This window comes from Streptomyces sp. NBC_00057, from assembly GCF_045041165.1.
In the GTDB taxonomy this organism is placed as follows: domain Bacteria; phylum Actinomycetota; class Actinomycetes; order Streptomycetales; family Streptomycetaceae; genus Streptomyces.
Genome location: NZ_CP108256.1, coordinates 6782895 through 6840565, shown reverse-complemented (window position 1 = coordinate 6840565; position 57671 = coordinate 6782895). Strand labels below are relative to the sequence as shown.

Sequence of the window (57671 nt, the reverse complement as noted above, 5' to 3'; positions counted from 1 at the left end):
GGCCTGTCGAAGACGTACCGGGTGGCGGGGTTCCGCTCCGGCTGGATGGTGGTCTCCGGCCCGCAGCAGCACGCCCGCAACTATCTGGAGGGGCTGACCACTCTCGCCTCGATGCGCCTGTGCCCCAACGCGCCCGCGCAGTACGCCATCCAGGCGGCGCTCGGTGGCCGGCAGTCCATCCGGGAGCTGGTCGCGCCCGGCGGCAGGCTGTACGAGCAGCGCAACCGGGCCTGGGAGAAGCTGAACGAGATTCCCGGCGTGTCGTGCGTGAAGCCGAAAGGCGCGCTGTACGCGTTCCCGCGCATCGACCCGAAGGTGCATCCGATCGTCGACGACGAGAAGTTCGTCCTGGATCTGCTGCTGCGGGAGAAGATCCAGGTCGTGCAGGGCACCGGCTTCAACTGGCCGCGGCCCGACCACTTCCGGATCCTGACACTCCCGTACGCTGACGATCTCGACGCGGCGATCAGCCGCATCGGCCGCTTCCTGACCGGATACCGCCAGTGATCGGATGCCCCTGGTGACCTGCCCCGCCTGCCGCGTTCCCGTCCTCACCCAGTTCGCCTCGTTCGAGCTTGTCGGCCCGATCGTGGAGGGCGGACTCGATCCGGCCGCCGACCCGGCCTGGGCGGAGTCGGGCGCGGCATCACCGGCCGAGTATGCGCGCTGGGCAGGTCATCTGTGCGGTATGACCTGCCTGCGCATGGCGCTCGGCGCCGGGGCCCCGCCCCTGTTCACGCTGCGCGACGGTGCGCTCAAGTACGGCGCGTACACGGAGGATGCGGAGGGGGTGATCCGGGGCCTGATCTACGCCCCCTTCGCACAGTACGTACAGCAGGCGCACGGCCTCGACGCCACGGTCCACCGCCATCTCTCGTCGCAGGAGATCCTCGGTCTTCTCGACGGCGGCCGGACGGTCATGGCCTCGGTGCACTACGGCATCCGCCATCCGCAACGGCCCGCTCCGGGGCGGGGCGGGCATCTGGTGCTGCTGACGTCCCGTACGGCCGACGGCACCGGCGTCCACTTCCACAACCCGTCCGGTACGACGGCCACAACCCGTGCCGCGGAGCTTCCGCTGCCCGACTTCGAGCGCTTCTTCGCGGGACGCGGGGTGTCACTGCCTGCGGGCGCGTGACGAACGTCCCGGGAAACGGGAGCGGGCCCGGGGGCGTAGCCGGCCCCCGAGCCCTGAAGATGCCACCCATTCGGCACGCCGACACTTTTAAGGACCCGTGTCAGGTTTATGTCGTCGCGTCCTGCCTTTAGACGACCGCAGATCGAAGCTCTGCGGGCCGGAGTCGAACCGGCATCTCGACGCCCATGGGCACGGGCCCGATTGATTCGGCGATCGGTGGCGAATGCTGAGTCTGGAGCAAGAGTCTGAGATTGATCGCGGTCTGCCTCTGCCAGTTGGGCTACCCCGGCCCGTCCGTGTGCGCAGAACGCACAGAATGCCGGGAGGAGGACTCGAACCTCCACTGGAACCGCGTCGTCACGACAAGCTTCAGTTTCAGCTTGCGCTCCTCGCGCACCCCGGCCGTAGTGGACGGCCGGGGAATCCATGGTCGGTCACCCGAAGAGGTAACCGAATATCGCATCACCCACCCGCTGGTCGGTGACGTCCACGCCGTTGGCTTCCTCGCGGGCGAACTTCACGGCCTGCTGAAGCTTCTCGACCCGGTCCAGCAGTTCGTTGACGCGGCGTGCGGGAAGGGCTCCGGAGAACTTCACGGTCGTCCAGTACCCGATCGGGATGTCCTCGTAGTACACCTCGACCTGCGCCGGGTGCTTGTCGGTGGCCTCCGCCTTCACGTGGTTGCGGGGCACCTTCTTCGTACGAAGAGTCCTCACCGGCTCGGTCTTCCACGAGTCCGTCGACGGGTCCTGGGTCCAGGCCTCGGAGGTGTCGAGCACCGGAAGCTTGCGAACAAAGGTGTTGATGTCCGTCAGCTGCTTCTCCAGGAAGAGCAGATACGACACCGGCACCTCGCTCACGAGCACCCGGCCGTCGACCTTCACATCCGCGCGGGCCGAACAGTTCGCCCAGTCCTTCGTGGCGGTCACATCGAAGAGCCGGGTCAGGGTCGTCGCGGTCTCCCGCAGCACGTCCTCGGCCTTGATCTGCACCAGGGTCGACTCGGGCGGCAACTGCTCGCCCTCTTCGTCCTTCGGCTGATACGTCCGGGAGATCCCGGCCAGCAGACCGGTCTTCTGAAGGCCGTGATGCGCCGCCGTCAGGTCCTGGTGAGCCTTGGACTTGACGCCCTTCTCCACTGCGATGATCTGATTGAGTTTCGCCACATCGAGGAAGCTAGCAGCGCCACGCCGCGCGGAACCAGAGGTTTTCTCGGTGCCGGCCGTTTCAACCGGCCACCGGGGTCCGGGCGCGCGGGGCGCGCGTTCAGCCGGGCAGTGCCGCAGTGAGGTCGACCTCGATCAGCTGCCCGGGGAAGCCGAGCCGCGCGACGCCGAGCAGCGTGCTCGCGGTGGTGAACGCGGGCCCGATGACCGAGCCGGTAAGCCGGCGCCAGGCGGCTCCCAGCTCCGTGACATCGTCGCTGACCACGTAGATGACCGACCGGACGACCCGCGAGGGCTCGGCACCCACGGCCGCCAGGGCAAGGAGGGCATTGGCCGCCACCTGATCGATCTGTGCATCGAAGTCGCCCTGACCCACCAGCGCGCCGTCACGGTCGAGCGGACACTGCCCGGCCAGGAACGCGGTCCGGCCCGCCTCCACCACAGTGATGTGGTGATAGCCGGGCGTGGGGTGCAGCTGATCCGGATTGATCCGGCTGATCTCCGTAGTCATGCGGATGAGTCTGACGGCCCGAGCCACGGGGCGCAGCGGGATTTCGGCGGGCCCGCGGGCCGAGCCGTACGGGTGGTTTCCGGCGGATGCCCATGTCCTGCCGCCGTCCGGCGGGTGCCGCTTGCCACAGTGAGCCGCGCGCATCCGCGCCGCAGGCCCACGCAGACTCCGCCCTCACAGGCTCCGAACGAAGGTCCCCGCCGTGCTTCGCTTCCCCCATCTCACCAGCCCGAAGGGTCTCACCGGCCCGAAGCAGCACACCGCACTCACCGCGGCCGCCGCCCTGGCCGTACTGGCCGTGGGCACGCCCGTCGCGTACGCCACACTCGGCGACGATGCCCCCTCCGCCTCACAGTCGGCGACATCGGCCGGCGCCGCGCGCGGGAAGGCCTACATCGAGACCCGGTTGTTCTTCGGCACCGAACGTCCCGACGGCGGGCCAGATGTGACAGACCGTCAGTTCCTGGCTTTCATCGACGAGGAGGTCACGCCCCGCTTCCCGAACGGGCTGACCATCCAGGACGGCCGGGGGCAGTGGCGGGATTCCCACGGGGCGATCGAACGGGAGCGCAGTTACGTACTGACCCTGCTCTACCCGGCGTCCGCGGCACGCGTACGCGACGTCCAGATCGAGCGGATCCGGAACGCCTACGAGAAGGCGTACGCCCAGGACTCGGTGGCCCGGATCGAGGAGCGCACGACCGCCGACTTCTGACACCGCCCGCCGCCCCGGCGCGGTGCTCCCCGATCACGCTGCCGTGCGGGCCCCGCGCCTGTGCGGCCGATTGAGCCGGTGCGCCAGCCCGTGCACTCCCGCGACGGCCACCGGGAGGAGCGCCAGCGTCGCTGCCGCTGCGCCGACGCCGCCGATCTCGATACCGGCCGTCTTCAGCCGCCGCACAGCCCAGAGCGAGTACGGGACGACAACGGCCGGTGCCGTGGCGACCCCCGGTGTGTAGCCGCGATACGCCAGCGACTGCACCATGTGGACGGCGCCGTGCAGCCCGAATCCGACCAGTACGGTCCGGAAGAACGGGCTGCGGCCACCTGTGCGCGCCCCGTCCGCCGACGCTGCCGCCACAACCCCGCCCATGAGGCCGATGGCGACATCGACATCCCGCTGCGAGAGATCCATCCGCGCCCAGACCCGCTCGGGAACTTTCGGGAATCGCTCCTGGAGCCGCGGTCGGGCGGACCGCGCCCAGCCGGCCATGGTGGCCAGCTCCTCCAGATCGTTGGCCACCCAGGCGGCGAGCAGCCCCCAGGTCACAGCCTTGGAAGCCGTTGCCTCCGTCGGTCTCTTCGTCCATCTGCGGAGTTGAGAGGCTGATGGCCGGTCCGGGGCCGGCCGGGGATCAGCCTCCGCTGAGTTCCATGAGCGCGCCCACCGGGTCGGAGTCCGGGGTGGCGCGGGGCCACCAGTCGTTCTCGCCCGGCTCGGATTCGTAGCCGTACCAACGGCCGTCGTGGCCGAAGCGGAGCTGGAGTGTGCCGCTGGGGTGCGTGAGGTGGTTGCGCCAGGGGTGGAAGCGGGGGAAGTCGGCGGCTGCGAGCGCGGGGCGGGCGCGGTCGAAGGGGCCGGCCGGGGGATCCCAGGGCGTTTCAAGGACGGCCAGTCCTTCGGCGCCGCCCTGGCGCCAGGCCGCGACGGCTCGGGCCAGGTCGGTGGGGGTGCGGCCGGTGGCGTACGCCAGCTCGCGGTAGAGGGCGCGGGTGGTTGCGGTGAGTCCGGCGGTGGGGCGGGACGCGGCCAGCCGTACTGCGTCCTGCCAGGAGGTGAGGCCGGCGAGCGGGTCGAGGCCGGTGGTGAGGAGCGTGTGCGCACGGGCCGCCGCATCCGTGGCGAGGTGGTCGAGGGCGAGCGGGTCGCGGGCGCCGGGCAGGCTCGGGTACGAGGGTGGCTGCCCGGGATGCGGCAGGACCGGGAGCGGGGCAGGGAGGGGCGGGAGGTAGCGGTCGGCGAGGGCCTCGTGGGCCGGTACGGACGGGGTGGCAGGGGCCGTGGGGCGTTCCCGGGCGGAGTGTGCGGCGTTGCGACGGCCCAGCTCTTCGAGGAGTTCGCGCTCGCCCCTGCCGCGCAGCAGCAGAAGGACGAACGGGTCGGCGTCCAGGAGACGGGCCATCTGGTAGCAGAGGGCGGCCACATGTTTGCAGGGCCAGCCGTGGTCGGGACAGGAACAGCCGGGGTCGAGATCGCCCGCGGCGGGCAGCAGTCCGACACCGGCCTCGGCCGCCGTGTCGACCAGCGAGTGCGGCATCTCCTTGGTGAGCAGCGCGGCAAGGTGACCGGGGCGGGCGGCGACAGCGTCCAGGAACATGTCCCAGTCGGCGTCGGTGAGCGACCGCAGACGCAGCTCGGCGCGGTAGGGGCGGGGGCGGCTGCCGTGAACGTAGGCGACGACCCGTCCGGGGGTGACGGTGATAGCTGCGACCTTGCCGCCGTCGGCGTACGTACGGCCGCGGGAGAGCCGTCCCTCGTCCATCGACAGGGACTCCAGGGCAGCCACCCAGGCGCGGCCCCACCAGCTGTCCGCGAAAGGTTCGTCGCCGTCGGACGGGCGGGGCGGCACGGCCTCGAAGGTACGCCGCAGATCGTCGGGGCCGGGGCGCGAGCGTGCGACGGGACGGGGCTCGGGGCGGGCGTACGAATGGGGCTGGGGACGGGGGCTCATGACGGCCTCCGGAGCGAGACGAGATCGGCCAGGTCACGATCGCTGAGCTCGGTCAGCGCGGTCTCACCGGCGCCGAGGACCGCGTCGGCCAGGACCCGCTTGGCCCGCAGCAGCTCGGCGATCCGGTCCTCGACCGTGCCTTCCGCGATCAGCCGGTGGACCTGCACGGGTTGTGTCTGGCCGATGCGGTACGCCCGGTCCGTGGCCTGTTCCTCGACGGCCGGGTTCCACCAGCGGTCGTAGTGGATGACGTGGGCGGCCCTGGTGAGATTCAGTCCGGTGCCCGCCGCCTTGAGGGAGAGCAGGAAGACCGGGACCTCGCCGGACTGGAAGCGGTCCACCATCCGTTCCCGCTCGGCCACCGGCGTACCGCCGTGCAGGAGTTGAGAGGGGATGGCGCGCGAGGCGAGGTGGGCGGAGAGGAGCCGGGCCATCGTCACGTACTGGGTGAAGATGAGGACGGAGCCGTCCTCGGCGAGAATCGTGTCGAGGAGCTCGTCGAGCAGGGCGAGCTTTCCCGAACGGCCCACAAGGCGGGTCGGTTCTTCCTTCAGATACTGCGCGGGGTGGTTGCAGATCTGTTTGAGCGAGGCCAGCAGCTTCATGATCAGACCGCGGCGGGCGATGCCTTCCGAGGCTTCGATGAAGGCCATCGTCTCGCGGACCGCCGCCTCGTAGAGCGTGGCCTGCTCGCGGGTGAGGAAGACGGGGTGGTCGGTCTCCGTCTTGGGCGGCAGCTCGGGGGCGATGCCCGGGTCCGACTTCTTCCGGCGCAGGAGAAAGGGCCGGACCAGCCGGGAAAGCCGCTCGACCGCTTCGTCGTTGGCGAGCCCGGCAGCCGTCCCGGTGTTCTCGACGATACGGGCGTGCCGGGCCCGGAACGCCTTGAGGGGGCCCAGCAGTCCGGGGGTGGTCCAGTCGAGCAAGGCCCACAGCTCGGAGAGGTTGTTCTCCACGGGGGTACCGGTGAGGGCGACTCTGGCCGGGGCCGGGATGGTGCGCAGCGCCTTCGCCGTGGAGGAGTGCGGGTTCTTCACGTGCTGGGCCTCGTCGGCGACGACCAGTCCCCAGCTGTGGCCGGCGAGTTGCGCCGCGCTCGAACGCATCGTGCCGTATGTGGTCAGGACGAAGCCGCCGTCGGGTTCGGCCAGTGTGCGGTCGGTGCCGTGGAAGCGGCGCACGGGCACGCCGGGGGCGAAGCGGTTGATCTCCCGGTGCCAGTTGCCCAGGAGGGAGGCGGGGCAGATCACCAGGGTCGGCGCGGGGTGGGCGCGGTGCAGATGGAGGGCGATGAGGGTGATCGTCTTGCCCAGGCCCATGTCGTCGGCGAGGCAGCCGCCGAGGCCGAGTGAGGTCATCCGGTCCAGCCAGGCGAGGCCGCGCAGTTGGTAGTCGCGGAGCGTGGCGTCCAGGCCGGGCGGCGGGGCGATGGTGGTGTCGTCGGCGGTGATGCGGGTACGGAGTGCGGCCAGCGCTCCGACGGGCACCGCTTCGACCTGTTCGCCGTCGACCTCGGCGCTGCCGGTCAGGGCGACGGCAAGGGCGTCGACCGGATCGAGCAGGCCGAGCTCCCGCTTGCGCGCCTTGCGTACGAGCGCTGGGTCGACGACGACCCACTGGTCCCGCAGGCGCACCACCGGCCGGTGGGCTTCCGCGAGAACGTCCATCTCCGCCTCGGTGAGCTGCTCGTCGCCCAGCGACAACTGCCAGTCGAAGGCGAAGAGCTGCTCGGCGTCGAAGAACGAGGTGCCGTCGGTGGCCGAGCCGGGGGCGGGTCGTACGACGGCGGCGGCGGTGAGGGAACGGACGAGCTCCCTGGGCCAGTGGACGCTCACCCCGGCCGCGGCCAGCCGGGTTCCGGCATCGCTCAGCAACTCGTACAGCTCGTCCTCTTCGAGTGCGAGCACGTCGGGCACCGGCTGGTCCAGCAACCGCTCCAGCGGTGCCCATACGCGGGCGGCGCGGCGCAGTGCGAGCACTGCGTCGATCCTGGCCCTCGGGCCGAACGGCTCCCCCACCCCGCCGTGCCACAGTGCGGCGGCGTCGACAACATAGGTCGGGTCGGCCAGGCTGTGCACCTGGGTGATGGCCGCGGCGGCGTGCCGCGCGGCGCCGGGACGGGCATCCGCGGCCGTACCGGGGGCCCCGTTGTCGTCGGAGGCGTCGCTGTCGTCGGGGCTGTCGTACGTATCGGCCGTGTCGAAGAGTTCGTACGCCGACAGGTCGAGACGCAGTGACACCCGTACACCCGCATCGAGGCCGGCCGCGACCTCGACGGCCCAGTCACGGGCTCCTGGCAGATGCTGGGCCTCACGTGCTGCAAAGGCTGCACCCATCGCGTACGCCGCGGCGGGCGTACGGGGCAGGGCATCGGCAACCGCATCGAGGAACGCCCCGAGCAGCCACTCCGGGTCGGGGAGTTGAAGTGGTGTGCGGTCCGGGAGCGGCACCGCGTGCCCCTCGACCGGCATGGCGGCTGCGATCGCCCGGAGATGGGCGATGTCCTCGGCGTCGCGCGGTCCGGCCCGCCAGGCGTCGTGGTCGTCGCCCGTCAGGCCGGGGAGCAGCCTGCCGCGCGCCACCAGGTTGAGCGCCTGGAGCGCGGCGGCACCCCAGCAGCGGGTGGCAGGGTGGGCGGACTGCTGGTGCCGGGCGCGGGCCAGCAGCGGCAGGGCATCGGTCACGGGCAGCAGGACGGCAGGCACCGTACGCCGACGGACGCCGTCCTGTTGTCCATGCCGACGGACGACGGTGATCTCTGCGGCGGTCGGACCGGGTGTCCGATCCTCGAAGTCCGCGAAGTCACCCGGCTCCGGGAGGGGGCCGCCATCGGGATCCCAGAAGGCGACGCGCCCGTCCCTCGGCAGCGATGCGGGCAGGAAGACAGTGGCGCAGCTCAGAAGGCGGGCAGCGGACGCGTCCAGCCGATGTTGTGCCGTGGTCATCGGTCCCCTCCCGTCCCGCCCTGATCCTCTTGATCGTCTTGATCCTTATGACTCCTGCGAGTCTAGGCGGGGGGTCTGACAACCGGTCGCGCACCCGTATTCCAGCAGGTCAGATGCGGTACAGGCCTTGATACGGCCTTGCCGGCAGGCCGACCCGACCGGCCCAGGGCAGGGAACGGCGCGGTTCGGCTCAGTGCCTGGCGAGGGGCTTCGGACGAGGGGGCCGCGCGGGCGCCGTGGCCGCAGAAACAGCGGGCGCGGAAGCGGGAGGGGGCGCGGGCGCCACGGACGGCTGCGGCTGCGCCTTTGCGGGGCGCTGTGCCCGTGCGGGCTGCTGCGGCGGCCGCACGGCCTGCTGCGGCTGCATCACCTGCTGCTGCGCGGGCTGCTGCGCCCGCTCCAGGAAGCGGAGCAGCTCCACCGGGAACGGGAGCACCAGCGTGGAGTTCTTCTCGGCCGCGACCGCAACCACCGTCTGCAACAGGCGCAGCTGGAGCGCGGCCGGCTGGGAGGACATCTCCTTCGCCGCCTCGGCGAGTTTCTTCGAGGCCTGAAGCTCGGCGTCCGCGTTGATGACGCGGGCTCGCCGCTCACGGTCGGCCTCGGCCTGACGGGCCATGGAGCGTTTCATCGTCTCCGGCAGCGAAACGTCCTTGATCTCCACCCGGTCGATCTGCACACCCCACCCGACCGCCGGGCTGTCGATCATCAGCTCAAGGCCCTGATTCAGCTTCTCGCGGTTGGACAGCAGATCATCCAGATCGCTCTTGCCGATGATCGACCGCAGCGATGTCTGTGCCATCTGCGACACCGCGAACCGGTAGTCCTCCACCTGGATCACGGCACTCGCCGCATCGACCACCTTGAAGTAGATGACCGCGTCCACCCGCACCGTCACGTTGTCCCGGGTGATTCCGTCCTGCGCAGGCACCGGCATCGTCACGATCTGCATATTGACCTTGCGCAGCCGCTCGATGCCGGGGAGCACCATGGTGAATCCGGGCCCTCGCACATCGTCACGGAGCCTGCCGAGCCTCAGTACGACGCCCCGCTCGTACTGCTTGACGACCTTGGCCGCCGCCGCCATGTACAGCGCACCCGCCGAGGCCGCCCCCACTATTGCGATTACGAGCTCCTGGACCATGACGGCCCCCTGAACGCCGGAAACATCCGAAACACAGAAATCAGTCGCTACTACCACGGTATGCCCAATATCAACCGATATGAACATGGGTCGAGACCCACCCGGTACGACCGTCCCCCGGCCGGCCGCGCACCGGATGCCGGGCCACCGGGGAGCAGGCAAGGTGACCAGCGTCAGCACGTTCTCCGTGGCGCATGCGTTGCTGTGGCGTACGCCGTGCTGACGGATGAGCCGGACGAGACAGACGAGGATCCGCCATGCCCGTGATCGATCAACGGCGCCGCCGTCTCGGCATCGCAGCCGGGACCGCGCTCCTGACCCTCACCGTCGCAGGCTGTTCCGGCCTCGGCCGGACCGCGGTCGGGCCGATCACCTACACGACCGAGCGGGACGCCGTGATCATGGTGAACAGCCCTTCGGTGAGGGGCTGCCACCCGCTCGCTCCCGCGGGTGCCAAGGAAGTGAGCAATGGCACCCTGATCGACATCATTCTGTACCGCACACCCGACTGCACCGGTCCGGGTACGACGTACCTCGCGACCACGCTCAGCGACGTCAACGGGGCCGGCGCCCTGCCGTGGCGCAGTTTCAACACGGTCCACTGACCGGCCGCAAGCAGAGCGGAAAGCCGCTGAAGGGTGTCTGCCAGCGCTCGGTGCCGAAGTTGATGGAGCCGATCTCGGCGGCCCGGCTCACCGGGCCGCCGATGCTGGGCGTCCCGCTGATCGTGTTGTGCACGTCGCCCACGCCCCCGCCATCGCCCGCGGGTGCCGGCTCGGCGAGGATGGCGCGGAGTTCGTCCGCCGCCTGCGAATCCGCGGCGAGCCTGCGGCGCAGCCGTGCGCGCCATTCGTCCTCGACGTCCCCGGCCGACGCGTCGTCGCCCTCGTCCCGCGCGGCGGTCAGCTCACCGCGCGAGGCCTCCAACTCGCCGGTCAGTACCGTCTCTTCCTCGGGCGTCGCTCCGTCCCGTGCGAAGAAGGCCACCAGCCGTTCGCGTACCTGGCCCAAGGAATCGGCCACCATGTGCTGCACGAGCGCCGTTGCCCCCCAGATGCCGCCAATGCCACCGACTCGGCTTCCGCCGAACCTCCTTCGACCGTTGCGTACACGCCGTCGGCTACCACCGTCCACGTCGGCGTCCCGGCACCGAGCGGCATTCGTGGAGGCCGCTCGGTGCCGGGCTGCCGACGTGGACGAGAACCGCTCCATGGCCGCTATGCACGCCTGCGGACGAGCGCGACCAGATCCGCCGTACGGCCCCGCCGCTCCCGGGCAATCAGGACGAGCAGCACGATGAGCAGCGCCGGCATGATCGCGTTCACCCGGTCGAGCAGCGTCAGTTGGACGATGGAGGCGCCGGCCATCAGTCCGCAGAAGGCCATGGCCGCCACTCCTGCCAGGACCGGGATCAACAGGGCAATGGCCCCCGCCATCTCCAGCCCTCCGATGGTGTACATCGCGGCCTGGTTCCAGCCCATCCGGTCGAAGGACTCGATAGCCGTCTCATGGGCGATCAGCTTGGCGAACGCGCTGAACCCGAAGAACAGGGCAAGAACGACGCGTGCGGCGGTCAGTGCGACGGCCCCGCGGCTGCGACCTCCGGCTCGGGTGTCAAAAGAGGTGGCAAGGGCGGCAGCGGGGGTGCTCCGGACCAGTGTGCTCTCGGACATCTGGGTCTCCTCTGGAAAGCTTCGCAGGGTGTTGCCTACGAAGAGGTAGACCGGTCCGCGGTCCGGAACTCATCGCTTCCCGGACCTCGGACCTCCTTCGCTCCGAGGAACTACTTCGGCAGGGCCCGCACCCAGATCCCGTCATCCGTGAGATACCGGTCGACGGTCAGACCCGCCGCCTCCAGGTACCCCTCGAACTGCTCCTTCGACAGCTCCCGCGACAGGAATGTCTGGGTCCACCGCGCGTCGTCGAAGAGGTACTCGGCATGCACCGAGTTCACCCCGTCCCCCACGGGCTCGGCCGAGACGATCCGTACGGTGTAGCCGCCCGGATCGACCCGTTCCCGCGGCAGGTTGGTGTGGTAGTCGGCGCCCTCGCGCTGGATGAGTACGACCCCGCCGTCCTTGACGTGGCTCCGGCAGGCGCGCAGCATCCCGTCACGCACCCGGTGCTCGCTCGTGTGCACCAGGAACGACGCCAGCATCACCACGTCGAACGTCTGGTCACCGAGGTCCAGCGACTCGATGGAGCTCTGTACGGTGCGGGCGCCGCGGATGTGCTCCAGCATCTGTATCGACTCGTCCACGGCGGTGACGTCGAAGCCTCGCTCGATCAGCGGATGGGTCACCCGGCCCGCCCCGCAGCCCAGTTCCAGAATGCTTGCCCCGGCGGGTACGGCCGCCGCGATCACCTCTGGTTCATCGCCGACGGACAGCCGTCTGTACAGTTCGACCGCACAGCCGTCCGGTGTGATCGCGCCGGGTCCCGTCCCTGAATATCCCTCACGCACCAGTCGTCCGCTCATGTACAGCCGAACGAACGGCCGCTGACGGTCGTTCCTGGCACGCGGTCTTCCCGTCACACCGAGCGACAGGCGACCAGGACGGCGGTGACGCACTGACTGGTCGTCGGCGCGCAATGTACGGGTCGACCGTCAGTACACCGGGTAGCGGTCGGCCGGCCACACGACCGCGTGCTCGAACTCCACGCACAGATCGTCGGCCACCTCGGTGATCACCGCTCGCCCTTCGGTCGCCACCAGCCAGGACGGCGGAAGGTGTACGTCTCCGTGGCGCGTGCCGAGCAGATTGCCGCAAACCGCACCGGTGGAGTCGCTGTCGCCCGAGTGGTTGACCGAGAGCAGCAGCGACTGGGCCACCTGATCGGCGCCCGGCAGCACGAGGGCGCAGTACACGGCGATGGCAAGGGCCTCCTCGGCGACCCAGCCCGCGCCGAGCTTCTCCACCTTCTCGGCGGTCGGCTCACCCTCGGCGGCCAGGTCGACGGCCGCGCGCAGCGCCGCCGTCGTCTCCTCGTGCCCCGGGTGGCGGCCCAGCAGTTCCATGGCCCGCAGCACCGCACCCGCCATCGAGTCGCCCTCCAGAAGGTGCGCGACGATCGCGGCGAACGCCCCGGCCGCGTACGCACCGGTCAGGTGGCCGTGGGTGATCTGCGCGCACCAGTAGGCGAGCCGGAAGCCCGCCTGGGCATCCTCCCCCACCAGTCCGAAGGGGGCGGACCGCATCACCGTGCCACACCCCTTGGACCCGGTGTTGACGGGACCGGGCTCACCGAGCCGCCCCGTCGGTTCGGGGACATGGCCGGTCGCGAGCCCCGTCAGACAGGCGTTGCCGGGGGCCCGGCGCGCGTACAGCCAGGGCTGCTGCCTGAGCCAGCCGGTCCGTACCGGGTTGTCGGCTCCGCGGGCCGGCGGAGCGGGGTGGTTCTGGGTGTCCAGCCAGCGCAGATAGGCGTTCCGCACGATCCCGATCTCAGCGCCGCCGATGCCCTTGGACATCGCCCGGGAATGGGCCCTGATCAGCCCTTCGGCCGTGAACAGGGTCATCTGCGTATCGTCCGTGACACGTCCGACGACCCCCTCCTCGTCCGCGATGAGTCCTTGCACACCGTGTTCACCGTGCGCGCGGCGGATACCGGCGAGCGAAAGGAACTCCACCGGATTCCCCAGGGCGTCCCCGATCGCCCCGCCCAGCAGACAGCCCCGGGCCCTCGCCCTGCGGCCGGTACGGTCCCCCCACGATGTGCCGTACACGCACGATCCCCTCAATCCGATCCGACGTCGACATGTCCCAAAACACCGTCGCGGGTCCATCCTGGTAGGAGAGGCGATCGCCATGCGTACCGGTAATGAACCGACGACTGCACGCAGCCCTCTGCGGCTGCGGCTCTGCCTGAGTCTATGGGGGCTGGCCTGGGCCGTCTTCGGCCTGGCTGCGTTCACGCTGACCGACCGCCCGGGCTGGGCCGCGGCCTGCGGTCTGCTGCTCCTGCTGGTCCTCGTGGACATCGCGGTGATCATCCACCACATCCACCAGGGCCCGCACTACCAGCCGGGCCGCAATATCCCGCCGTACGAACCCGACCACGGCGGACGCGGCAGGTACGGGCACTGACGGGGACGCAGCCGGGGCCGGGACGAGCTGCGGCGCACGCCCGGGCCCGGCGGTGGGCGTCAGCCCTCCGTACGGAAGCGGGCCGCCTTCAGATACTCCGGGTTCGGGTCGAGTGCGGCGGCCAGCCGGAAGTGGCGGGCGGCTCGGTCGGAGCGGCCGGAGCGCTCGAAGGTGCGGGCAAGCGCGAAGTGCACGAAGGCGTTGTCCGGTTCGCGCTCCAGGACGAGTTCGAATTCGAGCTCGGCAGGGCGTAGTTGGGCGGCGGCGAAGAAGGCGCGGGCCCGCAGCAGCCGGGCGGCGGTGTTCTCCGGATGGGACGCGATCACCGAGTCCAGGAGCTTGACCGCGCCCCGGGGGTCGTGCGCCGCCAACAGGTGTTCGGCCGCGCGGAAGTCGATGACGTTGGTTTCCGGAGTCCTCTCGGGCACGATTGCATCCTTCCCTTCGCTACCGGGTTCTCAGCGTCCGGCCGCTGTCCGGTATTCCGATACGGAAATCAGCCGGCCGCGGCCCGCTGGGTCAGCTCCGACCAGACCTTGCGGACCTGCGGCTCCAGTTCCCCCAGCGGTCCGTCGTTGTCGACGATCAGATCGGCCACGGCACGCCGCTGCTCCCGGGTCGCCTGCGCGGCCATGCGGGCGCGGGCCTCGGACTCGGTCATGCCGCGCAGCCGTACGAGCCGGTCGAGCTGGGTCTCGGGACTGGCGTCCACTACGACGACCAGGTCGTAGAGCGGGGCGAGGCCATTCTCCGTGAGGAGGGGGACGTCATGGACGACGACCGAGTCGGGGCCTGCGGCCCGCTCCAGCTCTGCGGAGCGGGCGCCTACCAGCGGGTGGACGATCGCGTTGAGGGTGGCGAGCCGGTCGGCGTCGGAGAAGACGACCGAGCCGAGCTTCGGCCGGTCCAGGGTGCCTTCGGCGGTGAGGATGCCGGCACCGAACGCGTCGACGACGGCCGCGAGACCGGGGGTCCCCGGCTCTACGACCTCCCGGGCGATCCGGTCCGCGTCGATCAGCACGGCTCCGTATCCGACGAGCAGCCGTGACACTTCACTCTTGCCGGCGCCGATCCCACCGGTCAGGCCCACTTTCAGCATGCCGGGCAGCCTAGTACGAGGGGTGACGGGCGCGGCCGGTCAGGCGTCCCCCTCGCGCTCCGCGAGAAATCGCTCGAATTCGAGACCGATCTCGTCGGCGGACGGCAGATCGACCGGCTCGGCCACCAGGTTGCCCCGGGTCTCGGAGCCCGCGACCGCGTCGTACTGGTGCTCAAGGCCCTCCACGAGCGAGACGAGCTCCTCGTCGCCCTGGTCGATCTGCCGGTCGATCTCCGTCTGGGTGCGGTGGGCCTCCGTGCGCAGCGCATGGGCGACGGTCGGCAGGACCAGGCCGGTCGCGGACGTGATCGACTCCAGGGCGGTGAGCGCCGCGTCCGGGTAGGCGGAGCGGGCGACGTAGTGCGGCACATGGGCGGCGACACCGAGGACGTCGTGTCCGGCCTCCATCAGCCGGTACTCCACCAGTGCCTCGGCGGAGCCGGGTACCTGCGCCTCGTCGAACGGGCTGCGATGACCGGGCATGAGGTCCGTGCGGTTGCCGTGCGCGGTGATGCCGACGGGACGGGTGTGCGGGACGCCCATCGGGATGCCGTGGAAGTTCACCGCGAGGCGGACACCGAGGCGTTCGACGATCTGCTCGACGGCGGCGGCGAAGCGCTCCCACTCCACGTCCGGCTCGGGCCCGGAAAGCAGCAGGAAGGGTGCTCCGGTGGCGTCCTGGACGACCCGTACGTCCAGCGTCGGGGTCTCGTAGGCCGCCCAGCGGTCGCGCCGGAAGGTCAGCAGCGGGCGCCGTGCGCGGTAGTCGACGAGCCGGTCGTGGTCGAAGCTGGCAACGACCTGGTGCGGCAGCGTTTCGAGCAGGCCGTCGATGATCTGCTCACCGGTCTCACCCGCGTCGATGTATCCGTCGAAGTGATAGAGCATGACCAGGCCGGCCGACTCCTGGGCGAGCGCCATGTCGACGACGGCCAGTCCCTTCGGCTCCCATTCGTACAAACTCTGCGGATCAGGCACGGTTACCGCTCCTCCTCGTGTTCTTGGAGAAGAACGCCCGGCGGGGCACCGGGCATTCCCGGACCGTGCCCCTTCACCCGGCGTTTCATGCCAGAACGTGGACCGGTCGGTCTTATGCGAGAACGCGGGTGTGCAGCGCCGTCACCGCCTTCCGCGCTGACGTGAACGCGCCGTGCTGCCAGGCGTCCGCGTAGCTCAGGTAGTCACCGGCGAAGCAGACGCGTCCGGCGGCCTGGTCGAGCGGTGCGAAGGCCGGTGCGTCGGGGCCTCCCGACAGGCATGCCTCCGACCGGCTGGAGCTGCCCGTCACTGAAGTGCGCGGTCTGCTGGTTGCCGTAGGTGTCGATGGTGGAATCGCCGCCGCGAACGGTGAAGTTGCGGCCGCCCGTACGACTCCGGGCCTCCAGGCTCGTACAGCCGTAGCCCGCCTTGCCCAGTTCGTACGCGGCGGTGAGTCCGGCGATTCCGCCGCCGACGATCATGACCTCGGCCGCAGCCTTGCCCTTCAGCGTGACCTTGACGTGACCACACCTCCCCCTTACCGTCACTGGGCAGCACGTTCAGAGACTCGCCCCACGTTCACGAACGAGAACTCTCGAACTCCTTCGACGGGAAGGCACCCCCATGCGTACCCGTACGCTGCTCCCCGCCCTGCTGGCCACCGCGCTCGCGACCGGCGGCCTCTGCAGATCGCGTTCAACGTGACCAACTACAGCGCGAGCTGCCCGGCCACCGTCTACAGCAGCAACACGGTGACCGGCGGCAAAGGCCTGACCAACATCACGGTCACGCCGTAACCACGGCCGCGGATACGAGTGAGGCCCGCTCCCCGAAGGGAGCGGGCCTCACTTGTCAGCTACTGCAGTCGATGACCGACCGGAGCGTCAGAGCGTCAGCTCTGGCCGCCCGCCAGCTTCTCGCGCAGGGCAGCCAGGGCCTCGTCCGACGCCAGGGCGCCGGAGTTGTCCGCGGACTCCGAGGAGTACGAGCCGCCACCGCTGCCGCCGGAGGCAGCCGGGGCACTGCCGGCCGGGGCAGCAGCGCCCTCGGCAGCAGCGGCCTCGTCGGCCTCGCGGGACTTGATGACCTGGGCCTGGTGCTGCTCGAAGCGCTGCTGCGCCTCGGCGTACTGCGTCTCCCACGCCTCGCGCTGGGTCTCGTAGCCCTCGAGCCAGTCGTTGGTCTCGGGGTCGAAGCCCTCGGGGTAGATGTAGTTGCCCTGGTCGTCGTAGGACGCGGCCATGCCGTACAGGGTCGGGTCGAACTCGACCGAGGCCGGGTCGGCACCGAAGGACTCGTTGGCCTGCTTCAGCGAGAGGCTGATGCGGCGACGCTCGAGGTCGATGTCGATGACCTTGACGAAGATCTCGTCGTTGACCTGGACGACCTGCTCCGGGATCTCCACGTGGCGCTCGGCCAGCTCGGAGATGTGGACCAGACCCTCGATGCCCTCGTCGACGCGCACGAACGCACCGAACGGAACGAGCTTCGTGACCTTACCGGGAACGACCTGCCCGATCTGGTGCGTACGGGCGAACTGCTGCCACGGGTCTTCCTGCGTCGCCTTGAGCGACAGCGAGACGCGCTCGCGGTCCATGTCGACGTCGAGAACCTCGACGGTGACTTCCTGGCCGACCTCGACAACCTCGGAGGGGTGGTCGATGTGCTTCCAGGAGAGCTCGGAGACGTGCACGAGACCGTCGACGCCACCGAGGTCCACGAACGCACCGAAGTTGACGATCGAGGAGACGACGCCGGAGCGGACCTGGCCCTTCTGCAGGGTCGTGAGGAAGGTCTGACGGACCTCGCTCTGGGTCTGCTCGAGCCAGGCACGGCGGGACAGGACCACGTTGTTGCGGTTCTTGTCCAGCTCGATGATCTTCGCCTCGAGCTCCTTGCCCACGTAGGGCTGAAGGTCGCGGACACGACGCATCTCGACGAGCGACGCCGGAAGGAAGCCGCGGAGGCCGATGTCGAGGATGAGACCACCCTTGACGACCTCGATGACGGTACCGGTGACGATGCCGTCCTCTTCCTTGATCTTCTCGATGGTGCCCCAGGCACGCTCGTACTGAGCGCGCTTCTTCGAGAGGATCAGGCGGCCTTCCTTGTCCTCCTTCTGGAGAACCAGGGCCTCGATCTCGTCGCCGACCTTGACGACCTCGTTCGGGTCGACGTCGTGCTTGATCGAGAGCTCGCGGCTCGGGATGACACCTTCGGTCTTGTAACCGATGTCGAGGAGAACCTCGTCCCGGTCAACCTTGACGATGACACCGTCAACGATGTCGCCGTCGTTGAAGTACTTGATCGTCTCGTCGATCGCCGCGAGGAACGCGTCCGCGTCGCCGATGTCGTTGACCGCAACCTGCGGAGTGGTGGCGGTGGTCTCGGTGCTGCTCGTCATGTGGGAAAGGGCTCCGGTACGGACAGTGAGTCGTAGGTACTGCTACGCCGGGAGCCCGTATCGCTTCTGCAGAAGCCGGACAGCCCGGGAAGCACCCAACCCGCTGGGCGGGAGGCGCCTCGTGAACCGAGGGGACATACAACAGACGCGAGCGCGGCCTGCTAGGTCTGAGGCGCGCAGGCTCGCAGCGCAACTTGTAGCATACGGGGGCGGCCGGGCACGGTCAATGCGCGAAGGCGCACACCGGGGGCACAACGACCCATATCCGGCACAATTCGTGTTCTCCGAGGCCACATCGGCCCCGGGAGACAATCCGTGGGTACGGAGCCGTACTCACGGGTACCCCTGGGTACGTACCGCGTGCGGCGGGGTGAAGGCAAACTACAACGACGGACACGATGAGCCAAGAGATCTACGCGGCAGAACCCGAAGCGACTCGCCGCAGCGCGTCGGAGGCCGAGAGCAGCCGGGCAAGTCGCGGCTGGTGGGACCGGAACGCCGACGAGTACCAGAGCGACCACGGCGCCTTCCTCGGCGACGACCGTTTCGTCTGGGGTCCGGAGGGGCTCGACGAGGCCGAGGCCGGTCTGCTCGGCCCCGCCGAGTCACTGAAGGGCCTCGACATCCTGGAGATCGGTGCGGGCGCGGCGCAGTGCTCGCGCTGGCTGGCCTCCAAAGGCGCCCGCCCGGTGGCCCTGGACCTCTCGCACCGGCAGCTGCAGCACGCGCTGCGGATCGGCGACGAGGTCCCCCTGGTGGAGGCGGACGCCGGGGTGCTGCCGTTCCGGAACGGCTCCTTCGACCTGGCGTGCTCCGCCTACGGCGCGGTGCCGTTCGTTGCCGATCCCGTGCAGGTGTTCCGCGAGGTGCACCGGGTGCTGCGCCCCGGGGGCCGCTGGGTCTTCTCGGTGACACATCCGGTCCGCTGGGCGTTCCCGGACGAGCCGGGTCCCGAGGGGCTCTCCGTCGCGGCCTCGTACTTCGACCGCACTCCCTATGTCGAGCAGGACGAGCAGGGCAATGCCGTGTACGTCGAGCACCACCGGACGCTGGGAGACCGGGTGCGGGATGTGGTGGCCGGCGGATTCCGGCTGGTCGATCTCGTCGAACCGGAGTGGCCCGCCTGGAACGACCAGGAGTGGGGCGGCTGGTCCCCGCTGCGCGGCAACCTGATCCCGGGGACGGCGATCTTCGTCTGCGTACGGGACTGATACGGAGGTCCTGGAACCGGCTCTCGGGGTACGGGAGCCCCGGTGCCTCGTACGAGACTGGGAGCGTGATCCGTACCGACGCCCTGGACCAGTTGCCCGTACGCACCGCTGTGCCCGCCCTGGAGCGGGCCCTCGACGACCGCGGTGTCGCGGTGCTGTGCGCACCGCCCGGCACCGGCAAGACGACCCTCGTACCGCTGGTCCTGGCCGGTCTGACCGGGGGTGGCCCGGTGCGCAGGGTGGTGGTCGCCGAGCCGCGGCGCATCGCGGCGCGGGCGGCGGCGCGCCGGATGGCGTGGCTCATCGGTGAGCAGGCCGGCGGGCGGGTGGGGTTCACGGTCCGCGGGGAGCGGGTGGTGGGGCCCCACACCGTGGTGGAGGTGGTGACGACCGGGGTGCTGCTCCAGCGGCTGCAGCGCGATCAGGAGCTGGCCGGGGTCGATGCGGTGATCATCGACGAGTGCCATGAGCGGCATCTGGACGCGGACACGGTCGCCGCGTTCCTCCTCGATGTGCGGGAGGCGATCCGGCCCGATCTGCGGCTGGTCGCCGCGTCCGCGACAACGGACGCGGAGGGCTGGGCGCGGCTGCTGGGCGACGCTCCGGTGGTGGAGGCGCAGGGTGTTTCGCATCCGGTGGAGGTGGTCTGGGCCCCGCCCGCCGGGCCGGTGCGGCCACCGCACGGGATGCGGGTCGATCCGGCGCTGCTGACGCATGTCGCCTCGACGGTGCGCCGGGCGCTCGCCGAACGGGAGGGCGATGTGCTTTGTTTCCTGCCCGGTGTCGGCGAGATCGGGCGGGTCGCGGCGCAGCTGGCGGGGGCGGCCGCCGAGGTGCTCCAGGTGCACGGGCGGGCTCCGGCGGCGGTGCAGGACGCTGTGCTGGCCGGGTCGTCCGACGGTCGGCGGGTGGTGCTGGCGACCTCGGTGGCGGAGTCGTCCCTGACGGTGCCCGGGGTGCGGGTCGTGGTCGACTCGGGACTGGCCAGGGAGCCGCGTACCGATCACGCGCGGGGGCTGAGCGCGCTGACGACGGTACGGGCGTCGCAGGCGGCGGGGAGGCAGCGGGCGGGCCGGGCCGGGCGTGAGGCGCCGGGGGCGGTGTACCGGTGCTGGGAGCAGGCGGAGGAAGGGCGGCTGGCGCGGTTCCCGTCCCCGGAGATCAAGGTCGCGGATCTGGCGGCGTTCGCGTTGCAGGCAGCGTGCTGGGGCGATCCGGACGCGTCGGGGCTGGCGCTGCTCGATCCGCCGCCCGCGGGTGCGATGGGCGCGGCGCGCGAGGTGCTGACAGCAGTCGGCGCGGTGGACGCCGACGGGCGGGTGACCGACCGGGGCGTACGGATGTCCCGGCTCGGCCTGCATCCGCGGCTGGCGCGGGCCCTGCTGGACGGCGCTGCCGAGGTGGGCGGCCGCCGGGCGGCCGAGGTGGTGGCGCTGCTGAGCGAGGAGCCGCCGCGCGGGTACGGGGATGATCTGGCGGCCGCGCTGCGTACCGCCCGGCGGGGCGGGGACGGCTATGCGGCGCGTTGGCGGCAGGAGGTCCGGCGGCTGTCCGCGTCGGTCAAGGACGTGGGTGGGGTTTCCGGTCCGGACGATGGAGCCGTCGGTCTGGTGGCCGCGCTGGCCTTCCCGGAGCGGGTGGCGCGGGCCCGGGGCGAGGGGGCGTTCCTGATGGTGTCGGGTACGGGTGCACAGCTGCGGGACGGGTCGGGGCTGCGCAGCGCGCCGTGGCTGGCGGTCGCGGTCGCCGACCGGCCCGCGCACGCGGCGTCCGCGCGGGTGCGGCTCGCCGCCGTCATCGACGAGGACACGGCGCGGACTGCCACCGGGCATCTGCGGTTCGTGGGCGAGGAGGTCCGCTGGGCCGGCGGCGATGTGGTGGCCCGCAGGGTGGAGCGGCTGGGCGCCGTCGAACTGTCGGTGCGCCCGCTGAAGGAGCCGGCTCCCGAGCTGGTGCGCGAGGCGCTGATCGAGGGTCTGCGGCGCGAAGGGCTCGGGCTGCTGCGCTGGACGCGTGAGACCGAGCAGTTGCGGGAGCGGCTCGCCTTTCTGCGCCGGACGTCGGGCGCGCCCTGGCCGGACGTGTCGGACGGTGCGCTGCTGGACCGTACCGAGGAGTGGCTGGAGCCCGAGTTGTCACGGGCCCGGCGGCGCTCCGATCTCGCGCGGATCGACGCGGGGCAGGCGTTGCGGCGGCTGCTGCCGTGGGCGACCGGTGAGGCGGCCCGGCTGGACGAGCTGGCGCCGGAGCGGATCGAGGTGCCGAGCGGCTCCCGTATCAGGGTGGAGTACGGCGGGGCGCAGCCCGTTCTCGCGGTGAAGCTCCAGGAGCTGTTCGGCCTGCAGGAGACTCCGAGGGTGGCCGGAGTGCCGGTGCTGGTCCATCTCCTGTCCCCTGCCGGCCGTCCCGCGGCCGTCACCGCGGATCTGGCGTCGTTCTGGCGGGACGGCTACCGGGCCGTGCGGGCGGAGCTGCGCGGCCGCTATCCGAAGCATCCGTGGCCCCAGGACCCCACGACGGTGGAGGCGACCCGGTTCACGAAGAGGGCCCGGCGGTAGGCAGCGCGGGTGAAGGAGCGGGGCTGGGGTGCGTGCATCGCAAGGCGGAGGATTGAATCAGATGGGGTCTCCCCTGCTCGAACGCAGCCGAGAGCTTGGGGAAGGAGCGTTGGTGATTGACGACAACGCCGCGAGGTGCGTGCCCCAGCCCCGCGACGCCGCGAAGCCTACTGCCGAGCCCTCTGGGGCACGGCTCAGGCGGGAGTAGGTTCCGGGTCCGGGGCGGCGGGTGCCGGTGTCCCGTCGGGCAGTTCGCCGTCCGGGCGCCGGGAGCGCGCCTCCAGCCACAGGGCGAGCGCGAGCAGTCCGGTGCCGAGGACGACGAAGCCCCAGGGCAGGTACGAGGTGAGCAGCAGGACCTGCACGCGCTGGGACTTGACCAGGGCGACGATCGAATCGACGTAGTCCTCGCGCATCTTCACATGCCCGGCGAACGCGGTGACGGTGTCCTGGGACATGCCCATCGCCTTGGCGTTGCGCAGCTCCTCCTTGTGGATCTCCTCGCCGTTGACGGGCGCTCCGGTGACGGGGTCGACCCAGAACATCCGCTTGGTGCTGTACCAGCGTGTCATGCCCGTCTTGGCGACCTGTTCCGCGGTGACGCCCTTGATGGGCATCTTCTTCGGCATCGGGACCTGGGTCCAGGGGATGGTCTGCTCGAAGTAGTAGACGTCCATGCCGCGGAAGGTGCGGGTGCCCTTGTAGTGGATGGGCGAGCTCGTACGGGTCTGGGCGTCGAAGTACTCGTAGTCGCGCTTCTGGGTGAGGAAGGGCCACTTGAACTCGATGCCCTCGCGCCTGACCGGGTCGCCGTCGACCATTTCGCCGGTGGCGTGGACGGGGGCCTGACTGTGGGCGTCGAAGATGTAGCGCTCGGGGATCTCGGAGACCATCTTGCCGTTCGGGTCGGCGACGTAGCTGAGGGAGTCCCAGACGACGACGTCGCGGCCGGCGCTGCGCTCGATCTTCTCGGACTCCTCCACATTGCCCTTGAGGGTCTGCACGATGGTGACCTTGGGGACCTGCTTCACCTTCATGTTGTCGTTGTAGTCGAGGAGGGTGGCGGGCTTCGCCTCCAGCACCGTCTCCTGGTACTGGCTGGGCGGGATCTTCGCCAGCCTCGGGAAGGCGTACCAGCGCAGCAGTGGCGACATGGCGGCGAAGAAGACGGCGAAGGCCAGGAGTACGAGGCTGGCTCTGCGGCGCATGGTGGTGCCCTCCCTCAGCTTCTGTTGCTTCTTCCGGTGGCTAGTTCTTGGGGCCCGGGACGGTGGTCAGCAGGGGTTTGGGCGAGGTCTCTCCGGGCGGGGCGCCGATCGTGGTGATGGTGAAGACGAGCGCGAGAGCTGCGGCCAGTCCGATGGCGGCGGCGACGAGGGCACGCATGCCGGTCCTCCCGGAGAGCACGGATCTGATGGATCGTCAGGGCTGGGGCACCGTAGCAATGCGGGCGCGAGATGAGAACACGTAGAACAGCCCCTCTGCCGGGTGGTGGCGGAGGGGCTGTCGTGAGTGACGTGCGGCCGGGCGGGTCAGGCTGCGGGGGTCTCCGGGGCCTCGACCTTGAGCTCGATGACGACCGTGGCGCCGCCCTCGGTGGTGAGGCGCAGCTTGTACGTGCCCGCGGAGTCGTCGGCGTAGATCTTCGGGAGCTTCAGGATGCCGTCGGCGTCGGTCTCGAGGTCCGTGAGGGTACGGACCGTCTTGCCGTCCGCGTCCTTGAAGTACGGGCCCTTGTCGTTCTCCACCGGCGCCGCGGCGTCGGTGATCATGGTTGCGGTGACAGCGACACCGGCGGCGACCGCGCCCTTGTAGGTGGCCTTGACCTCGACGGCGTCTGCGAACTCGGCGCCGGGCGCGGCGGTCAGCGCCTTCTCGTCGGTCCTGGCGATCGCGTCGGCCTGCCGGGCGGTGACGGTCGCGGTGTAGATGACGGCGGGCAGCGAGCGGCCGGTGGCGACGGCCCGCACCGTGAACTTCCCCGTCGTCTCGCCCGCCTGCAGAACGGGCGCGGTGACCGTGCCGTCGGCTCCGGTGAGAAGAGTGACCGCGTTCTTCCCGCCGGCGAAGGCGGCGTCCGTGTCACCGGCGATCGTGAAGGTCACGGACGCCTTGGCGAGCGAACCGCCGAGCTTGTTCGTGGCCCGCACCTTGATCCGCTCGGCGAACGCGTCGCCCGCAGTCGCGGTGAGCGTGCCGGTGCCGGCGTTCTCCACACCTGCAATGGTCTGGGACGGCGGGGGCGTGGGCGGGGTGGGCTTCGGACTGGTCGGAGTGGAGCCGCCCGGCTTCGGCGGCTTCGGCTTCGAGCTCGGAGGCGGGGTCGGGGACGGCGAGGCGCCGGGGGTACCGGGGGTGCCGGGGTTCGGGCTCGGGTCCGTACCGCCGCCGAGGCCGGGCGGGACCACGCCGGTGCCGTCGGGGATCTCGTGGGTGCCGCGCCTGTAGTAGTCGAACCAGGAGCGGACCGTACGGAGATAGGCGTCCGAATGGTTGTAGCTCAGGACCGCCCGGTCGAGATCCGTGGCTATGGACAGATCGCGGGAGCCGGCGCAGAGATAGCGTCCGGCGGCGAGCGCCGCGTCGTAGATGTTGTTGGGGTCCTTGCGGCCGTCTCCGTTGCCGTCCTGGCCCCAGGTCGCCCAGGTGGACGGGATGAACTGCATCGGGCCGACGGCGCGGTCGTGCGTCGAGTCCCCGTCGTACGCCCCGTTGTCGGTGTCCTTGATCATGGCGAAGCCCCGGCCGTCGAGGACCGGGCCGAGGATCGGGGAGAACGTGGTTCCGTTCGCGTCGACCCTGCCGCCGCGGGCCTGGCCGGACTCGACCTTGCCGATCGCGGCGAGCAGTTGCCACGGCAGTCGACAGGCGGCGTCGCTGCCGGCGACGGTCTGTTCGGCCTTCTTGTACGCGGCCAGGATCGAAGCCGGTATGCCGGATTCCGCACTGCCGGTGATGGGCAGATCGGTGGCGGTTCCCGGCTTGTTGGGCGTGTTCAGCGGCGGCAGGTCCGTGTAGTACGGCGAGTTGCCGGTGGCCGCGGTGTCGTCGGGCGAAGGTGTCGTTCCGGCGGACTGCTGATCGCCGCTCCCGGTGGCCAGCGTTGCGCCGGGGGCCCCTGAGGCGGAGAGCGCCGCCACGGCGACTGCGGCCACAGCGGTCGTGGTCGCCCCCTTGTAAAGTCGGCGACCGAATTGCGCTGCCATACCTCTGGCCCCTCCCCTTCGACGACTGTCCGCGCTCCCCAGCGCCAGGACTCAGGCGACCCTACGGCAACTCGTGCCGCCGGAACACCGTGCACTGACCGGTTCTCACCTGTTTTTCACGTTCCGGACAGCAAGTTGTACGGAGGTCGTCGGGCAGGCGACTGCGGCTCACGCATACTTGCCGCCATGCCGTTCACACTCAGTCATGCCGCGGCCGTGCTGCCGGGGATGCGGCGGAACGGAACGGCACGCGGGCCGCTCCTCGCCTCTGCCCTCGTCGCGGGTTCGTTCGCCCCCGACATGACGTACTACGCGGACACCGCGATCCCGGGAGCCATGGAATTCGGGCGGGTCACCCACTCGGTGTGGGGCGTGTTCACGGTCGATGTGCTGATCACCTCGGCCGTGGTGGCGCTGTGGCTGCTGCTGCGCGAACCGTCGGTGGCGCTGCTGCCGAGGGCCTGGCAGGGACGGGTGCATGCGTTCGTGCGGGGGCAGCGGCGCGGATCCGACCGGGGGGCGTGGGGTGTCCGGGACGGTGGGTGGTTCGTACTGTCGGCGGTCATCGGGTCCGCCACTCATGTCGTCTGGGACGCCTTCACCCATCACGACCGGTGGGGTGTGCGGTTGGTGCCGGTGCTCGACGGGAACGTCGGCGGGCTTCCCGTGTTCCAGTTGGTGCAGTACGGCAGTTCGGCGGTGGCACTGGCCGTGCTCGCCTGGTTCACGGCTTCGGGGCTGCGGCGGACCGGGGCGCGCCCGGTCCCGCCGTCCGTGCCGGCGCTGGGCCTTCGGGGGCGGTGGTCGGCGGGGACGCTGCTGAGCGTCTGCGTCGTGCTCGGCGTCGTGCACCGGTGCGCGCGCTGGTATGCGTACTTCGGGCACATCGACACCCCGCTGGACATCATCCCGACCGCCTGCTTCGGCGCCGGGGCGGGACTGGCGGCGGGCCTGGTGCTGTACGGGGCGTGGATGCGGCTGCGGCGGTCGCGCGCTTCCGTGCCCTCGGTCGCCGGACGGGCCTGATTCCTCTGGGAGTGTCTGAACAAACCCCCGGGCCCGTCCGGCGCCGCCGCGTCAGTGCGCTGCGGACTCCCAGTCCGTACCGACACCCACCGATACATCCAGCGGGGCTCGCAACTGCACGGCCGTGGACATCTCGTGGCGGAGGATCTCCTCCACCTGTGCCCGCTCGCCCTCGGCGATCTCCAGGACGATTTCGTCGTGGACCTGGAGCAGCATCCGGGACTTCAGCTTCGCCTCGGTCAGCGCCCGGTCGACCTGGAGCATGGCGACCTTGACGATGTCCGCAGCCGTGCCCTGAATCGGTGCGTTGAGAGCCATGCGCTCGGCCATCTCGCGGCGCTGACGGTTGTCGCTGTTGAGATCGGGGAGGTAGCGGCGGCGGCCGAAGACCGTCTCCGTGTAGCCGGTGGCCCTGGCCTCCTCCACCACGCGGTGCAGATAGTCACGCACTCCGCCGAACCGCTCGAAGTAGGTGTCCATCAGGCCGCGCGCCTCGCCCGCCTCGATGTTCAGCTGCTGGGAGAGGCCGAACGCGGAGAGCCCGTACGCGAGTCCGTAACTCATGGCCTTGATCTTGCGGCGCATCTCCGGGTCGACGGCCGACTTGTCGACGCCGAAGACCTGCGAGGCGACCGTCGTGTGCAGGTCCTCGCCGGAGGTGAACGCCTCGATCAGGCCCGCGTCCTCGGAGAGGTGGGCCATCACGCGCAGTTCGATCTGGCTGTAGTCGGCCGTCATCAGCGTTTCGAAGCCCTCACCGACGACGAAGCCCCGGCGGATGGCCCGGCCCTCGTCCGTACGGACCGGGATGTTCTGCAGGTTGGGGTCGGTGGAGGAGAGCCGGCCGGTCGCCGCCACCGTCTGGTTGAACGTGGTGTGGATACGGCCGTCCGCCGCGATCGTCTTGATCAGGCCCTCGACGGTGACCCGCAGCTTCGCCTGCTCGCGGTGGCGCAGCATGATGACCGGCAGCTCGTGCTCGGTCTGTGCGGCGAGCCAGGCCAGGGCGTCGGCGTCCGTCGTGTACCCGGTCTTCGTCTTCTTCGTCTTGGGCAGGCCCAGCTCGCCGAAGAGGACTTCCTGGAGCTGCTTGGGCGAACCGAGGTTGAACTCTCGGCCGACCGCGGCGTGCGCCTCCTTCACCGCCTGCTGCACCGCACCGGCGAACTGCTGCTCCATGCCTTCCAGATGGGCCCGGTCGGCGGCGATGCCGTGCCGCTCCAGACGGGCAAGCAGAGCGGACGTCGGCAGCTCCATGCCGTGCAGCAGCTCGGTCGCGCCGACCTCTGCCAGCCGGGTGGTGAACGCATCGCCCAGATCCAGGACCGCGCGGGCCTGCGCCATCAGGGCGTCGGCCTCGGCCCGGTCGTCCGCGCCGAAGGCCAGCTGGCCGTCGGACACCGCCGCGGGGGCCAGCTCCCGGCCCAGATACTCCACCGCCAGCGCGTCCAGCGCGAAGGAGCGACGGCCGGGCTTGACCAGATAGGCGGCCAGTGCGGTGTCCATCGTCACGCCGTCGACCTGCCAGCCGTGCTCCGGGAAGACCCGCATGGCGCTCTTCGCGTTGTGCATGACCTTCGGCCGCCGCGCGTCGGCGATCCAGGCGGCGAACGCCTGCTCATCGCCCTCGTCGAGCTCTGCGGGGTCGAACCAGGCCGCCGCCCCGTCGGCCGCGGCGAGCGCGATCTCGGTGACCGTGCCGCTGCCCACCGCCCAGGTGTCGACGGTGGCGACGCCGAGCGGCTGCCCGCCGTGCTCGGCGAGCCAGGGCGCCAGCTCGGCCGCGCCCAGCACCGCACCGTCCAGCTCGATGCCCGCGGCGGGCGCCGGGGCCTCGTCCTCGGCCGCGCCCGGGTCGACGGCCAGCAGCCGCTCACGCAGGCTCGGGTTACGGATCTCCAGGACGTCCAGCACGCCCGTCACCGCGGTGCGGTCGTACGGTGCGCGCTCCAGGTCCTGCGGGGTCTTCGGCAGCTCCACGTCGCGGACCATCTCGGTCAGCCTGCGATTGAGCCGCACCGCGTCCAGGTGGTCCCGGAAATTCTGCCCGGCCTTGCCCTTGACCTCCTCGGCGCGCTCAACCAGCTCGTCGAACGAACCGAACTGGTTGATCCACTTCGCGGCGGTCTTCTCACCCACACCGGGAATGCCCGGAAGGTTGTCCGACGGGTCACCGCGCAGCGCCGCGAAGTCCGGGTACTGCTGCGGCGTGAGCCCGTACTTCTCCTCGACCTTGGCCGGGGTGAAGCGCGTCAGCTCCGAGACGCCCTTCGTCGGGTACAGCACGGTGACGTTGTCCGTGATCAGCTGGAACGAATCCCGGTCACCGGTGACGATCAGCACCTCGAAGCCGGCCGCCTCGGCCTGCGTGGCCAGCGTGGCGATGACGTCGTCCGCCTCGAAGCCGTCGACCGCGAAACGGTCGGCATGCATCGCGTCGAGCAGCTCGCCGATCAGCTCGACCTGGCCCCTGAACTCGTCCGGGGTCTTCGAGCGGTTCGCCTTGTACTCGGGGAACTCCTCCGAGCGCCAGGTCTTGCGGGAGACGTCGAACGCCACCGCGAAATGCGTCGGCGCCTCGTCACGCAGCGTGTTCGCCAGCATCGACGCGAAACCGTACACCGCGTTCGTCGGCTGCCCCGACCCTGTCGTGAAATTCTCCGCAGGCAGCGCAAAGAACGCCCGGTACGCCAGGGAGTGCCCGTCCATCAGGAGCAGGCGCGGTCGATTGTCTGCCGTCTTCTTCGATGCCGTCTCAGCCACGCCCCCGATCCTGCCACGGACCACTGACAATCCCGACCGGGCAGGGCACGCCGGACGCTCTGTCGGTGCCTCGTGACAGGATCGAGCAAGGAACACGTACCGCATCACCGCGTACAGCGCACCGCGCAGGTACGCAGTTGCTCAAAGGGGAGCGCGAAATGGCCACGAAGCCGCCCACAGGTGACCCGGTCCAGGATGCGCCGCGGGTCGAGCCGGCGCAGTACGCCGCCGCCGGACTGCCGGCCGTCGCGCACAGCCTGCTCATCGCCCAGCAGCAGATGGGCGTGCGGCGCACCGCGCAGACCCTCCTCAAGGTCAACCAGAAGAACGGCTTCGACTGCCCCGGCTGCGCCTGGCCCGAGGGCGACAAGCGGCACACGGCGGAGTTCTGCGAAAACGGCGCCAAGGCCGTCGCCGAGGAGGCGACGCTGCGCCGTGTCACCCCCGACTTCTTCGCCGCGCACCCGGTCGCCGATCTCGCCTCGCGCAGCGGGTACTGGCTGGGCCAGCAGGGGCGGATCACCCAGCCGATGTACCTCCCCGAAGGCGCCGAGCGGTACGAGGCGGTGACCTGGGAGCGGGCCTTCGGCATCATCGCCGAGGAGCTGGGCGCGCTCGCCTCCCCCGACGAGGCCCTCTTCTACACCTCGGGGCGCACCAGCAACGAGGCGGCGTTCCTGCTCCAGCTGTTCGCCCGCGAGTTCGGCACCAACAACCTCCCCGACTGCTCCAACATGTGCCACGAGTCCTCCGGCTCGGCACTGACGGAGACCATCGGCATCGGCAAGGGCAGCGTCTCGCTGGAGGACCTCCACCAGGCGGACCTGATCATCGTCGCCGGGCAGAATCCCGGCACGAACCATCCCCGGATGCTCTCCGCCCTGGAGAAGGCCAAATCCGCGGGCGCGAAGATCATTTCGGTGAATCCGCTGCCCGAGGCCGGCCTGGAGCGGTTCAAGAACCCGCAGACCCCGCTCGGCATGATCAAGGGCGCCGCACTCAACGATCTCTTCCTGCAGATCCGTATCGGCGGCGACCAGGCCCTCTTCCGGCTCCTCAACAAGATGATCCTTCAGACCGAGAGCGCCGTCGACGAAGCCTTCGTACGGGACCACACCCATGGTTACGAGGAGTTCGTGGCCGCGGCCCGCGAAGCCGACTGGGAACAGACCCTCACCGCCACCGGCCTCGACCGCGGCGACATCGAAAAGGCCCTCGCGATGGTCCTCGCCTCGAAGCGCACCATCGTGTGCTGGGCCATGGGCCTCACCCAGCACAAGCACTCCGTGCCGACCATCCGCGAAGTCGTCAACTTCCTTCTGCTGCGCGGCAACATCGGCCGTCCCGGCGCCGGAGTCTGTCCCGTCCGCGGCCACTCCAACGTCCAGGGCGACCGCACCATGGGCATCTTCGAACGTCCCGCACCCGAATTCCTCGACGCGCTCGACAAGGAATTCTCGATCACCTCACCACGCCACCACGGCTACGACGTCGTCCGCTCCATCCAGGCCCTGCGCGACGGCGACGCCAAGGTCTTCTTCGCCATGGGCGGCAACTTCGTCGCGGCCACCCCCGACACAGAGGTCACCGAGGCAGCGATGCGCCGCGCCCGCCTCACCGTCCATGTCTCCACCAAGCTCAACCGCTCGCACGCCGTGACCGGCACCCGCGCACTGATCCTGCCGACGCTGGGCCGTACCGACAAGGACGTCCAGGCGAGCGGCAAGCAGTTCGTCACGGTCGAGGACTCCATGAGCATGGTCCACGCCTCGCGCGGCAACCTCACCCCGGCGAGCCCGCATCTGCTGTCCGAGCCCGCCATCGTCGCCCGCCTCGCCCGCGCCGTCCTCGGCCCCGGATCGGCCACCCCCTGGGAGGAGTTCGAGAAGGACTACGCGACGATCCGCGACCGCATCTCCCGCGTCGTCCCCGGCTTCGAGAACTTCAACGCCCGCGTCGCACACCCCGGCGGTTTCACCCTCCCGCACGCCCCGCGCGACGAGCGCCGCTTCCCCACCGCAACCGGCAGGGCCAACTTCACCGCCGCACCCGTCGAGTACCCCGAACTCCCCGAAGGCAGGCTGCTGCTGCAGACCCTGCGCTCGCACGACCAGTACAACACCACCATCTACGGCCTCGACGACCGCTACCGCGGCATCAAAGGCGGCCGCCGCATCGTCCTGGTCAACCCCGACGACGCCCGCACCCTCGGCCTGGCCGACGGCGCGTACACCGACCTCGTCAGCGAATGGAAGGACGGGGTGGAGCGCCGCGCCCCCGGCTTCCGCATCGTGCACTACCCGACCGCCCGGGGCTGCGCCGCCGCCTACTACCCGGAGACCAACGTGCTGGTCCCCCTCGGCTCCACCGCCGACACCAGCAACACCCCCGCCAGCAAGTCCGTCGTCGTGCGCTTCGAGAACATCCAGGGGCAGAAAGCCCAGGGGCGGACCGCCGAGAGGTAATCCGTACCACAACCCACTAAGCGTTCGCTCAGTCGTCTGATAAGAACGATGCACACAGCAATAAAGCTATGAACCACCGCAGACGATCGGAGCCGGACCCCATGGGCGAGCACACCACACCCAAGTTCCCCCAGGAGATCATCGACGAGTACGCCGCACTCGGCATCGACCTGCCCGCGCTCTTCTCCGCCGGCCACCTCGGCGAACGGATGGGCGTCACGATCGTCGAAGCCTCCGCGGACCGCGTCGTCGGCACCATGCCCGTCGAGGGCAACACCCAGCCGTACGGGCTGCTCCACGGCGGCGCCTCCGCCGTCCTCGCCGAGACCCTCGGCTCGGTCGGCTCCATGCTCCACGGCGGCACCACCAAGCTCGCTGTCGGTGTCGACCTGAACTGCACCCATCACCGAGGGGTACGGAGCGGACTCGTCACGGGCGTCGCCACCCCCGTACACCGCGGCCGCTCCACCGCCACGTACGAGATCGTCATCACCGACGAGCACGACAAGCGGGTCTGCACCGCCCGCCTCACCTGCATGCTCCGCGACGCACCGCAGGCCAGCGCCGCCTGACCGACCGAAACACACCGCGCGACACCCCTACACCACTGCCCGGCCGGACCGCATTCCGGCCGGGCAGCGTTATTCCCGCCCACAACCACCCACGCACAAAGCGTTGTTGAGCAATCGAACCGGCCAACGCCCTTGACCGTGCGGCTGGTTGTATGGCCAACTCAGCACCCCGGCCACACCTGGCACACACCCCGCGCACACAACACCGCGTCGACCACATCACCCCCGATGTAACACTGCGTAACAAGCGTGCAATGCGCAAACGCCTCCGCGCAGCACTCCGAGCCCGGCCCCTCAGGCGCCGGGCGGCTCGTCGTGCCCTCATAACGCCCTCTTCGCCCCTCGACGCGCGACAGCAGCAAGATCGCTCAAGCCCCTTAGCAGAGCTGCGCGTTCTCACGATGCGGTCATTTCATCGACCGGCAAAAAGCCGTACATGTCCGCACAGCCACCTCAAGCCTTGCTCAAGGGCATAACAAGACAGTCACATCCTGCGGCGGACCCATCCCGGACCCCCACACCTGCGCCTAGAGTCACCGCCAGTCACCGCGCCGCCGGGCGCGTCTGCAGCACGGCCCTGTACCAACCAGTACGGCCCGGCGAACGACACGGCACCTCAAGCAGAGGAGGCCGCGCCAGGGAAAGGACCTTTCGTGCGACACCGTTCTTTGCTCATCCTCACCACAGTGCTCACCACAGGAGCACTGACACTCACCGCCTGCGGGTCGCGCGACGACAGCAACAAGAGCAGCAGCGGCGACACCCAGACCGTCGTCATCGGCGTCGACGCGCCCATCACCGGCGACCTGTCCGCCCTCGGCCTCGGCATCAAGAACTCCGCGGAGCTCGCCGTCAAGACGGCCAACAAGGAAAAGACCGTCCCCGGCATCACGTTCGAGGTCAAGCCGCTCGACGACCAGGCACAGCCCTCCGTCGGCCAGCAGAACGCCCAGAAGTTCATCGACGACGACACCGTCCTCGGCGTCGTCGGCCCGCTGAACTCCGGCGTCTCCCAGTCGATGCAGAAGCCGCTCAACGACGCCAGCCTCACCCAGGTCTCCCCCGCCAACACGGGCACCGAACTCACCCAGGGCGAGAACTGGAAGACCGGCGACAAGAAGCGCCCCTACAAGACCTACTTCCGCACCGCCACCACGGACCAGATCCAGGGCGCCTTCGCAGCGAAGTACCTCTTCAACAACGCGAAGATCAAGCAGGTCTACCTCATCGACGACCAGAAGCCCTACGGCGCCGGTCTCGCCGCCTCCTTCAAGAACACCTTCACCACCCTCGGCGGCAAGATCGTCGGCACCGACCACGTCAACCCCGACGACCGCGACTTCAACGCCGTCGTCACCAAGGTCAAGAAGTCCGGCGCCAAGGCCGTCTACTACGGCGGCGAGTACCCCGCCGGCGCGCCCCTGAGCCAGCAGCTCAAGGACAGCGTCCAGATCCCCCTCATGGGCGGCGACGGCATGTACAGCGCCGACTTCATCAAGCTCAACAAGAAGGCCCAGGGCGACATCGCCACCTCCGTCGGCAAGCCCGTCGAGGAACTCGACTCCGCCAAGAAGTTCATCGCGGACTACAAGACGGCCGGATACAAGGACGCCTACGAGGCATACGGCGGCGGCACCTACGACGCCACCTGGGCAATCATCGAGGCCGTCAAGCTCGCCGTCGCCGAGAACAACGGCAAGCTCCCCGACAACGACGCCCGCTTCAAGGTCCTCGACGCCATGAGCAAGGTCAAGTTCGACGGCGTCACCGGCCCCGTCTCCTTCGACGAGTACGGCGACACCACCAACACCATGATGACCGCCTACCAGGTCGACGGCGGCAAGTGGACCTCCAAGCTCAGCGAGGTCTACAAGCCCTGACCCGTGCCCTCCCGGACACGCACTGACTGACACCAGACCGCGCGGGAGCGCTACCAGCGCTCCCGCGCGGTGCCATATCCGAACCACTCCACGGAGGCCCTGCGGTGAACGAACTGCCGCAACAGCTGGCCAATGGACTCATCCTCGGCGCGATGTACGGTCTCATCGCGATCGGCTACACGATGGTCTACGGAATCATCCAGCTCATCAACTTCGCCCACGGCGAGATCTTCATGATCGGAGGCTTCGGAGCTCTCACCGTGTACCTCTGGATGCCGGCCGGTGTCTCCCTCCTCGCAATCATCCCACTCATGATCATCGGCGGCGTCGTATGCTCCGTCGCCGTCAGCACAGCCGCCGAACGCTTCGCCTACCGGCCCCTGCGCAACGCCCCCCGACTGGCCCCGCTGATCACCGCGATCGGACTCTCCCTCGCACTCCAGCAGGCCATCTGGAAGTGGTACCCCGACGCAAAGAAGGACCGCTCCTTCCCCCAGTTCAAGGGCGAAGCGATCGACATCTTCGGCGCCCACATCCAGCGCGGTGACCTCTTCGTCCTCATCACGGCACCCATCTGCATGCTCGCCCTCGGGCTCTTCGTCTCCAAGACCCGCTCCGGCCGCGGCATGCAAGCCACCAGCCAGGACCCCGACACCGCAAAGCTCATGGGCATCAACACCGACCGCATCATCGTCATGGCCTTCGCCATCGGTGCCGCGTTCGCCGCCGTCGCCGCCGTCGCCTACGGGCTCAAGAACGGCCAGATCGGCTTCAAAATGGGCTTCATCATGGGCCTCAAGGCCTTCACCGCAGCCGTACTCGGCGGCATCGGCAACATCTACGGCGCCATGCTCGGCGGCGTCGTACTCGGCATCGCCGAATCCCTCGCCACCGGCTACATGAGCAACGTCCCCGGCATGGAACTCTTCGGCGGCGGCGCCTGGAAGGACGTATGGGCCTTCGTCCTCCTCATCATCGTCCTGCTGCTCCGCCCCCAGGGCCTGCTCGGCGAACGCGTCGCGGATCGGGCGTGATACGGATGACCACCGACAACAACACCGAGATCACACCGGTCCTCCCCCTGCCCCAGGCAGCAGCCCGAGCGATCACCGCGATCGGCGCCGCGCTCACCATCGCCTCCACGTTCCTCGCATGGACCTGGACCTCCGAATTCCCCGGCGACCTCACCGTCACCGGCTACCCGGGCGGTCTCCAAGTCCTCACCCTCATCAGCGCAATCATCACCCTGGTCTTCGCCATCGCCTGCTACGGCATCCGAGGCCTCGGCTGGCTGAACCCCCTGAGCAGCAACAACGCCACGTTCTTCCTGGCCCTCGGCACACTGGCCACCACCTGGTTCACCGTCATCGCCATCGCGGTGGACCTCGGCGGCCTCGCCAACCTGGAACCCGGCGGATACGTCGCCGCGGCGGCCACCCTCATCGCCGTACTCGGCGCCCTGGGCCTGCCGCTGGACCGCAAGACCCGGGCGTCCCTCCCGAAGATCCGGGCGAAGCTGCCGCTCCTGATCCTCCTCGGCGTGATCGTCGGCCTGGGCTCGGTCGCACTGCTCGTCTGGCTCTACCGCAGCATCAGGCTCGGCAAGGTCGACCGCACCCTGCCCCGCGCCAAAGCCCTCCCCGAGTGGGCCGAGATCCTCATCATCGTCGTGTCGTTCGGCATCGGCCTCCAGGTCTTCGCCTACGGCATCGACACCGACTACACCGAACTCTTCATCGGCTTCCTCATCACCGTCGGCTTCGGCTTCGCCGCACTCCACCGGGCCGGACTCGTCTCCCGGCTCACCGCGCTGACCACGAAGCACCGCAACATCACCCTCGCCGCCGCCCTCGTCGCCGCCGTGTGCTTCCCGTTCACACAGCAGAAGGAGGAATACGCGCTCATCGGCGCCAACATCCTCATCTTCGGCACCGTGGCACTCGGCCTCAACGTCGTCGTCGGCCTCGCCGGCCTCCTCGACCTCGGCTACGTCGCCTTCCTCGGCGTCGGCGCCTACGCCGCCGCCCTGGTCTCCGGCTCCACCATGTCGGCCATCGGCGTCGAATTCCCCTTCTGGGCCGCCGTCCTCACCGGCGCCGGAGCCTCGCTCGTCTTCGGCGTACTCATCGGCGCCCCGACCCTGCGACTACGAGGCGACTACCTGGCCATCGTCACCCTCGGCTTCGGTGAAATCTTCCGCCTCACCGTGAACAACCTCAACGGCAACAGCGGACCCGACCTCACCAACGGCTCCCAGGGCATCCCGAGCATCCCCGACCTCAACTTCTTCGGATTCGACTTCGGGCTCAAGCACGACATCCTCGGCTTCACCCTCGGCAGGTCCGCCAACTACTACCTGCTGATGCTCGTCTTCACCGCCGTCGTCGTCCTCGTCTTCCGCCGCTCCGGAGAATCCCGCATCGGCCGCGCCTGGGTCGCCATCCGCGAGGACGAGACCGCAGCCACCGCCATGGGCATCAACGCCTTCCGCCTCAAGCTGCTGGCCTTCGCCCTCGGCGCCACCCTCGCCGGCCTCGCCGGCACCGTCCAGGCACACGTCAACTACACCGTGACACCCGAGCAGTACCAGTTCGCCGGCTCCGTACCGCCCAACTCCGCATTCCTCCTCGCCGCCGTCATCCTCGGCGGCATGGGAACCCTCAGCGGACCCCTCGTCGGCGCCGCACTGCTCTACCTCATCCCGGCCAAACTGCAGTTCATGCAGGACTACCAGCTCTTCCTCTTCGGCATCGCACTCATCCTCCTGATGCGTCTGCGCCCCGAAGGCCTGGTCGCCGACCGCAGGAAGCAGCTCGAATTCCACGAGACCGACCAGCTCGACGTACCGGAGCCACGGCAGTCCGCAGAGACCGGCGCCGGCATCGCCAAGGCGGGGGCGTGACCACCATGACCACCACCACGAAAACCGCCACCACCGTCCTCGACGCGAGCGGCGTCACCATGCGCTTCGGCGGCCTCACCGCCGTACGCAACGTCGACCTCACCGTCAACGCGGGCGAGATCGTCGGCCTCATCGGCCCCAACGGCGCCGGCAAGACCACCTTCTTCAACTGCCTCACCGGCCTCTACGTCCCCACCGAGGGCAAGGTCAGCTACAAGGGCACCGTCCTGCCGCCCAAGCCCCACCTCGTCACCCAGGCAGGCATCGCCCGCACCTTCCAGAACATCCGGCTCTTCGCCAACATGACCGTCCTGGAGAACGTCCTCGTCGGACGCCACACCAGGACCAAGGAAGGCCTCTGGTCCGCCCTCCTGCGCCTCCCCGGCTTCACCAGGGCCGAACACGCCAGCCGCGAACGAGCCATGGAACTCCTGGAGTTCATCGGCCTCCAGGACAAGGCCGACCACCTCGCGCGCAACCTCCCCTACGGAGACCAGCGCAAGCTGGAAATCGCCCGCGCACTGGCCAGCGACCCCGGACTCCTGCTCCTCGACGAGCCCACCGCCGGCATGAACCCGCAGGAAACCCGCGTCACCGAAGAACTCATCTTCGCCATCCGTGACCAGGGCATCGCCGTCCTCGTCATCGAGCACGACATGCGGTTCATCTTCAACCTCTGCGACCGCGTCGCCGTCCTCGTCCAGGGCGAGAAACTCGTCGAAGGCACCTCCGACGTCGTCCAGAGCGACGAACGGGTCGTCGCCGCCTACCTCGGCACCCCCTTCGAAGGCGCCCCCGGCGCCGAAGAAGTCGCCGAGGTCGAAGCCGCCGAAGCAGGCGCCACCAAGACAGCCGACAGCACCGGCACCGCCGACGCCACCGACACCACCAGCACCGAGGAGGAGGACACCCGATGACCGCACTGCTAGAGGTCGAGGACCTCCGCGTCGCCTACGGCAAGATCGAAGCCGTCAAGGGCATCTCCTTCACCGTCGAAGCCGGCCAGGTCGTCACCCTCATCGGCACCAACGGCGCGGGCAAGACCACCACCCTGCGCACCCTCTCCGGGCTCCTCAAGCCCGTCGGCGGCAGCATCCTCTTCGACGGCAAACCACTCAACAACATCCCGGCCCACAAGATCGTCTCCCTGGGCCTCGCCCACTCCCCCGAGGGACGCCACATCTTCCCCCGGCTGACGATCACCGAGAACCTCCAGCTCGGCGCCTACCTCCGCAACGACAAGGCAGGCATCGAAAAGGACATCCAGCGCGCCTACGACCTCTTCCCCATCCTCGGGGAACGCCGCAAGCAGGCCGCCGGAACCCTCTCGGGCGGCGAACAGCAGATGCTCGCCATGGGCCGCGCCCTCATGTGCCAGCCCAAGCTCCTGATGCTCGACGAACCCTCCATGGGCCTCTCCCCGATCATGATGCAGAAGATCATGGAGACCATCGTCGAACTCAAGGCACAGGGCACCACCATCCTGCTCGTCGAGCAGAACGCCCAGGCCGCACTCTCCCTCGCCGACCACGGCCACGTCATGGAGGTCGGCAAGATCGTCCTCTCCGGCACCGGCGCGGACCTCCTCCACGACGAGTCCGTCCGCAAGGCCTACCTCGGCGAGGACTGAACCCCGCCCGACCATACGAGCAAGGCCCGCACCCCGATCGATCCGGGGTGCGGGCCTCTCTCACGTACGCGCGCCTACTGGTCGCCGTCCTTCGCCGCCCTCTTCTTCTCCTCGGCATCCTCGATCAACGCCTCGGCAAGCTGCTGCATCGACAGCCGACGATCCATCGACGTCTTCTGGATCCAGCGGAACGCGGCAGGCTCCGACAGCCCGTAATCCGTCTGCAGAATGCTCTTCGCCCGATCCACCAGCTTCCGCGTCTCCAACCGCTGCGCGAGATCGGCGACCTCACCTTCCAGCGCCTTCAGCTCCGCGAACCGCGACACCGCCATCTCGATGGCCGGCACCACGTCGCTCTTGCTGAACGGCTTCACGAGATACGCCATCGCCCCGGCGTCCCGCGCCCGCTCGACGAGATCGCGCTGCGAGAACGCGGTGAGCATCAGGACCGGCGCGATGGACTCCTCGGCGATCTTCTCCGCGGCGGAGATCCCGTCGAGAATCGGCATCTTCACATCGAGGATGACCAGGTCCGGCCGGTGCTCCCGGGCGAGCTCGACGGCCTTCTGACCGTCCCCGGCCTCACCGACGACCGCGTAGCCCTCTTCCTCCAGCATCTCTTTGAGGTCGAGACGGATGAGCGCCTCGTCCTCGGCGATGACGACGCGGGTCGTCAGCGGCGGAACGTGCGACTTGTCGTCGTCGGCTGCGGGCTGGGGCGACTCGGGGGCGGTCACGGGGGCTCCTTGATCAAGACAGGGGTACTGCTGCCAAGAGCCTACCTAGTTACGGTATGTTTGAGGCACGAAGGTTCTTCGAGAACCTTCGTTTCGAAGGGGCCCCGGTAGCCCAGCGGTAGAGGCCATGGATTCAAAACCCATCCAGCGTCGGTTCGAATCCGACTCGGGGCACTTCCCCTTCGATTCCAAGGACGAGATGGCTGTTGGCAATCTTCACTCTTGCTGGTGAACGCGCCTTCGAATCTGGCGCACGCCAGCGAAGGTCGCATGAGACTCCACTGCATGGAACAGCACAATCCATCGATACGTGACGAAGCACTCGCACTCTTGCGGAGTGGCTCCACCAATCGAGCGGTTGCAGAACTCCTCAACGTTCCTCGCGGAACAATCGGCTGGTGGCTACACCAGGATCGCAAGCAACGCGGTGTGCAATATGAGCAGCCCACCGACTGCCCCGCGTGTACGGGTCGGGGCATCGATCGCGTTGCGTACGCGTATCTACTGGGGCTCTACCTCGGTGACGGCCACATCATCTCCAAGCCCAAACAGCACCACCTGTCGATCTTCTGCGGCAACACATGGCCCGGCCTGATCGAAGAAGCAGAGTCGGCAATGCGCAGGGTGATGCCCATGCCACGCACCGGACGGCGCAACAGAAACGGCTGCGTCGAGGTCAAGTCCTATACGAAGCACTGGACGTGCGTCTTCCCACAACATGGCCCCGGCAAGAAGCACGAACGCCCCATCATCCTCGAACCTTGGCAACAGGAGATCATCGACGCCCACCCCTGGGACTTCATCCGCGGACTCGTCCACTCCGACGGCTGCCGGAACATGAACTGGACGACCCGGATGGTCGGCGGCGTACGCAAGCGGTACGAGTATCCCCGGTACTGGTTCACCAACGTCTCGGACGACATCCGGCAGCTCTACACCGACACCCTCGACAAGCTGGGCGTCGAGTGGAAGCACTGCACGCGCGCGGGCAATAGATACAACATCTCCGTCGCCCGACGGGCGTCCGTCGCGCTCATGGACGCCCACGTCGGGCCGAAGTACTGACGACCGGCCTACTTGGGGCTGTCGTCCTCGCCGATGTGGTGCACCCGGACCAGGTTCGTCGAACCCGGGACTCCCGGCGGGGAGCCGGCCGTGATGACCACGATGTCGCCCTTCTCGCAGCGGCCGATCTTCAGCAACTCCTCGTCGACCTGGGCCACCATCGCGTCCGTCGAGTCCACATGCGGGCCGAGGAAGGTCTCGACGCCCCAGGTGAGGTTCAGCTGGGAGCGGGTGGCCGGGGCCGGGGTGAAGGCCAGCAGCGGGATGGGTGAGCGGTAGCGGGAGAGGCGCCTGACCGTGTCGCCGCTCTGGGTGAAGGCGACCAGGAACTTGGCGCCCAGGAAGTCGCCCATCTCGGCCGCCGCGCGGGCCACCGCGCCGCCCTGGGTGCGGGGCTTGTTGCGGTCGGTCAGGGGCGGGAGACCCTTGGCGAGGATGTCCTCCTCGGCGGCTTCGACGATGCGGGACATCGTGCGGACCGTCTCGATGGGGTACTTGCCCACGCTGGTCTCGCCGGAGAGCATCACCGCGTCCGTGCCGTCGATGACCGCGTTGGCTACGTCGGAGGCTTCGGCGCGGGTGGGGCGGGAGTTGTCGATCATCGAGTCGAGCATCTGGGTGGCGACGATGACCGGCTTGGCGTTGCGCTTGGCGAGTTTGATCGCGCGCTTCTGGACGATCGGCACCTGCTCCAGGGGCATTTCGACGCCGAGGTCGCCGCGGGCGACCATGATGCCGTCGAAGGCGGCGACGATGCCGTCGATGTTCTCGACGGCCTGGGGCTTCTCCACCTTGGCGATGACGGGGAGGCGGCGGCCCTCCTCGTCCATGATGCGGTGGACGTCCTCGATGTCGCGTCCGCTGCGTACGAAGGAGAGGGCGATGACGTCGGCGCCGGTGCGCAGGGCCCAGCGGAGGTCTTCGATGTCCTTCTCGGAGAGTGCGGGGACGGAGACGGCGACGCCGGGGAGGTTGAGGCCCTTGTGGTCGGAGACCATGCCGCCTTCGATGACGGTGGTGTGGACGCGGGGGCCGTCGACCTCGGTGACTTCGAGGGTGACGCGGCCGTCGTCGACGAGGATGTGTTCGCCGGTGGTGACGTCGGTGGCGAGGCCGTCGTAGGTGGTGCCGCAGGTGTGGCGGTCGCCTTCCATGGGTTCGACGGTGATGGTGAAGCTGTCGCCGCGTTCAAGGAGTACGGGGCCTTCGCGGAAGCGTCCGAGGCGGATCTTCGGGCCTTGAAGGTCGACGAGGATCCCGACGCTGTGTCCGCTCTCGTCGGAGGCCTTGCGTACGTGGTGGTATCGCTCTTCGTGTTCGGCGTAGGTGCCGTGGCTGAGGTTGAGGCGGGCGATGTCCATTCCCGCTTCGACCAGTGCCTTGATCTGGTCGTATGTGTCGGTGGCGGGTCCCAGGGTACAAACGATTTTTGCTCGGCGCATGGTGTGAGCCTAGACCTTACCTACGGGTAGATATTTGGCCCTGTATGACGACCCAACAAGCTTTGGGTGAAGGGTTATTGACAAGTGTTGAATTGTGCGGCGGGGTGCTCGGATGAGCATCCTCTTTATAGTTTTGGCGGTGACATGGTGAAGCGGGCGTTCACCTGGGCGTAGACGGTCTGGCGTTGTGGTTCGAGGTCGAGGGCCGGGGCGGGTTCGACCGCTGCCCCGCCGTATGCCGCGCGTCCTCGGACGCCTCCGGGTGCGACGGGCATGGCTATGGCCGGGGCGGCGTTCTCCGCGCCGAGGTCGGCGAGTTCGACCAGGGCGGTGAGGTGGGCGCCGAGGGCGTCGGCGTATTCGCGGGCGCGTTGGACGGCTTCGCGTACGGCCTGGCGGCGGGCGTTCGCGTGGGCGGGTGAGTCGGGGCGCAGGGCCCACCAGGGGCCGTTGACGCGTGTCATGTCGAGGTCGGCGACGCGGGTGGTGAATTCGCCCAGTGCGGTGAAGTCGTTGAGGACGGCGGTGACGTGGACGCGTCCGTGGTAGGCGCGGATTTTTTCGTCGCGGCCGTTTTGGGTGAGTTCGGGGGTGATGGAGAATGCGCCGGTTTCGAGTTTTTCGACCGCTTGTCCGTAGGACCGTGCGATTTCGAGGACGTGGTTGTTGCGTCGGGTGAGGTCTTCGAGGGCGGCGCGGCGGTCTTTTCCGCGGGCGCTGACGGTGATGCCGATGTGGGCGGTCTCGGGGTCGACTTCGAGGCGGGCTTCGCCTCGGACGGCGACGCGGGGGTGGTCGGGGGTGCCGTAGGGCGGTGGGGTGCCGGTCATGGGTCCACTCTCGCATCCGGGTACGACAGCGGGTGGTCATCAGATCGAAACCCGCTAGGGGTGTTGCCGGGTGTGGCTCCTGGGTCATTATCTACGCGCGTTGTGCACTGCGCGAGCTGAGCTGTACAAGAACTGAGCTGTACGAGAACTGAGATGTGGGAGACGAAATGCCGCTGAACCGTAGGACGTTCCTGGGCACATCGGCGGCCGCCGGTGCCGGTGTGGCGATCGCTGGTGGTTCCGCCGTTCCTGCCGCGGCCCACGGTCATGGCGATGGGCACGGCCACGGGCGTCCGCCGAAGCGGTACTCGTTCACCGTGATGGGCACCACCGATCTGCACGGGAACGTGTTCAACTGGGACTACTTCACGGACAAGGAGTTCGACGACAAGGCCCACAACGATGTCGGTCTGGCGAAGATCTCCACGCTGGTGGACCAGGTGCGCCGGGAGAAGGGCCGTCACAACACCCTGATGATCGATGCGGGTGACACGATCCAGGGCACCCAGTTGTCGTACTACTACGCCAAGGTCGATCCGATCACGGCGAAGCGCGGCCCGGTGCACCCGATGGCGCAGGCGATGAACGCGATCGGCTATGACGCCGCGGCGCTCGGTAATCACGAGTTCAACTACGGCATCCCGGTGTTGCGGAAGTTCGAGGAGCAGTGCGACTTCCCGCTGCTGGGTGCGAACGCGCTGGACGCGAAGACGTTGCGGCCGGCGTTCGCCCCGTACGTCATCAAGAGGATGCGTACTCCGCACGGTCCGGATGTGAAGGTCGCGATCCTGGGTCTGACCAACCCGGGCATCGCCATCTGGGACAAGGCGAATGTCAGCGGGAAGATGGTGTTTCCCGGTCTGGAGGAGCAGGCGGCGAAGTTCGTGCCGCGGCTGCGTTCCATGGGTGCGGATGTCGTGATCGTCTCGGCGCACTCGGGCCACAGTGGTACGTCGTCGTGGGGTGATCAGATCCCGTATGTCGAGAACGCGGCGGGTCTGGTGGCCGAGCAGGTTCCGGGTATCGACGCGATTCTGGTCGGGCATGCGCATCTGGAGATCCCCGAGTACTTCGTGGAGAACAAGCAGACCGGCAAGAAGGTGGTGCTCTCCGAGCCGTTGAAGTGGGGGCAGCGGCTGACGCTGTTCGACTTCGATCTGGTGTGGGAGAAGGGCCGCTGGGTGGTGGAGAGGGCGGGTTCGCAGGTGTTGAACTCCAACACCGTGGAAGAGGACCCGGAGATCACGAAGCTGCTCATGGACGAGCACAGGAAGGTCGTGGCGTACGTCAATCAGGTCATTGGCACGTCCACGGCGGCGATGACGACGGCGGAGGCGGCGTGGAAGGACGAGCCGATCATCGATCTGATCAATGTCGTCCAGGCGGAGACGGTGAAGGCGGCGCTGGCGGGTGGTGAGTACGCGGCGCTTCCCGTTCTTTCGCAGGCGTCCTGTTTCTCGCGTACGGCGCAGATCCCGGCCGGGAATGTGACGATCAAGGACGCGGCGGGTCTGTACCCGTTCGAGAACACTCTTGAGGCGCGGCTGTTGACCGGTGCGCAGATCAAGGATTATCTGGAGTTCTCGGCCCGTTACTACGTGCAGACGGCGGTCGGCGCTCCGGTGGACACGGCGAAGCTGACGAACGCGGACAATACTCCGGACTACAACTATGACTCGGTGTCGGGTCTGACGTATGAGATCGACATTGCGAAGCCGAGTGGTTCGCGGATCGTGAATCTGTCGTTCGAGGGCAAGCCGATCGATCCGGCGGCGCAGTTCGTGCTGGCGGTGAACAACTACCGGGCGAGCGGCGGTGGCAATTTCCCGCATGTGCCGGGTGCCAAGCAGTTGTGGGCGAACTCGGAGGAGATCCGTAACACGATCATCGCCTGGGTGCAGGCGAAGGGTTCGGTGGACGGTGCGCAGTTCGCTTCGGTGGACTGGCGTCTGACGCGGGACGGTACGCCGGTGTTCTAGGTGGTCGCCCCCGGTCGGCGGCCGTCCTCTCCTTCCGGAGGGGGCGGCCGCTTTCTGTCTGTGTGTGGGGGCGGGTGTCAGTTGCCTTGGACGAGGGGGATGCGGTCGGGGTTCTGGGTGGGGATGGTTGGGGTCTGGGGGGTGAGGCCGAAGGTGGTGAAGGCGGTGCGTTCCGGGAGGGGGTAGGCGTTGGTGCCGGTGAGGTTGTTGAGGATGGTGGCGCTGCGCCAGGCGGCGAGTCCGAGGTCGGGGGCGCCGACGCCGTGGGTGTGGCGTTCGGCGTTCTGTACGTAGACGTTGCCGGTGACGGTGGGGTCGAGGACGAGGCGGAACCGGTCGTCGATGCGGGGGCGTGCGGAGGCGTCGCGGCGCATGTAGGGGTCGAGGCCGGTGAGGATGCGGTCGAGGGAGCGTTCGCGGTAGCCGGTGGCGAGGACGACGGCGTCGGTGGTGAGGGTGGATCGGGTGTTCTGCTGGGTGTGTTCGAGGTGGAGTTCGATGCGGGTGTTGGCGATGCGTCCTGCGGTGTGTACGGAGACTCCGGGGGTGAGGGTGGCGTCGGGCCAGCCGCCGTGGAGGGTGCGGCGGTAGAGCTCGTCGTGGATGGCGGCGATGGTGTCGGCGTCGATGCCCTTGTGGAGCTGCCATTGGTGGGGGACGAGCTCGTCGCGTACGGATTCGGGCAGGGCGTGGAAGTAGCGGCTGTAGTCGGGGGTGAAGTGTTCCAGGCCGAGTTTGGAGTACTCCATGGGTGCGAAGGCCTGGGTGCGGGCGAGCCAGTGGAGCTTTTCGCGGCCTGCGGGGCGGGAGCGCAGGAGGTCGAGGAAGATTTCGGCGCCGGACTGTCCGGATCCGATGACGGTGATGTGTTCGGCGGCGAGGAGTGTTTCGCGGTGGTGGAGGTAGTCGGCGGAGTGGATGACGGGGACGGATTCGGCTTCGGTGAGGGGTTTGAGGGGGTCGGGGATGTGGGGCTCGGTGCCGATTCCGAGGGCGATGTGGCGGGTGTGTGCGCGGCCGAGTGCTTCGGCTTCGCCGTCGGTGTCGAGTTGGGTGAAGTCGACTTCGAAGAGGCGCCGTTCGTTGTTCCAGCGGACGGCGTCGACCTGGTGGCTGAAGTGGAGGCCGGGGAGCTGGTCGCTGACCCAGCGGCAGTAGGCGTCGTATTCGGCGCGCTGGATGTGGAAGCGCTCGGCGAAGTAGAAGGGGAAGAGCCGGTCGCGGCTGCGTAGGTAGTTGAGGAAGGTCCAGGGGCTTGCGGGGTCGGCGAGGGTGACGAGGTCGGCGAGGAAGGGGACTTGGAGGCTGGCTCCGTCGATGAGGAGGCCGGGGTGCCAGTGGAAGGCGGGGCGCTGTTCGTAGAAGGCGGCGGTGAGGGGGTGGGGGTTGCCCGGGATGCCGTGGGCGAGTGCGGCGAGGGAGAGGTTGAAGGGGCCGATGCCGATGCCGACGAGGTCGTGTGGCTGGTCGGTCTCGGGGGTGGGCAGGGCGGTCATCGGGGGGTGTTGCCTTCCGCGAGGTCGTTGGCGAGGTGGTTGACGAGGTCGAGGAGTGTGCGGAGGTCGTCGGGAGTGGTGTGGGGGTTGAGGAGGGTGGCTTTGAGCCAGAGGCGGTTGTCTGTGTGGGCGCGGCCGAGTACGGCGTGGCCCCGGGTGAGGAGGGTGCGGCGGATGGTGGCGACGGTGTTGTCGTCGGCGTCGGTGGGGCGGAAGAGGACGGTGCTGATGGTGGGGCGGTCGTAGAGGTCGAGGGTGGGGGTTTTGGCGATGAGGTCGGCGAGGTGGTGGGCGGCGGCGACGGTGTGGTCGATGAGGTCGGCGAGTCCGGTGCGGCCGAGGGCCTTGAGGGTGACGGCGATCTTGAGGGCGTCGGGGCGGCGGGTGGTGCGCAGGGAGCGGCCGAGGAGGTCGGGGAGGCCGGCTTCGGTGTCGTCGTCGGCGTTGAGGTAGGAGGCGCGGTGGTGGAGTACGTCGAGGTGGGTGCGGTCGGGGACGGCGAGGATGCCTGCGGATGCGGGTTGCCAGCCGAGTTTGTGCAGGTCGAGGGTGACGCTGTGGGCGCGGTCGAGGCCGTGGACCTTGCCTCGGTGGGTGGGGCTGAAGAGGAGGGGTCCGCCGTAGGCGGCGTCGATGTGGAGTTCGGCGCCGTGGGTGGTGCAGAGGTCGGCGATGTCGGCGAGGGGGTCGATCTGGCCGGTGTCGGTGGTGCCTGCGGTGGCGGTGACGAGCAGGGGGCGGTGGAGTTCGGTGAGGGCTTCGTCGAGTGCGGCGAGGTCCATGACGCCTGTGGGGGCGGGGATGACGACGGGTGCGGGAAGGCCGAGGAGCCAGGCGGCGCGGGTGATGCTGTGGTGGGCGTTGGCGGCGCAGATGGTCTGTACGGGGCCGTTGCGTTCGCGGGCGAGGAGCAGGGCGAGTTGGTTGGCTTCGGTGCCGCCGGTGGTGACGAGTGCGTCGGGTGAGGGCTGGTGGGGGTAGATCTCGGTGGCGAGTGCGGCGGTGATGTCGGCTTCGAGGGCGGAGGCTGCTGGGGCCTGGTCCCAGGAGTCCATGGAGGGGTTGAGGGCGCTGGCGGCGAGGTCTGCGGCGGTGGCGAGGGCGAGGGGCGGGGTGTGGAGGTGGGCTGCGCAGAGTGGGTCGGCGGGGTCTGCGGCGCCTTCGGCGAGGGCGCTGACGAGGGTGTGCAGTGCGTCGTGGGGGTCGGTGCCGTGGTCGGGGATGACGGGGTGGGTGGCGGTGCGCATGCGGGGGGTGACGGCGTCGGGTCCGCCTGCGGGGAGGGGGCCGTCGCGGCGGTGGGCGCCGTCGTGCAGTGCGGTGAGGACGGTGTCGATGAGGGGGCGCAGGGCGGCGGGGCCGGTGGTCGAGCCGGCGAGGGGCGGGGTGGGCATGGTGGCGGGGCCCTTCGGGTGCGCATGGGTGGACATGCCAGCTTGTCCGGGTTTTCGGGGGCGCCGCCGCGGAGCTCGGTGATCTGAACTCGAAAGGGGGATGCGGGTTGGGTGGAGGGGTGTTGTCGGGGGTTTCGGTGATATGGGTGTGGCGTCGGATATGGGTGTGCCCGGCGCCTCCCTGTGTGGTGGGAGTGGCGCCGGGCACGGGTGGTGCCGACCCTGACGGTCAGTGGGTGTCGCGTACGGCGAGGGCGCGGCGCAGGTCGTCGATCTGGTCGATGAGCTTGCGGCGCAGGGCCGGGATGAGGTCCTTGTCGTTCAGGGCCTGTTCGCCGAGGTGGAGGCTGTCGGCGTCGACGGCGTACGCGGGGAAGGCGCAGCGGCCGGCGGCTTCGGCGATGGCGGGGCCGCGGCGGGCGGCGAGTCGGGTCGCCTCGGGGTAGTAGCGGGGCACGTAGTCCCTTACGAGGTCGGCCTGTTCGGGCTGCCAGAAGCCCTGGGCGGTGGCGGTGAAGAGGTAGTTGGAGAGGCTGTCGTCGTTGAACAGGGCGTGCCAGGCGGCGGCCTTGGCCTCGGGGGTGGGGAGGGCGGCCCGGCAGCGGGCGGCGCCTTCCTGTCCGGTGGCGCTGGGGTCCTGTTCGAGTTCGGCGGCGATGGCGGTTTCGTCGGTGGCGCCGAGGACGGCGAGGCGGGTGAGGATGCGCCAGCGCAGTTCGGGGTCGAGTTCGGGTCCGCCGGGGACGGTGCCGTTGGTGAGCCAGTCCTGGATGGTGTCGGGCTGGGTGGCGGCGTCGATGAGGTGGCGTACGGCGACGAGGCGCAGGCCGGGGTTGTGGCCGTCCTCGGTGCGGCGGATGAGGTCGCGGCACAGAGCGGTGAGGGTGGCGAGGGCGGCGGGGCGGTTCTCGGGGGCGAGGTAGCGGCCGGCGATCTGGGTGTCGGCGAAGGCGAGTACGCCCTGGGCGAGGGCGAGGTCGGTCTCGTGCGGGAGGTGTGCGCGGGCCGCTTCGAGGTAGGTGGTGGGGGCGAGTTCGCCGTCGCGGACCATGTCGCGGGCGGTGTTCCAGACGACGGCGCGGGTCAGCGCGTCGGGGATGCCGGACAGGTCGCGTACGACGGTGTCCCAGGACTTGGCGTCGAGGCGGATTTTGGCGTAGCTGAGGTCGCCGTCGTTGAGGACGACGAGGGCGGGGCGTCGGCCGGAGAGCGCCTTGACCGTGTCGTTCCGGGGGACGTCGATCTCGAACCGGTCGCGCAGGACGAGGCGGTCGGGGCCGAGGTGGGCGTCCGGGGCGTGGTCGTATGCGCCGACGGCGATGCGGTGGGGGCGGCTGCCGTCGTGGTCGACGGTGAGGGACCACATGCCGCCGGACTCCTCGACCCGGGGGCTGAGGGTGTCGACTCCGGTGGTGCGCAGCCAGGCGTCGGCCCAGGCGTGGACGTCGCGGTCGGTGGCCGATGCGAGGTTGTCGATGAAGTCGGCGAGGGTGGCGTTGGCGAACTTGTGGCGGGCGAAGTGGGTGTTGATGCCGGCCAGGAAGTCCTTCTCGCCGAGCCAGGCGACGAGTTGACGCAGGGCGGATGCGCCCTTGGCGTAGGAGATGCCGTCGAAGTTGAGCATGGCGGACGCGGTGTCGGGGACGGCTGCCGGGTCGGGGGCGACGGGGTGGGTGGAGGGGCGCTGGTCGGCGTCGTATCCCCAGCCCTTGCGGGCGACGCCGAAGTCGACCCAGGTGTCCGTGAAGCGGGTGGCCTCGGCGAGGGTCTGGTAGCCCATGTACTCGGCGAAGGACTCGTTGAGCCAGATGTCGTCCCACCAGGCGAGGGTGACGAGGTCGCCGAACCACATGTGGGCCATCTCGTGGGCGATGACCATGCCGCGGGTCTGGCGTTCGGTGTCGGTGACGGCGGAGCGGTAGATGAACTCGTCGCGGAAGGTGACGAGTCCGGGGTTCTCCATGGCGCCCGCGTTGAACTCGGGGACGAATGCCTGGTCGTAGGAGTCGAAGGGGTAGGGCTCGTCGAACTTCTCGTGGAAGCGGTCGAAGCAGGCGCGGGTGATGTCGAGGATCTCGTCGGCGTCCGCGTCGAGGTACGGGGCCAGTGAGCGGCGGCAGTGGATGCCGAAGGGCAGTCCGGCGTGTTCGGTGGTCACGGAGTGCCAGGGGCCTGCGGCGACGGCGACGAGGTAGGTGGAGATCAGCGGGGTGGCCGCCAGGGTCCACCGGCCGTCGCCGCGGTGCTCGGCGATGCCGTTGCCGAGGACGGTCCAGCCTTCGGGGGCGGTGACGGTGAGCTCGAAGACGGATTTGAGGTCGGGCTGGTCGAACGCGGCGAAGACGCGCTGGACGTCCTCCATGAACAGCTGGGTGTAGACGTACGTTTCGCCGTCGGTCGGGTCGGTGAAGCGGTGCATGCCTTCGCCGGTGCGGGAGTAGCGCATGGCGGCGTCGATGCGGAGTTCGTGTGCGCCGGCGGTGAGTGCGGTGAGCGGGAAGCGGTTCTCGGTGAGGTCGGCGGGGTCGAGGGGCTGTCCGTCGAGGCTGATCGAGCGCAGGGTGGCCGGCTTGAGCTCGACGAAGGTGTCTCCGGCCGCGGCTGCGGTGAACTGGATGACGGTGCGGGAGTCGAAGGTCTCCTCCCCTCCGGTCAGATCGAGGTCGATCGTGTACCGGTGTACGTCGAGGAACTGGGCTCGGGTCTGCGCTTCGTCGCGCGTCAGTACGGACATGCACCCATGCTGCCGTACGGCTCGGGCGGGGCGCAGGCGGGTTCTCCCAGGGCTGATCGAAGGCTCGGTGGGAAGGCTGGGCGGGAAGGATCGGTGGGCCTTTCAGGGCTGAGATTCTTACCCATTGTTTTCCTTTACGGAGGAGTGCCCGGAATGGCGAAGAACGCGGCTTCCGCTTCCGCGACGCGGCAGGACGCGGTGGCGTCGATCGTCGAGGACTGGCGGCGGGAGCGGCCGGATCTGGATACGGCTTCGTTGGAGGTGTTCGGCCGGCTGCACCGGGCTTTCCTGCGGTACAGCGTGGCGATCTCCCGGCCGGTGGAGCGCAAGGGCCTGTCGATGGCCGGGTTCGATGTGCTGACGGCGCTGCGCAGGGCGGGGGCGCCGTTCCGTCGTACGGCGGGTGAGAGCTGGCCGATTCCGGTTTGATCAGTTCGGCGGGGGTCACGCTGCGGATCGACCGTCTGGAGAAGGACGGGCTGATCCTGCGGGAGCGTGATCCTCAGGACCGTCGGGTGGTGCACTCGCGGCTCACGGACGAGGGTCTGTCGACGATCGACGAGTTGTTCGCGGAGCACTTGGACAACGAGCGGCGGATGCTGGCGGGGCTGACTCCCGCGGAGTGCCGGCAGCTGGCCCGGCTGCTGGAGAAGCTGGAGCGGTCGGTGCTGGCGGTGGAGGAGGACGCGTAGTCGTCCCTGGTCGCCGGACGGGCGGGATATCGAGCCTGTCCGGCGATGGAGGACGTCTGTTCTGCCCGTCCGGCGGTCGAGGTGTCCCGGGTTCAGCCCGTCGCGTCGGCCTGCGCTTCCGCCTCCGTGCGGTACATGCGGCGTTCGCGGACCACACCCAGGTCGTGCTGATACAGATTCTCCGCCTGGTCGGCATCGGTACGGAGCTCCTCCAGCATGACGCGGTCCTGTTCGAGAACCTCCCAGTGCCGGTTCTCCAGCACGGTCTTGTACAGGAACCGCCAGGTGTCGCGCTGCCAGTCGGTCACCCGTCGGTAGCGCCAGAAGAAGACGGCGCAGCGCTCCTCGTCGATGGGGATGGCCATGCCCACGATGCCGAACGGGCCTCCTGGGCCCGCGGTGGGCGGGTACGGGATGGTGAGGTCGACCCAGTCGACGCCGGTGCGGCAGAGCTCGACCCAGTCGAAGTTGACGCCGCTCTGGTCGGTCTTCTCGAAGAAGAAGCCGCGTTCGGTCTCCCGGATGCGGAAGCGGGCGGTGGTCTGCCCCTCGGACATGCTGTGCGAGTCGCGGTGCCGTCTGGCCGACCGGTTCGGCCGGGTCAGGGTGATCGCGTACTGCGTGGCTGCCTCGGGCGCGGTCAGCCTGGCCCTCACCGCGTGCACCTCACCGACCCCATTCCTGGCACTGCGCTTCGTGCAGGGTCTGGCGATCGGCGGCGAGGTGCCGGTGGCGGCGGCATTCATCAGCGAGATCACCCGGAGCTTCAAGCGTGGCCGCTTCGTCCTGCTGTACGAACTGGTCTTCCCGGCCGGCCTGACGATCGGCGCCCTGGCCGCGGCCTGGGTGGTTCCGGCGGCCGGCTGGCGCGTGATGTTCGCGATCGCCGCCGTGCCCGGGCTGCTCGCCTTCCTCGTCCAGCGCAAGGTCCCCGAGTCACCGCGCTGGCTGGCGGACCGGGGCCGGCCGGCGGAAGCAGAGACGGTGATGGCCGGGATCGAGGCGAAGGTATCGGCGGCGACGGGCGAACCGTTGCCGCCCCTTGGCGCCCCTGCGACTGTTCCGGCCCCCTCGATGTCGACGAATCCCGCCCCTTCAGGGCTGCGCGGCCTGTTCACCGGCCGCTACCGCCGCCGCACGGTCGTCGTCGGCGCGATCTGGTTCACCGGTTACTTCGTGAATTACGGCATCACGTCGTGGCTGCCCAGCATCTACAAGGACGAGTACGGCCTCACCCTCTCCGACGCCCTGCTGTACTCCACCGTCACCTCGGTCGCGGGCCTGCTCGGCTGCCTCGTGGTTGCCCTCACCGTGGACGTCCTGGGACGCCGCAAGATCATCGCGATCTTCCTGGGCGGCGCGGCGGCACTCCTGCTCACCCTCGCCGCGCTGGGAGCCCACACGCCCACCCAGGTCCTGATCTGGACCTCCCTGTCGGCGGTCGGCTTCTTCGGCGCCAACATCTGCCTCTACCTGTACACACCGGAGCTGTACCCGATACACACCGGAGCTGTACCCGACGAGGATGCGCGCCCTCGGCTGCAGCGTGGGCGGCGCGGTCAACCGCCTTGCACCGAGACAGCCACAAGGCCGCCCCGTCCCGGCCACCCATTGACCCCCGGCCCATCCGCCGGCCTCGCGGCGTCGTCGGCTCTGTTGTCAGTGGCCTGCGGCATGATGCGGGGCATGTGACGGCGTGCCCGACAGGGGCTCCCGAGGCCGTCCTCGACAAGGGGGTTGCTGTGCGCAGGCCGGTCACAGGCGAGGTGCACGTTCACTACGGTCAGATCTACGTCGAGAGCGATCCGGACAGCGCGAACCCGGACCTCTCCGAGGCGTTCGCAGGCCAGAGCGGGGGGTTGTGCGGAGCCGCGGTCCCGGGTGTGCTCTGGCTGGTCACCGGACTGCACACGGGCAGCGTCGGCTTCATCGTGGAAGTCCACGACGAGGCCCCTCCGCTGGACCCGGTTTGGGAGGACGTGGTGGAGGTGTCCTTCCGACCGATGTCGGAACGCACCAGTTTGGTGCAGTGGGCGGGCGAGGCCGCGTGGGACCTGGATCTCACCCGGACCGACTACCGGGTACGGTACTGCGCCCGGGGGATGGACGAGGGACAGGAACTCGACACCAGAGTGACCGGGGAGCCACAGGCAGACAGTTACCTCCTCCAGTTCTGGCCCGCGTCGCCCCGCCCGGACCGTGTGATCCGCCAGACCTCGCAGAACGCCGCGTACTGGCACCGCTACGCGCGCGAACTTCCGCCCGCACCTACGCCCGAGCAGCGCGCCGAGGCTGAACGCCTGGCTCGCCAGGCGGAGGAACAGGCCGCTGAGGAGCGGCGACTGCACTACGAGGGGTGGGAGTGGGGCGGACGGCTGCCGAGCGAGGGGCTGCGCGGTGCCCGCGAGAGCAACGTCCTCGGTCTGCTCCGCTTCGACAGTGACCTGGTGCACGCCCTCGATGCCGCGGGCCCCGAGGTCCAGCGTGCAGTGGCATTGCTGGCCGCGCGGCGGGCCTGCGAGGCGGCGGGCCTGACCGATGTGTTGTGGGTCGCCCAGGCGCTCACCGAGTTGGCGGAGAGACGTCCGCTGCCGCCGCCGTTCGACGACGCGGCCCGGATGTGGGAGACCCTGCGCTCTGATCCCCGCGTACCGGGGAGGTCGGTACTTGAGGCGATACCTCCCGAGCGACCGCCATACCGCCCACCGATGCCTCCGGCGGCGGCCGGGTGGACGTGGGTCCCGGCCGCGGAGTCGGGAGACGACGGGCCGAGGCGGCCGGGCCTCGGCCGGGCACTGGGCGCGCTCGTACCGGCGGTGTCCGGCGACGGGAGGCCAACACCGCCCGCAAACATGGGGCACGACGTCGCCGTGGTGGTGCACGCCACCGGCACGCCGCGCGCCCCCGAACAGATCTCACAGCCGCACTTCGCACTCCCCGCCGTGCTCGCTGCCGCCGAGCCCGCCCCGCTCAGGGCGGCACTGGATGCGGTGTGGCATGCGCTGAACACGTACGGCGAGCACTACCCAGAGCTGCTGGACGAGATCCGGTCGGCGTGCGCCGAGCGGGTGGGGAAGTAGGCAGACCTCCGTTCCGTCGACGGTGCCTCCCGGTAATGGGCTTTTAAGCGCCGATGGCGACACGAGCTCACCGGACACGGCCTCTGCGGACACAAACGAGGAAGGCTGGGTGCGCGCGGAATCCGGAAGGGTTGACACAGCTCGGCTAATTACATTGAGCCCGCTGCCTGCGCGCGGCCGTCCACGGCTTCGCAGTTCCGGAGGCCGAGGGCACGTTCGGGCTCCCGGAGAAGCTGGACGAGAGCTACGACCTGCTGATCCACATGATGATCACAGGCCTGCACGCACCTCGCTGATCAGGCCATGATGAGAGACCTCTGACCAAACGCATGACAGAGCCGCATCATCAACGACAGCCGAGCTCGGCGGGAGTATCGGGGCATATGGACCGTATGGGGCAGGCAGTGTCCGAAGCGGTGCGTGGGGCTACGGGGGCGGGCGCGGACGTCGCACGGCGGCGGGCCGTGGGGGTCGTGCCATGGGGAGTGGCGGCGGGTGCGGCTGCCTGGTGTCTCGCGGGGAGCTGGCGCGCCGCACACATGGAGAACTATCCCTGGAACGTCTGGACTCCGATCGGTTACGGCGCGGTCAAGGGCGTGTTCCTGGGGCTGCTGGCCGGCTGGTGTGCCGTGCTGAGCCTCCGGGTCGGCCGGGCGGCCTGCCGGAGGGAGGACGGCGGGGCAGCGCGTTTCGCGGGGCTGGTCTTCGGCGGCGGGCTGCTGGGCGGGGTGGTGCCCGGGTCGGTCCGGGACTTCATGGGTGCGCCGCAGCCGCGGACCCTGTACTACTTCGACGGGCCGAGGCCCGAATCGGAGTGGTACTGGCGGCCGCTGCTGTCCGAATGGCTGACCTACACGGTGCTGCCGGCGCTGGGCTGCGCGGTGCTTCTGACAGTGGGTGCTCTGGTGTCCGCCCGGTCCTCGCGCCGCGCAAGCGTCGGCTGGGCGGTGCCCGCCCTGGTGGCAGCGGGACTACTGGTCCTCCCGCACTACGCTGCCGCCGGCCTGCCCACACCGGAGGGCAACGGCGACCATGTCAACGAGTCGGCCTCGGCCGGGCTCGTCGTTCTGGCCACGGGACTCGGTCTGCTGGTGAGTGCCTGGGTGGCGTGGTCGAGGCGCAGACGCTCAATCGGACGGTCCGGCCCGTATCCGTCGCACCGGGCGGGCGAACCGCCCTCAGCTCATTGAGAAAACAAGAAGTGGAGAGCGATTACCGCCAGTCCCCCCACTCCCGAGGCCGCCAAGCCGATCCCGATCAGTCTCTGGTGGGCGAAGGAACGGAAGAACCGCCGCTCCGCGCTGCCGCCCATCCACTCGCGCCACCGCCGCTGAATGCCCCGGAAGTCCGCCGCGACGAACACGCCGACGCCGATCAGGAGGAGGCAGAGGGGGCCCTCACCCAGGCGGGCGGCAGTTCCCGTCCGGTCGCGGCGGCGACACCCTGCGAAAGCAGACTCATGCGCGCCGTCCCCCCGACCACCGGGAGCGCCCCCGGTGGTCACAGCCTCGACTGTCGGCCCGCAGGGATCAACCCCCGGCCCCGTTCACGACCCGGCGCCGGTTTCCCCGTTCGCCGCCGACTCCTCCGCGATCCGTTCATGGTGGCGGATGACCTCCGCCACGATGAAGTTCAGCAGCTTCTCCGCGAAGGCCGGATCCAGATGCGCACTCTCCGCCAGCTGCCTCAGCCGGGCGATCTGCCGGCTCTCGCGGGCCGGGTCGGCCGGAGAGAGCTGGTGGGCGGCCTTGAGGTGGCCGACCTGCTGGGTGCACTTGAAGCGCTCGGCGAGCATATGGACAACAGCGGCGTCAATGTTGTCGATGCTCTCGCGCAGCCGGTTCAGTTCCGTGCTCACGGACTCGTCAATGTCCCTCGAGGTCATGGTCAGCGAGCTTAGACGGCCGGGCCCAGGGGGTTGCGAGCTGCTGCCGGTTTGCTGCGTTGAAGTGAGTTGTGGTGAGCGGGAGTAGGTCCTGCCGGTGGGCGTGCGGGGGTGGGAACGGGGGTTCTGGGGCCGAATGAGTGACCTTGACGGCTGCTGCTCGTTGGGCTGGGTGGCAGGTGCTTGGCCTGGTGGGAGGGGGTGATGTTGTGGGTGGTTTGCGGGAGTTAGCCGGGTCCATCGTGGTGCCGGGGCCTTGCGGGGTGGCGGTCCGGGACCGTCTGAAGCACCTCACGCCCCAGGACGAGAACGTGCTCCGCCTGGTCGGTGGGCATCAGGGTCGTCTGGCTTCGCGTGATCTCAGGGCTCGCTGTGCGGATGGTCTGGAGCACGGCGCGGACATCTGGGCATCGCGAAAGCGGGACCTGACGCCGCTGTCGTCGTCGCGGATCGCGGGGCGATCACCAAGGCCACCCATGATCAGTGGGCGCTGGCGCGCCGTTGTCAGGCGGCGCACATCCGGAATCTGGAGGCCGGGATCGGGACGCTGCGGCACCGCCTGTCCCTCCCCATCGACGCGAGGGGAACGAAGCGGGCGGCCGGTGGCTACCGCTCCAAGGGTGAGTGGTTCCACAAGTCCCGCCGCCTCGCGGCACTGGAAGCCCGGCACGATGCCGCGGTCCGTGACCGGCAGGCCGGACGTGTCCGGGTCGTGCGGGGCGGCAGACGCCTCCTCAACACCCGCCACCACCTCGCCCAGGCCCGGCTCACCGAGGAGCAGTGGCGGGAGCGGTGGGAGGCGAGCACTGGTTCATCCCGCCGACGGCGAGTCGGGGAAGCGGTTCGGGAACGAAACGATCCGCGTCACCCCGGACGGCGAGGTGAGCATCAAACTGCCTGCCCCGCTCGCGCACCTGGCCAACGCCAAGCACGGCCGGTACACCCTCACCTCGACCGTGGCGTTTGCGCACACCAACGCCGACCACTTCGCCGCCTACCACCTCGACCCACACGGTAACCCCATCGGCAACCCGCGCCGCTTCGGCTACGACCTCTCAGGCACCACCGCTCACCGCGACGCACAGATCCGCCACGCCCTGACCCGCCTGATCAACTGGGCCAAGCACGTCGGGGTCGCCGCGATCGGCATCGAAGACCTCGACTTCACCGCGGAGAAGACCCGCAAGAAACATGGCCGCAAAAAGCGGTTCCGGCAGCTGATCTCCGGCATCCCGACCGGCAAACTCAAGGCCCGGCTGGTCTCCATGGCCGCCGAACAGGGCCTGAGCATTGTCGCGGTCGACCCCGCCTACACCTCGATGTGGGGTGCCCAGCACTGGCAGAAACCACTGGCCACCCCCAAGCGAAAGATGTCCCGTCACGACGCCGCCGGCATCGCGATCGGACGACGCGCCCTCGGACACCCGATCCGGGATGGGGTAACCCCTGCTCGAACGGAGTTGAGAGCTTGGGGAAGGACGGCACCGCCCCCACACGACCGGAGTGATCGTGCGGGGCATCGGACCGCCCAGGCCCCACCAGGCCCCCGAGGGCGTGAGGGAACCCGCCCACCCGCAACGGACCGGCCCCCTGGAGGGCCAGCGCCGAGTGGGAAGCGAAAGCGGGGAACCAGCGCATCCAACACCGTTCGGGATGCGCCCAGAACGCAGCAGTGGGTCCAGGACTCACTCACGTGCACTGGTTAGGAACGGTGATCGTCGGTGGGTGTTCCGGGTCCGGGACCTGGTCGCTCCAGCCGCCCGGGACGCTGCGGCCCTGCTGATCGCGGAACCGGACCGGGGCGGTGCCGACCCGGCGGGCGAAGAGGCGGGAGAAGTAAGCCGGGTCGTCGTAGCCGACGCGTCGGGCAACCGCGGCGACCGGCAGGTCGGTGGCGGCGAGGAGCTCCTTGGCGCGGCCGAGCCGGATGCCGAGGAGGTAGTCCTTCGGGCTGCAGCCCGCGCCCCGCCGTACCGCCG

The 57671-nt window shown here is 69.3% G+C and carries 47 protein-coding genes, 1 tRNA gene and 5 pseudogenes (2 of these 53 cut by a window edge); 25 read left to right on the top strand and 28 right to left on the bottom strand.

Going from position 1 to position 57671, the window contains the following annotated elements:
• A protein-coding gene (locus tag OG953_RS32200; RefSeq protein ID WP_383967277.1) for a pyridoxal phosphate-dependent aminotransferase crosses the window boundary here: on the top strand, positions 1-507 show its end. The gene continues 705 nt to the left of window position 1, outside the view; 507 of the gene's 1212 nt are visible here — the last part of the coding sequence; its start codon lies off the left edge, out of view; it ends in the stop codon at positions 505-507.
• A gap of 13 nt (positions 508-520) precedes the next feature.
• Positions 521-1138 (top strand): C39 family peptidase, encoded by a 618-nt coding sequence (locus OG953_RS32195; protein ID WP_405692182.1) that lies wholly within the window; start codon positions 521-523, stop codon positions 1136-1138.
• Between the two features lie 434 nt (positions 1139-1572).
• Here the strand turns inward: OG953_RS32195 and OG953_RS32190 are convergent, their stop codons facing one another.
• A complete protein-coding gene (locus OG953_RS32190; protein WP_405688744.1) occupies positions 1573-2304 on the bottom strand; it encodes a hypothetical protein in 732 nt (243 codons plus the stop codon).
• 100 nt (positions 2305-2404) lie between these two features.
• Positions 2405-2815: a RidA family protein gene (locus OG953_RS32185; RefSeq protein WP_405688743.1), complete on the bottom strand. Its 411-nt coding sequence runs from the start codon at positions 2813-2815 to the stop codon at positions 2405-2407.
• Between the two features lie 202 nt (positions 2816-3017).
• On the opposite strand from OG953_RS32185, the gene OG953_RS32180 reads away from it, so the two are divergent.
• Positions 3018-3530, top strand: coding sequence for a DUF3574 domain-containing protein (locus OG953_RS32180; protein WP_405688742.1), 513 nt, complete (start codon positions 3018-3020; stop codon positions 3528-3530).
• Between the two features lie 33 nt (positions 3531-3563).
• Here the strand turns inward: OG953_RS32180 and OG953_RS32175 are convergent, their stop codons facing one another.
• From OG953_RS32175 to OG953_RS32160, 4 genes are all read right to left on the bottom strand, one after another.
• A complete protein-coding gene (locus tag OG953_RS32175) occupies positions 3564-4085 on the bottom strand; it encodes an HXXEE domain-containing protein (RefSeq protein WP_405688741.1) in 522 nt (173 codons plus the stop codon).
• Between the two features lie 85 nt (positions 4086-4170).
• Complete coding sequence (locus OG953_RS32170; RefSeq protein WP_405688740.1) at positions 4171-5487, bottom strand: SWIM zinc finger family protein; 1317 nt, start codon at positions 5485-5487, stop codon at positions 4171-4173.
• Positions 5484-8432 (bottom strand): DEAD/DEAH box helicase, encoded by a 2949-nt coding sequence (locus OG953_RS32165; RefSeq protein ID WP_405688739.1) that lies wholly within the window; start codon positions 8430-8432, stop codon positions 5484-5486. The genes OG953_RS32170 and OG953_RS32165 overlap by 4 nt, the downstream gene beginning before the upstream one ends.
• A gap of 190 nt (positions 8433-8622) precedes the next feature.
• Positions 8623-9576: a slipin family protein gene (locus OG953_RS32160; protein ID WP_405688738.1), complete on the bottom strand. Its 954-nt coding sequence runs from the start codon at positions 9574-9576 to the stop codon at positions 8623-8625.
• A 257-nt stretch (positions 9577-9833) separates the two neighbouring features.
• Between OG953_RS32160 and OG953_RS32155 the strand changes: the two genes are divergently transcribed.
• Complete coding sequence (locus OG953_RS32155; RefSeq protein ID WP_405688737.1) at positions 9834-10181, top strand: hypothetical protein; 348 nt, start codon at positions 9834-9836, stop codon at positions 10179-10181.
• Here OG953_RS32155 and OG953_RS32150 read toward each other — a convergent pair.
• The 4 genes from OG953_RS32150 to OG953_RS32135 form a co-directional block, all read right to left on the bottom strand.
• A complete protein-coding gene (locus OG953_RS32150; protein WP_405688736.1) occupies positions 10165-10602 on the bottom strand; it encodes a hypothetical protein in 438 nt (145 codons plus the stop codon). The two genes, OG953_RS32155 and OG953_RS32150, sit on opposite strands and share 17 nt — an antisense overlap.
• Before the next feature lie 191 nt (positions 10603-10793).
• On the bottom strand, positions 10794-11249 hold the full coding sequence (locus OG953_RS32145; protein ID WP_405688735.1) for a DoxX family protein: 456 nt from the start codon (positions 11247-11249) through the stop codon (positions 10794-10796).
• Positions 11250-11359: 110 nt separating this feature from the next.
• Positions 11360-12055 (bottom strand): class I SAM-dependent methyltransferase, encoded by a 696-nt coding sequence (locus OG953_RS32140; protein WP_405688734.1) that lies wholly within the window; start codon positions 12053-12055, stop codon positions 11360-11362.
• Positions 12056-12184: 129 nt separating this feature from the next.
• Positions 12185-13303 carry an ADP-ribosylglycohydrolase family protein gene (locus OG953_RS32135; protein ID WP_405688733.1) on the bottom strand — a complete coding sequence of 373 codons (1119 nt, stop codon included), beginning with the start codon at positions 13301-13303 and terminating at the stop codon, positions 12185-12187.
• 82 nt (positions 13304-13385) lie between these two features.
• Here OG953_RS32135 and OG953_RS32130 point away from each other — a divergent pair, with 82 nt between their 5' ends.
• Positions 13386-13664 carry a DUF6343 family protein gene (locus tag OG953_RS32130; RefSeq protein WP_114243967.1) on the top strand — a complete coding sequence of 93 codons (279 nt, stop codon included), beginning with the start codon at positions 13386-13388 and terminating at the stop codon, positions 13662-13664.
• Between the two features lie 59 nt (positions 13665-13723).
• Here the strand turns inward: OG953_RS32130 and OG953_RS32125 are convergent, their stop codons facing one another.
• The 4 genes from OG953_RS32125 to OG953_RS32110 all read right to left on the bottom strand — a co-directional run bounded on the left by OG953_RS32125 (position 13724) and on the right by OG953_RS32110 (position 16289).
• Positions 13724-14092: a tetratricopeptide repeat protein gene (locus tag OG953_RS32125; protein WP_405688732.1), complete on the bottom strand. Its 369-nt coding sequence runs from the start codon at positions 14090-14092 to the stop codon at positions 13724-13726.
• 68 nt (positions 14093-14160) lie between these two features.
• Positions 14161-14763, bottom strand: a complete 603-nt coding sequence (coaE, locus tag OG953_RS32120) for a dephospho-CoA kinase (protein WP_405688731.1) — start codon at positions 14761-14763, stop codon at positions 14161-14163.
• Between the two features lie 39 nt (positions 14764-14802).
• Entirely contained in the window at positions 14803-15741 is a 939-nt protein-coding gene (locus OG953_RS32115) for a PAC2 family protein (protein WP_405688730.1), read from the bottom strand.
• A 203-nt stretch (positions 15742-15944) separates the two neighbouring features.
• Positions 15945-16289, bottom strand: coding sequence for an FAD-dependent oxidoreductase (locus OG953_RS32110; RefSeq protein ID WP_405688729.1), 345 nt, complete (start codon positions 16287-16289; stop codon positions 15945-15947).
• Between the two features lie 138 nt (positions 16290-16427).
• Between OG953_RS32110 and OG953_RS32105 the strand changes: the two are divergent.
• Positions 16428-16538: pseudogene (locus tag OG953_RS32105) on the top strand (sheath polysaccharide-degrading enzyme); the annotation flags it as partial.
• 95 nt (positions 16539-16633) lie between these two features.
• Here OG953_RS32105 and rpsA read toward each other — a convergent pair.
• Entirely contained in the window at positions 16634-18145 is a 1512-nt protein-coding gene (gene rpsA, locus OG953_RS32100) for a 30S ribosomal protein S1 (RefSeq protein WP_405688728.1), read from the bottom strand.
• 398 nt (positions 18146-18543) lie between these two features.
• Between rpsA and OG953_RS32095 the strand changes: the two genes are divergently transcribed.
• Both OG953_RS32095 and hrpB read left to right on the top strand, forming a co-directional pair.
• Positions 18544-19356: a class I SAM-dependent methyltransferase gene (locus tag OG953_RS32095; protein WP_405688727.1), complete on the top strand. Its 813-nt coding sequence runs from the start codon at positions 18544-18546 to the stop codon at positions 19354-19356.
• Between the two features lie 65 nt (positions 19357-19421).
• Complete coding sequence (gene hrpB, locus OG953_RS32090) at positions 19422-21914, top strand: ATP-dependent helicase HrpB (protein ID WP_405688725.1); 2493 nt, start codon at positions 19422-19424, stop codon at positions 21912-21914.
• Between the two features lie 194 nt (positions 21915-22108).
• Here hrpB and OG953_RS32085 read toward each other — a convergent pair whose 3' ends face one another.
• The 3 genes from OG953_RS32085 to OG953_RS32075 all read right to left on the bottom strand — a co-directional run bounded on the left by OG953_RS32085 (position 22109) and on the right by OG953_RS32075 (position 25120).
• Positions 22109-23122, bottom strand: a complete 1014-nt coding sequence (locus OG953_RS32085) for a DUF3068 domain-containing protein (protein WP_405688724.1) — start codon at positions 23120-23122, stop codon at positions 22109-22111.
• Positions 23123-23162: 40 nt separating this feature from the next.
• Entirely contained in the window at positions 23163-23300 is a 138-nt protein-coding gene (locus tag OG953_RS32080; protein WP_107451335.1) for an SPW_0924 family protein, read from the bottom strand.
• Positions 23301-23446: 146 nt separating this feature from the next.
• Positions 23447-25120, bottom strand: a complete 1674-nt coding sequence (locus OG953_RS32075) for a lytic transglycosylase domain-containing protein (protein WP_405688723.1) — start codon at positions 25118-25120, stop codon at positions 23447-23449.
• A 186-nt stretch (positions 25121-25306) separates the two neighbouring features.
• On the opposite strand from OG953_RS32075, the gene OG953_RS32070 reads away from it, so the two are divergent.
• Complete coding sequence (locus OG953_RS32070; protein WP_405688722.1) at positions 25307-26146, top strand: DUF4184 family protein; 840 nt, start codon at positions 25307-25309, stop codon at positions 26144-26146.
• A 51-nt stretch (positions 26147-26197) separates the two neighbouring features.
• Here the strand turns inward: OG953_RS32070 and polA are convergent, their stop codons facing one another.
• Entirely contained in the window at positions 26198-28909 is a 2712-nt protein-coding gene (gene polA, locus OG953_RS32065; RefSeq protein WP_405688721.1) for a DNA polymerase I, read from the bottom strand.
• 158 nt (positions 28910-29067) lie between these two features.
• Between polA and OG953_RS32060 the strand changes: the two genes are divergently transcribed.
• The 7 genes from OG953_RS32060 to OG953_RS32030 all read left to right on the top strand — a co-directional run bounded on the left by OG953_RS32060 (position 29068) and on the right by OG953_RS32030 (position 38358).
• Complete coding sequence (locus tag OG953_RS32060; protein ID WP_405688720.1) at positions 29068-31374, top strand: FdhF/YdeP family oxidoreductase; 2307 nt, start codon at positions 29068-29070, stop codon at positions 31372-31374.
• Between the two features lie 101 nt (positions 31375-31475).
• Entirely contained in the window at positions 31476-31946 is a 471-nt protein-coding gene (locus OG953_RS32055; RefSeq protein ID WP_405688719.1) for a PaaI family thioesterase, read from the top strand.
• A gap of 668 nt (positions 31947-32614) precedes the next feature.
• Positions 32615-33826 (top strand): branched-chain amino acid ABC transporter substrate-binding protein, encoded by a 1212-nt coding sequence (locus tag OG953_RS32050; protein ID WP_405692180.1) that lies wholly within the window; start codon positions 32615-32617, stop codon positions 33824-33826.
• A gap of 104 nt (positions 33827-33930) precedes the next feature.
• On the top strand, positions 33931-34860 hold the full coding sequence (locus OG953_RS32045) for a branched-chain amino acid ABC transporter permease (protein ID WP_405688718.1): 930 nt from the start codon (positions 33931-33933) through the stop codon (positions 34858-34860).
• 5 nt (positions 34861-34865) lie between these two features.
• A complete protein-coding gene (locus tag OG953_RS32040; protein WP_405688717.1) occupies positions 34866-36728 on the top strand; it encodes a branched-chain amino acid ABC transporter permease in 1863 nt (620 codons plus the stop codon).
• A gap of 5 nt (positions 36729-36733) precedes the next feature.
• The gene (locus tag OG953_RS32035) at positions 36734-37645 is read left to right on the top strand and encodes an ABC transporter ATP-binding protein (protein ID WP_405692179.1); all 912 of its coding nucleotides are present in this window, start codon (positions 36734-36736) and stop codon (positions 37643-37645) included.
• Complete coding sequence (locus OG953_RS32030) at positions 37642-38358, top strand: ABC transporter ATP-binding protein (protein WP_382898625.1); 717 nt, start codon at positions 37642-37644, stop codon at positions 38356-38358. The genes OG953_RS32035 and OG953_RS32030 overlap by 4 nt, the downstream gene beginning before the upstream one ends.
• 74 nt (positions 38359-38432) lie before the next feature.
• Here the strand turns inward: OG953_RS32030 and OG953_RS32025 are convergent, their stop codons facing one another.
• Positions 38433-39095: an ANTAR domain-containing response regulator gene (locus OG953_RS32025; protein WP_405688715.1), complete on the bottom strand. Its 663-nt coding sequence runs from the start codon at positions 39093-39095 to the stop codon at positions 38433-38435.
• A gap of 101 nt (positions 39096-39196) precedes the next feature.
• On the opposite strand from OG953_RS32025, the gene OG953_RS32020 reads away from it, so the two are divergent.
• Together OG953_RS32020 and OG953_RS32015 are read left to right on the top strand one after the other, a co-directional pair.
• Positions 39197-39269: transfer RNA gene (locus OG953_RS32020), tRNA-Leu, on the top strand.
• 111 nt (positions 39270-39380) lie between these two features.
• Positions 39381-40160, top strand: a complete 780-nt coding sequence (locus OG953_RS32015) for a helix-turn-helix domain-containing protein (protein WP_405688714.1) — start codon at positions 39381-39383, stop codon at positions 40158-40160.
• An 8-nt stretch (positions 40161-40168) separates the two neighbouring features.
• Here the strand turns inward: OG953_RS32015 and pyk are convergent, their stop codons facing one another.
• Together pyk and OG953_RS32005 are read right to left on the bottom strand one after the other, a co-directional pair.
• Positions 40169-41602, bottom strand: a complete 1434-nt coding sequence (pyk, locus tag OG953_RS32010; protein ID WP_405688712.1) for a pyruvate kinase — start codon at positions 41600-41602, stop codon at positions 40169-40171.
• 125 nt (positions 41603-41727) lie between these two features.
• On the bottom strand, positions 41728-42432 hold the full coding sequence (locus OG953_RS32005; protein WP_405688710.1) for an SIMPL domain-containing protein: 705 nt from the start codon (positions 42430-42432) through the stop codon (positions 41728-41730).
• Between the two features lie 167 nt (positions 42433-42599).
• Here OG953_RS32005 and OG953_RS32000 point away from each other — a divergent pair, with 167 nt between their 5' ends.
• Positions 42600-44411, top strand: a complete 1812-nt coding sequence (locus tag OG953_RS32000; protein WP_405688708.1) for a bifunctional metallophosphatase/5'-nucleotidase — start codon at positions 42600-42602, stop codon at positions 44409-44411.
• Positions 44412-44488: 77 nt separating this feature from the next.
• Here the strand turns inward: OG953_RS32000 and OG953_RS31995 are convergent, their stop codons facing one another.
• From OG953_RS31995 to pepN, 3 genes are all read right to left on the bottom strand, one after another.
• Positions 44489-45907, bottom strand: coding sequence for a lysine N(6)-hydroxylase/L-ornithine N(5)-oxygenase family protein (locus OG953_RS31995; RefSeq protein ID WP_405688706.1), 1419 nt, complete (start codon positions 45905-45907; stop codon positions 44489-44491).
• Entirely contained in the window at positions 45904-47301 is a 1398-nt protein-coding gene (locus tag OG953_RS31990) for a pyridoxal phosphate-dependent decarboxylase family protein (protein ID WP_405692177.1), read from the bottom strand. The genes OG953_RS31995 and OG953_RS31990 overlap by 4 nt, the downstream gene beginning before the upstream one ends.
• A 229-nt stretch (positions 47302-47530) precedes the next feature.
• Complete coding sequence (pepN, locus tag OG953_RS31985; RefSeq protein WP_405688704.1) at positions 47531-50035, bottom strand: aminopeptidase N; 2505 nt, start codon at positions 50033-50035, stop codon at positions 47531-47533.
• Positions 50036-50188: 153 nt separating this feature from the next.
• Here pepN and OG953_RS31980 point away from each other — a divergent pair.
• Positions 50189-50727, top strand: a pseudogene (locus tag OG953_RS31980) (MarR family winged helix-turn-helix transcriptional regulator).
• Between the two features lie 92 nt (positions 50728-50819).
• Here the strand turns inward: OG953_RS31980 and OG953_RS31975 are convergent.
• Positions 50820-51302, bottom strand: a pseudogene (locus OG953_RS31975) (3-phenylpropionate dioxygenase); the annotation flags it as partial.
• 1 nt (position 51303) lies between these two features.
• Here OG953_RS31975 and OG953_RS31970 point away from each other — a divergent pair.
• The 4 genes and pseudogenes from OG953_RS31970 to OG953_RS31955 form a co-directional block, all read left to right on the top strand.
• A pseudogene (locus tag OG953_RS31970) lies at positions 51304-52297 on the top strand (MFS transporter); the annotation flags it as partial.
• 172 nt (positions 52298-52469) lie between these two features.
• Positions 52470-53807: a hypothetical protein gene (locus tag OG953_RS31965; RefSeq protein ID WP_405688702.1), complete on the top strand. Its 1338-nt coding sequence runs from the start codon at positions 52470-52472 to the stop codon at positions 53805-53807.
• A 167-nt stretch (positions 53808-53974) separates the two neighbouring features.
• On the top strand, positions 53975-54103 hold the full coding sequence (locus OG953_RS31960; RefSeq protein WP_405692175.1) for a TetR-like C-terminal domain-containing protein: 129 nt from the start codon (positions 53975-53977) through the stop codon (positions 54101-54103).
• A gap of 243 nt (positions 54104-54346) precedes the next feature.
• A complete protein-coding gene (locus OG953_RS31955; protein ID WP_405688700.1) occupies positions 54347-54997 on the top strand; it encodes a hypothetical protein in 651 nt (216 codons plus the stop codon).
• 356 nt (positions 54998-55353) lie between these two features.
• Here OG953_RS31955 and OG953_RS31950 read toward each other — a convergent pair whose 3' ends face one another.
• A complete protein-coding gene (locus OG953_RS31950; RefSeq protein ID WP_405688698.1) occupies positions 55354-55692 on the bottom strand; it encodes a chorismate mutase in 339 nt (112 codons plus the stop codon).
• Positions 55693-55901: 209 nt separating this feature from the next.
• On the opposite strand from OG953_RS31950, the pseudogene OG953_RS31945 reads away from it, so the two are divergent.
• A pseudogene (locus OG953_RS31945) lies at positions 55902-57398 on the top strand (IS200/IS605 family accessory protein TnpB-related protein).
• Here the strand turns inward: OG953_RS31945 and OG953_RS31940 are convergent.
• Positions 57382-57671, bottom strand: partial view of a helix-turn-helix domain-containing protein gene (locus OG953_RS31940; RefSeq protein ID WP_405688697.1) — the final stretch only. It continues 604 nt past the right edge of the window; the window shows 290 of its 894 coding nt (coding positions 605-894); the start codon falls outside the window, past its right edge — the gene reads right to left on this strand; the stop codon is at positions 57382-57384. The pseudogene OG953_RS31945 and the gene OG953_RS31940 overlap by 17 nt on opposite strands.

What these genes read in the sequence shown, in the direction of transcription:
- OG953_RS31995 (WP_405688706.1), bottom strand. Translation starts at nt 45,907, where the DNA reads ATGACCGCCCTGCCCACCCCCGAGACCGACCAGCCACACGACCTCGTC.
- OG953_RS32070 (WP_405688722.1), top strand. Translation starts at nt 25,307, where the DNA reads ATGCCGTTCACACTCAGTCATGCCGCGGCCGTGCTGCCGGGGATGCGG.
- OG953_RS32015 (WP_405688714.1), top strand. Translation starts at nt 39,381, where the DNA reads ATGGAACAGCACAATCCATCGATACGTGACGAAGCACTCGCACTCTTG.
- pepN (WP_405688704.1), bottom strand. Translation starts at nt 50,035, where the DNA reads ATGTCCGTACTGACGCGCGACGAAGCGCAGACCCGAGCCCAGTTCCTC.
- rpsA (WP_405688728.1), bottom strand. Translation starts at nt 18,145, where the DNA reads ATGACGAGCAGCACCGAGACCACCGCCACCACTCCGCAGGTTGCGGTC.
- OG953_RS32055 (WP_405688719.1), top strand. Translation starts at nt 31,476, where the DNA reads ATGGGCGAGCACACCACACCCAAGTTCCCCCAGGAGATCATCGACGAG.
- coaE (WP_405688731.1), bottom strand. Translation starts at nt 14,763, where the DNA reads ATGCTGAAAGTGGGCCTGACCGGTGGGATCGGCGCCGGCAAGAGTGAA.
- OG953_RS32085 (WP_405688724.1), bottom strand. Translation starts at nt 23,122, where the DNA reads ATGCGCCGCAGAGCCAGCCTCGTACTCCTGGCCTTCGCCGTCTTCTTC.
- OG953_RS32035 (WP_405692179.1), top strand. Translation starts at nt 36,734, where the DNA reads ATGACCACCACCACGAAAACCGCCACCACCGTCCTCGACGCGAGCGGC.
- OG953_RS32155 (WP_405688737.1), top strand. Translation starts at nt 9,834, where the DNA reads ATGCCCGTGATCGATCAACGGCGCCGCCGTCTCGGCATCGCAGCCGGG.
- OG953_RS32005 (WP_405688710.1), bottom strand. Translation starts at nt 42,432, where the DNA reads ATGACCGGCACCCCACCGCCCTACGGCACCCCCGACCACCCCCGCGTC.
- OG953_RS32170 (WP_405688740.1), bottom strand. Translation starts at nt 5,487, where the DNA reads ATGAGCCCCCGTCCCCAGCCCCATTCGTACGCCCGCCCCGAGCCCCGT.
- OG953_RS31955 (WP_405688700.1), top strand. Translation starts at nt 54,347, where the DNA reads ATGGAGAACTATCCCTGGAACGTCTGGACTCCGATCGGTTACGGCGCG.
- OG953_RS32060 (WP_405688720.1), top strand. Translation starts at nt 29,068, where the DNA reads ATGGCCACGAAGCCGCCCACAGGTGACCCGGTCCAGGATGCGCCGCGG.
- OG953_RS32185 (WP_405688743.1), bottom strand. Translation starts at nt 2,815, where the DNA reads ATGACTACGGAGATCAGCCGGATCAATCCGGATCAGCTGCACCCCACG.
- OG953_RS32075 (WP_405688723.1), bottom strand. Translation starts at nt 25,120, where the DNA reads ATGGCAGCGCAATTCGGTCGCCGACTTTACAAGGGGGCGACCACGACC.
- OG953_RS32130 (WP_114243967.1), top strand. Translation starts at nt 13,386, where the DNA reads ATGCGTACCGGTAATGAACCGACGACTGCACGCAGCCCTCTGCGGCTG.
- OG953_RS32000 (WP_405688708.1), top strand. Translation starts at nt 42,600, where the DNA reads ATGCCGCTGAACCGTAGGACGTTCCTGGGCACATCGGCGGCCGCCGGT.
- OG953_RS32150 (WP_405688736.1), bottom strand. Translation starts at nt 10,602, where the DNA reads ATGGTGGCCGATTCCTTGGGCCAGGTACGCGAACGGCTGGTGGCCTTC.
- OG953_RS32030 (WP_382898625.1), top strand. Translation starts at nt 37,642, where the DNA reads ATGACCGCACTGCTAGAGGTCGAGGACCTCCGCGTCGCCTACGGCAAG.
- OG953_RS32165 (WP_405688739.1), bottom strand. Translation starts at nt 8,432, where the DNA reads ATGACCACGGCACAACATCGGCTGGACGCGTCCGCTGCCCGCCTTCTG.
- OG953_RS32095 (WP_405688727.1), top strand. Translation starts at nt 18,544, where the DNA reads ATGAGCCAAGAGATCTACGCGGCAGAACCCGAAGCGACTCGCCGCAGC.
- OG953_RS31990 (WP_405692177.1), bottom strand. Translation starts at nt 47,301, where the DNA reads ATGCCCACCCCGCCCCTCGCCGGCTCGACCACCGGCCCCGCCGCCCTG.
- OG953_RS32160 (WP_405688738.1), bottom strand. Translation starts at nt 9,576, where the DNA reads ATGGTCCAGGAGCTCGTAATCGCAATAGTGGGGGCGGCCTCGGCGGGT.
- OG953_RS32145 (WP_405688735.1), bottom strand. Translation starts at nt 11,249, where the DNA reads ATGTCCGAGAGCACACTGGTCCGGAGCACCCCCGCTGCCGCCCTTGCC.
- OG953_RS32040 (WP_405688717.1), top strand. Translation starts at nt 34,866, where the DNA reads ATGACCACCGACAACAACACCGAGATCACACCGGTCCTCCCCCTGCCC.
- pyk (WP_405688712.1), bottom strand. Translation starts at nt 41,602, where the DNA reads ATGCGCCGAGCAAAAATCGTTTGTACCCTGGGACCCGCCACCGACACA.
- OG953_RS32080 (WP_107451335.1), bottom strand. Translation starts at nt 23,300, where the DNA reads ATGCGTGCCCTCGTCGCCGCCGCCATCGGACTGGCCGCAGCTCTCGCG.
- OG953_RS31950 (WP_405688698.1), bottom strand. Translation starts at nt 55,692, where the DNA reads ATGACCTCGAGGGACATTGACGAGTCCGTGAGCACGGAACTGAACCGG.
- OG953_RS32140 (WP_405688734.1), bottom strand. Translation starts at nt 12,055, where the DNA reads ATGAGCGGACGACTGGTGCGTGAGGGATATTCAGGGACGGGACCCGGC.